This is a genomic window from Flavobacterium aerium (assembly GCF_030766725.1).
In the GTDB taxonomy this organism is placed as follows: Bacteria; Bacteroidota; Bacteroidia; order Flavobacteriales; family Flavobacteriaceae; genus Flavobacterium; species Flavobacterium aerium.
Genome location: NZ_JARQWR010000012.1, coordinates 1 through 57,671, shown reverse-complemented (window position 1 = coordinate 57,671; position 57,671 = coordinate 1). Strand labels below are relative to the sequence as shown.

Annotated in this window: 59 protein-coding genes and 1 tRNA gene (1 of these 60 running past the window's edge); 26 read left to right on the top strand and 34 right to left on the bottom strand. The window is 33.0% G+C overall.

Features of this window, described 5'->3' with window-relative positions:
• Positions 1-229 carry the start of a T9SS type A sorting domain-containing protein gene (locus tag P6733_RS15670; protein WP_306353876.1) on the bottom strand. Its footprint begins 2,225 nt before the window's first position, so only the first 229 of its 2,454 coding nucleotides appear in the window; its start codon is at positions 227-229; its stop codon lies off the left edge, out of view.
• 87 nt (positions 230-316) lie between these two features.
• On the bottom strand, positions 317-934 hold the full coding sequence (locus P6733_RS15665) for an outer membrane beta-barrel protein (RefSeq protein WP_306353875.1): 618 nt from the start codon (positions 932-934) through the stop codon (positions 317-319).
• Between the two features lie 466 nt (positions 935-1,400).
• Here P6733_RS15665 and P6733_RS15660 point away from each other — a divergent pair, with 466 nt between their 5' ends.
• Together P6733_RS15660 and aroQ are read left to right on the top strand one after the other, a co-directional pair.
• Complete coding sequence (locus tag P6733_RS15660; RefSeq protein WP_306353874.1) at positions 1,401-1,955, top strand: porin family protein; 555 nt, start codon at positions 1,401-1,403, stop codon at positions 1,953-1,955.
• A gap of 105 nt (positions 1,956-2,060) precedes the next feature.
• Complete coding sequence (gene aroQ / locus P6733_RS15655; RefSeq protein WP_306353873.1) at positions 2,061-2,480, top strand: type II 3-dehydroquinate dehydratase; 420 nt, start codon at positions 2,061-2,063, stop codon at positions 2,478-2,480.
• A 90-nt stretch (positions 2,481-2,570) separates the two neighbouring features.
• Here aroQ and murA read toward each other — a convergent pair whose 3' ends face one another.
• The 3 genes from murA to P6733_RS15640 are packed head-to-tail and all read right to left on the bottom strand — an operon-like array spanning position 2,571 to position 4,901.
• Positions 2,571-3,878, bottom strand: coding sequence for a UDP-N-acetylglucosamine 1-carboxyvinyltransferase (gene murA / locus P6733_RS15650; RefSeq protein ID WP_306353872.1), 1,308 nt, complete (start codon positions 3,876-3,878; stop codon positions 2,571-2,573).
• Between the two features lie 15 nt (positions 3,879-3,893).
• On the bottom strand, positions 3,894-4,592 hold the full coding sequence (locus P6733_RS15645; protein ID WP_306353871.1) for a DUF4290 domain-containing protein: 699 nt from the start codon (positions 4,590-4,592) through the stop codon (positions 3,894-3,896).
• 24 nt (positions 4,593-4,616) lie between these two features.
• The gene (locus P6733_RS15640; RefSeq protein ID WP_306353870.1) at positions 4,617-4,901 is read right to left on the bottom strand and encodes a DUF493 family protein; all 285 of its coding nucleotides are present in this window, start codon (positions 4,899-4,901) and stop codon (positions 4,617-4,619) included.
• 250 nt (positions 4,902-5,151) lie between these two features.
• On the opposite strand from P6733_RS15640, the gene P6733_RS15635 reads away from it, so the two are divergent.
• The 5 genes from P6733_RS15635 to P6733_RS15615 all read left to right on the top strand — a co-directional run bounded on the left by P6733_RS15635 (position 5,152) and on the right by P6733_RS15615 (position 9,706).
• Positions 5,152-5,718, top strand: coding sequence for an AAA family ATPase (locus P6733_RS15635; protein ID WP_372339307.1), 567 nt, complete (start codon positions 5,152-5,154; stop codon positions 5,716-5,718).
• Positions 5,719-5,725: 7 nt separating this feature from the next.
• Positions 5,726-7,621 (top strand): RecQ family ATP-dependent DNA helicase, encoded by a 1,896-nt coding sequence (locus tag P6733_RS15630; protein ID WP_306353869.1) that lies wholly within the window; start codon positions 5,726-5,728, stop codon positions 7,619-7,621.
• Positions 7,621-8,568 (top strand): methionyl-tRNA formyltransferase, encoded by a 948-nt coding sequence (gene fmt, locus P6733_RS15625; protein ID WP_306353868.1) that lies wholly within the window; start codon positions 7,621-7,623, stop codon positions 8,566-8,568. The genes P6733_RS15630 and fmt overlap by 1 nt, the downstream gene beginning before the upstream one ends.
• A 181-nt stretch (positions 8,569-8,749) precedes the next feature.
• The gene (locus P6733_RS15620) at positions 8,750-9,028 is read left to right on the top strand and encodes an HU family DNA-binding protein (RefSeq protein WP_306353867.1); all 279 of its coding nucleotides are present in this window, start codon (positions 8,750-8,752) and stop codon (positions 9,026-9,028) included.
• Between the two features lie 117 nt (positions 9,029-9,145).
• Positions 9,146-9,706 carry a YqgE/AlgH family protein gene (locus tag P6733_RS15615; RefSeq protein ID WP_306353866.1) on the top strand — a complete coding sequence of 187 codons (561 nt, stop codon included), beginning with the start codon at positions 9,146-9,148 and terminating at the stop codon, positions 9,704-9,706.
• Between the two features lie 19 nt (positions 9,707-9,725).
• On the opposite strand, the gene P6733_RS15610 is transcribed toward P6733_RS15615, so the two are convergent.
• Positions 9,726-10,568, bottom strand: coding sequence for an aminotransferase class IV (locus tag P6733_RS15610; protein WP_306353865.1), 843 nt, complete (start codon positions 10,566-10,568; stop codon positions 9,726-9,728).
• A 51-nt stretch (positions 10,569-10,619) separates the two neighbouring features.
• Entirely contained in the window at positions 10,620-11,012 is a 393-nt protein-coding gene (locus tag P6733_RS15605; RefSeq protein WP_306353864.1) for an START-like domain-containing protein, read from the bottom strand.
• Between the two features lie 152 nt (positions 11,013-11,164).
• On the opposite strand from P6733_RS15605, the gene P6733_RS15600 reads away from it, so the two are divergent.
• Positions 11,165-11,238 (top strand) — tRNA-Met (locus P6733_RS15600).
• Positions 11,239-11,629: 391 nt separating this feature from the next.
• The gene (locus tag P6733_RS15595) at positions 11,630-12,049 is read left to right on the top strand and encodes a helix-turn-helix domain-containing protein (protein WP_306353863.1); all 420 of its coding nucleotides are present in this window, start codon (positions 11,630-11,632) and stop codon (positions 12,047-12,049) included.
• Positions 12,050-12,209: 160 nt separating this feature from the next.
• On the opposite strand, the gene P6733_RS15590 is transcribed toward P6733_RS15595, so the two are convergent.
• Positions 12,210-12,770: a cysteine hydrolase family protein gene (locus P6733_RS15590; RefSeq protein WP_306353862.1), complete on the bottom strand. Its 561-nt coding sequence runs from the start codon at positions 12,768-12,770 to the stop codon at positions 12,210-12,212.
• Positions 12,771-12,800: 30 nt separating this feature from the next.
• The gene (locus P6733_RS15585; protein ID WP_306353861.1) at positions 12,801-16,442 is read right to left on the bottom strand and encodes an Ig-like domain-containing protein; all 3,642 of its coding nucleotides are present in this window, start codon (positions 16,440-16,442) and stop codon (positions 12,801-12,803) included.
• 586 nt (positions 16,443-17,028) lie between these two features.
• On the opposite strand from P6733_RS15585, the gene P6733_RS15580 reads away from it, so the two are divergent.
• The gene (locus P6733_RS15580) at positions 17,029-17,367 is read left to right on the top strand and encodes a DUF805 domain-containing protein (RefSeq protein WP_306353860.1); all 339 of its coding nucleotides are present in this window, start codon (positions 17,029-17,031) and stop codon (positions 17,365-17,367) included.
• Positions 17,368-17,423: 56 nt separating this feature from the next.
• On the opposite strand, the gene P6733_RS15575 is transcribed toward P6733_RS15580, so the two are convergent.
• From P6733_RS15575 to P6733_RS15555, 5 genes are all read right to left on the bottom strand, one after another.
• The gene (locus P6733_RS15575) at positions 17,424-18,440 is read right to left on the bottom strand and encodes an NAD-dependent epimerase/dehydratase family protein (protein WP_306353859.1); all 1,017 of its coding nucleotides are present in this window, start codon (positions 18,438-18,440) and stop codon (positions 17,424-17,426) included.
• Between the two features lie 65 nt (positions 18,441-18,505).
• Positions 18,506-19,081 (bottom strand): Crp/Fnr family transcriptional regulator, encoded by a 576-nt coding sequence (locus tag P6733_RS15570; RefSeq protein ID WP_306353858.1) that lies wholly within the window; start codon positions 19,079-19,081, stop codon positions 18,506-18,508.
• A gap of 104 nt (positions 19,082-19,185) precedes the next feature.
• A complete protein-coding gene (locus P6733_RS15565; RefSeq protein ID WP_306353857.1) occupies positions 19,186-19,623 on the bottom strand; it encodes a VOC family protein in 438 nt (145 codons plus the stop codon).
• 199 nt (positions 19,624-19,822) lie between these two features.
• Positions 19,823-20,671, bottom strand: a complete 849-nt coding sequence (locus P6733_RS15560) for a hypothetical protein (RefSeq protein WP_306353856.1) — start codon at positions 20,669-20,671, stop codon at positions 19,823-19,825.
• Between the two features lie 177 nt (positions 20,672-20,848).
• The gene (locus P6733_RS15555; protein WP_306353855.1) at positions 20,849-21,868 is read right to left on the bottom strand and encodes a helix-turn-helix transcriptional regulator; all 1,020 of its coding nucleotides are present in this window, start codon (positions 21,866-21,868) and stop codon (positions 20,849-20,851) included.
• 706 nt (positions 21,869-22,574) lie between these two features.
• Between P6733_RS15555 and P6733_RS15550 the strand changes: the two genes are divergently transcribed.
• A complete protein-coding gene (locus tag P6733_RS15550) occupies positions 22,575-22,982 on the top strand; it encodes a helix-turn-helix domain-containing protein (protein ID WP_306353854.1) in 408 nt (135 codons plus the stop codon).
• 75 nt (positions 22,983-23,057) lie between these two features.
• On the top strand, positions 23,058-23,822 hold the full coding sequence (locus tag P6733_RS15545; protein WP_306353853.1) for an SDR family NAD(P)-dependent oxidoreductase: 765 nt from the start codon (positions 23,058-23,060) through the stop codon (positions 23,820-23,822).
• A gap of 67 nt (positions 23,823-23,889) precedes the next feature.
• On the opposite strand, the gene P6733_RS15540 is transcribed toward P6733_RS15545, so the two are convergent.
• Positions 23,890-24,873 carry a helix-turn-helix domain-containing protein gene (locus tag P6733_RS15540; protein ID WP_306353852.1) on the bottom strand — a complete coding sequence of 328 codons (984 nt, stop codon included), beginning with the start codon at positions 24,871-24,873 and terminating at the stop codon, positions 23,890-23,892.
• Positions 24,874-25,443: 570 nt separating this feature from the next.
• Here P6733_RS15540 and P6733_RS15535 point away from each other — a divergent pair.
• On the top strand, positions 25,444-25,662 hold the full coding sequence (locus P6733_RS15535) for a hypothetical protein (protein WP_306353851.1): 219 nt from the start codon (positions 25,444-25,446) through the stop codon (positions 25,660-25,662).
• 21 nt (positions 25,663-25,683) lie between these two features.
• On the opposite strand, the gene rclC is transcribed toward P6733_RS15535, so the two are convergent.
• The 3 genes from rclC to P6733_RS15520 form a co-directional block, all read right to left on the bottom strand.
• Positions 25,684-26,250 carry a reactive chlorine resistance membrane protein RclC gene (rclC, locus tag P6733_RS15530; RefSeq protein WP_306353850.1) on the bottom strand — a complete coding sequence of 189 codons (567 nt, stop codon included), beginning with the start codon at positions 26,248-26,250 and terminating at the stop codon, positions 25,684-25,686.
• Between the two features lie 70 nt (positions 26,251-26,320).
• On the bottom strand, positions 26,321-26,800 hold the full coding sequence (locus P6733_RS15525; RefSeq protein ID WP_306353849.1) for a helix-turn-helix domain-containing protein: 480 nt from the start codon (positions 26,798-26,800) through the stop codon (positions 26,321-26,323).
• 3 nt (positions 26,801-26,803) lie between these two features.
• A complete protein-coding gene (locus P6733_RS15520; protein WP_306353848.1) occupies positions 26,804-27,196 on the bottom strand; it encodes a hypothetical protein in 393 nt (130 codons plus the stop codon).
• Between the two features lie 287 nt (positions 27,197-27,483).
• On the opposite strand from P6733_RS15520, the gene P6733_RS15515 reads away from it, so the two are divergent.
• The 3 genes from P6733_RS15515 to P6733_RS15505 all read left to right on the top strand — a co-directional run bounded on the left by P6733_RS15515 (position 27,484) and on the right by P6733_RS15505 (position 29,674).
• A complete protein-coding gene (locus tag P6733_RS15515) occupies positions 27,484-27,732 on the top strand; it encodes a hypothetical protein (RefSeq protein ID WP_306353847.1) in 249 nt (82 codons plus the stop codon).
• A 168-nt stretch (positions 27,733-27,900) separates the two neighbouring features.
• Positions 27,901-29,013, top strand: coding sequence for a GAF domain-containing protein (locus P6733_RS15510; RefSeq protein WP_306353846.1), 1,113 nt, complete (start codon positions 27,901-27,903; stop codon positions 29,011-29,013).
• Between the two features lie 238 nt (positions 29,014-29,251).
• A complete protein-coding gene (locus P6733_RS15505) occupies positions 29,252-29,674 on the top strand; it encodes a hypothetical protein (protein ID WP_306353845.1) in 423 nt (140 codons plus the stop codon).
• Between the two features lie 87 nt (positions 29,675-29,761).
• Here the strand turns inward: P6733_RS15505 and hisS are convergent, their stop codons facing one another.
• On the bottom strand, positions 29,762-31,144 hold the full coding sequence (gene hisS, locus P6733_RS15500; protein WP_306353844.1) for a histidine--tRNA ligase: 1,383 nt from the start codon (positions 31,142-31,144) through the stop codon (positions 29,762-29,764).
• Between the two features lie 139 nt (positions 31,145-31,283).
• Between hisS and P6733_RS15495 the strand changes: the two genes are divergently transcribed.
• Positions 31,284-32,525 carry an ABC transporter permease gene (locus P6733_RS15495; protein WP_306353843.1) on the top strand — a complete coding sequence of 414 codons (1,242 nt, stop codon included), beginning with the start codon at positions 31,284-31,286 and terminating at the stop codon, positions 32,523-32,525.
• A 4-nt stretch (positions 32,526-32,529) separates the two neighbouring features.
• On the opposite strand, the gene prmC is transcribed toward P6733_RS15495, so the two are convergent.
• Positions 32,530-33,375, bottom strand: coding sequence for a peptide chain release factor N(5)-glutamine methyltransferase (gene prmC, locus P6733_RS15490; RefSeq protein WP_306353842.1), 846 nt, complete (start codon positions 33,373-33,375; stop codon positions 32,530-32,532).
• Between the two features lie 189 nt (positions 33,376-33,564).
• On the opposite strand from prmC, the gene ribD reads away from it, so the two are divergent.
• The 3 genes from ribD to P6733_RS15475 all read left to right on the top strand — a co-directional run bounded on the left by ribD (position 33,565) and on the right by P6733_RS15475 (position 35,962).
• Positions 33,565-34,623, top strand: a complete 1,059-nt coding sequence (gene ribD, locus P6733_RS15485; protein ID WP_306353841.1) for a bifunctional diaminohydroxyphosphoribosylaminopyrimidine deaminase/5-amino-6-(5-phosphoribosylamino)uracil reductase RibD — start codon at positions 33,565-33,567, stop codon at positions 34,621-34,623.
• Positions 34,601-35,209: an HAD family hydrolase gene (locus P6733_RS15480; RefSeq protein WP_306353840.1), complete on the top strand. Its 609-nt coding sequence runs from the start codon at positions 34,601-34,603 to the stop codon at positions 35,207-35,209. Before ribD ends, P6733_RS15480 begins: the two co-directional genes overlap by 23 nt.
• A 135-nt stretch (positions 35,210-35,344) precedes the next feature.
• Positions 35,345-35,962 (top strand): IMPACT family protein, encoded by a 618-nt coding sequence (locus P6733_RS15475; RefSeq protein WP_306353839.1) that lies wholly within the window; start codon positions 35,345-35,347, stop codon positions 35,960-35,962.
• A gap of 86 nt (positions 35,963-36,048) precedes the next feature.
• On the opposite strand, the gene P6733_RS15470 is transcribed toward P6733_RS15475, so the two are convergent.
• Positions 36,049-36,453, bottom strand: coding sequence for an acyl-CoA thioesterase (locus P6733_RS15470; RefSeq protein WP_306353838.1), 405 nt, complete (start codon positions 36,451-36,453; stop codon positions 36,049-36,051).
• Positions 36,454-36,643: 190 nt separating this feature from the next.
• Here P6733_RS15470 and dnaA point away from each other — a divergent pair, with 190 nt between their 5' ends.
• The 4 genes from dnaA (at position 36,644) to P6733_RS15450 (ending at position 40,263) form a co-directional block, all read left to right on the top strand.
• The gene (gene dnaA, locus P6733_RS15465; RefSeq protein WP_306353837.1) at positions 36,644-38,071 is read left to right on the top strand and encodes a chromosomal replication initiator protein DnaA; all 1,428 of its coding nucleotides are present in this window, start codon (positions 36,644-36,646) and stop codon (positions 38,069-38,071) included.
• Positions 38,071-38,538, top strand: coding sequence for a low molecular weight protein-tyrosine-phosphatase (locus P6733_RS15460; protein ID WP_306353836.1), 468 nt, complete (start codon positions 38,071-38,073; stop codon positions 38,536-38,538). Before dnaA ends, P6733_RS15460 begins: the two co-directional genes overlap by 1 nt.
• 422 nt (positions 38,539-38,960) lie before the next feature.
• Positions 38,961-39,329: a helix-turn-helix domain-containing protein gene (locus P6733_RS15455; RefSeq protein WP_306353835.1), complete on the top strand. Its 369-nt coding sequence runs from the start codon at positions 38,961-38,963 to the stop codon at positions 39,327-39,329.
• A gap of 211 nt (positions 39,330-39,540) precedes the next feature.
• Positions 39,541-40,263 carry an SAM-dependent methyltransferase gene (locus P6733_RS15450; RefSeq protein ID WP_306353834.1) on the top strand — a complete coding sequence of 241 codons (723 nt, stop codon included), beginning with the start codon at positions 39,541-39,543 and terminating at the stop codon, positions 40,261-40,263.
• A 74-nt stretch (positions 40,264-40,337) separates the two neighbouring features.
• Here P6733_RS15450 and P6733_RS15445 read toward each other — a convergent pair whose 3' ends face one another.
• The 4 genes from P6733_RS15445 to dapF all read right to left on the bottom strand — a co-directional run bounded on the left by P6733_RS15445 (position 40,338) and on the right by dapF (position 43,676).
• The gene (locus tag P6733_RS15445) at positions 40,338-40,979 is read right to left on the bottom strand and encodes a peptidoglycan-binding protein LysM (protein ID WP_306353833.1); all 642 of its coding nucleotides are present in this window, start codon (positions 40,977-40,979) and stop codon (positions 40,338-40,340) included.
• 336 nt (positions 40,980-41,315) lie between these two features.
• The gene (mltG, locus tag P6733_RS15440) at positions 41,316-42,356 is read right to left on the bottom strand and encodes an endolytic transglycosylase MltG (protein ID WP_306353832.1); all 1,041 of its coding nucleotides are present in this window, start codon (positions 42,354-42,356) and stop codon (positions 41,316-41,318) included.
• 13 nt (positions 42,357-42,369) lie between these two features.
• Complete coding sequence (locus tag P6733_RS15435) at positions 42,370-42,900, bottom strand: GNAT family N-acetyltransferase (protein ID WP_306353831.1); 531 nt, start codon at positions 42,898-42,900, stop codon at positions 42,370-42,372.
• Positions 42,894-43,676 (bottom strand): diaminopimelate epimerase, encoded by a 783-nt coding sequence (dapF, locus tag P6733_RS15430; protein ID WP_306353830.1) that lies wholly within the window; start codon positions 43,674-43,676, stop codon positions 42,894-42,896. Before dapF ends, P6733_RS15435 begins: the two co-directional genes overlap by 7 nt.
• A gap of 135 nt (positions 43,677-43,811) precedes the next feature.
• Here dapF and P6733_RS15425 point away from each other — a divergent pair, with 135 nt between their 5' ends.
• Together P6733_RS15425 and P6733_RS15420 are read left to right on the top strand one after the other, a co-directional pair.
• Positions 43,812-45,215: a Do family serine endopeptidase gene (locus P6733_RS15425; RefSeq protein WP_306353829.1), complete on the top strand. Its 1,404-nt coding sequence runs from the start codon at positions 43,812-43,814 to the stop codon at positions 45,213-45,215.
• Between the two features lie 164 nt (positions 45,216-45,379).
• The gene (locus P6733_RS15420) at positions 45,380-46,828 is read left to right on the top strand and encodes a glyceraldehyde-3-phosphate dehydrogenase (protein WP_306353969.1); all 1,449 of its coding nucleotides are present in this window, start codon (positions 45,380-45,382) and stop codon (positions 46,826-46,828) included.
• A gap of 51 nt (positions 46,829-46,879) precedes the next feature.
• On the opposite strand, the gene P6733_RS15415 is transcribed toward P6733_RS15420, so the two are convergent.
• From P6733_RS15415 to P6733_RS15375, 9 genes are all read right to left on the bottom strand, one after another.
• On the bottom strand, positions 46,880-47,455 hold the full coding sequence (locus tag P6733_RS15415; protein ID WP_306353828.1) for a TlpA family protein disulfide reductase: 576 nt from the start codon (positions 47,453-47,455) through the stop codon (positions 46,880-46,882).
• 3 nt (positions 47,456-47,458) lie between these two features.
• On the bottom strand, positions 47,459-48,373 hold the full coding sequence (locus P6733_RS15410; protein WP_306353827.1) for a cation diffusion facilitator family transporter: 915 nt from the start codon (positions 48,371-48,373) through the stop codon (positions 47,459-47,461).
• 197 nt (positions 48,374-48,570) lie between these two features.
• Positions 48,571-50,835, bottom strand: a complete 2,265-nt coding sequence (locus tag P6733_RS15405) for an aconitate hydratase (protein WP_306353826.1) — start codon at positions 50,833-50,835, stop codon at positions 48,571-48,573.
• A gap of 295 nt (positions 50,836-51,130) precedes the next feature.
• Positions 51,131-52,084, bottom strand: coding sequence for an AAA family ATPase (locus P6733_RS15400; protein ID WP_306353825.1), 954 nt, complete (start codon positions 52,082-52,084; stop codon positions 51,131-51,133).
• Between the two features lie 107 nt (positions 52,085-52,191).
• The gene (locus P6733_RS15395; RefSeq protein WP_306353824.1) at positions 52,192-52,908 is read right to left on the bottom strand and encodes a hypothetical protein; all 717 of its coding nucleotides are present in this window, start codon (positions 52,906-52,908) and stop codon (positions 52,192-52,194) included.
• Between the two features lie 11 nt (positions 52,909-52,919).
• Entirely contained in the window at positions 52,920-54,353 is a 1,434-nt protein-coding gene (locus P6733_RS15390; RefSeq protein WP_372339309.1) for a peptidylprolyl isomerase, read from the bottom strand.
• Positions 54,316-55,167: a hypothetical protein gene (locus P6733_RS15385; protein WP_306353822.1), complete on the bottom strand. Its 852-nt coding sequence runs from the start codon at positions 55,165-55,167 to the stop codon at positions 54,316-54,318. Before P6733_RS15385 ends, P6733_RS15390 begins: the two co-directional genes overlap by 38 nt.
• Complete coding sequence (locus tag P6733_RS15380) at positions 55,168-57,138, bottom strand: peptidylprolyl isomerase (protein ID WP_306353821.1); 1,971 nt, start codon at positions 57,136-57,138, stop codon at positions 55,168-55,170. It lies immediately after the preceding gene.
• A 273-nt stretch (positions 57,139-57,411) separates the two neighbouring features.
• A partial coding sequence (locus tag P6733_RS15375; RefSeq protein ID WP_306353820.1) for an OmpA family protein occupies positions 57,412-57,671 on the bottom strand: 260 nt, incomplete at its 5' end.

Genomic DNA, 57,671 nt, shown 5'->3' with positions numbered 1-57,671 from the left:
CAGACTGATTTGACTCAAAAGGATTTGGAGTAAATGAGTTTGGATTACAGTATGAATTAATTCCATAAGATGAATTTCCAGACGCCCAATTGAAATGATTCAAATAAGATGGTTGTAATGTATTAACTGGATTTAACGGATTTGTTGATACTCCATTAGGTGGACAATAACCTTGTGCCTTAACAATTGAGGCTACTAAAAAAAATATTATTGTAATTTTCAATTTCATAAATATATTATTTTTCTTGTTAATTTTTTATTTTAACTTATAAAAAAACCTCTATAAACTAGAGGTTTTTTTTATTTTAAGTATAGATTAGAATTTGTAAACTAATCCTAATTTAATATCTGACATTTTTAAACCAATATCAAATTTATTAGTTGATTCAGCACCGTCAACATCTGGCTTAGAACTGTTATAACTTAATACCCCAAATGTAGCTTCTAAAGCAAAGTTTTTAGCGATAAAGTAGTTAACTCCAGGAGCGAAACCTACGTTAAAACCATTGTTTTTAGATTCTGTAGATAAAGAACCAAGTGGAGTAGAAGTAATATCTTTTATTTTTGTATTACCAAAACCAACTGCTAATTCCCCAAATAAAGAGAATTTAGATGCTGGGCTCATGTAATATCTACCAAACACCTCAGCAGAAAACACAGTAGTTTTTCTTTCATCAATTCCAGCAAATGGTCTATCTGTTTTACTTGTTGTAATACCTAAACCAACACCTACAGCAATGTTTTCAGTTACGAAGTATCCTACTTTAGGAGTGAATGTAAATCCATTAGTTTTCAAATCCCCTGTTTTTTGAGAATTAAACCCTACTGAACCAGTTACAAAAGTATCGCTTTTAGAGAAACCTGCGTTATCCTCTTGAGCGTTAGCAAATCCGAATGCAAATACAGCGATTGCTGTTAATAAAACTTTTTTCATAATTATTATTTTATGTTAAATTTATGAGGCAAATTTATCAATTAAACCATATCATACAACACCTTATCTATTAATTTTAGTAATTCTTTTCTTAACGTTAATTTTACACAAAATATACTCGATCTGTGATATAAATATTACAGATAGTGAAATAAATAACTGATTTCTTTAACATATTCTCTTCAAAGGAAAACCTTTTTTGATCTTCATTTCTATTAGCTGCCCTATTAAACTTGCTTTTTCAAGAAAATAACGGCTTAATATAGGTTTTATAAACACAATTATAAGATGCAACAAATCGTTAATTATTTCTTAAAAAAAAGTAGACTGCAAATTATTTTAAGACAAGATTAACAATTGTGCATTTATTTATTAAAATAAGAATAAATTTTTAACAAATTATTTCTCTCAACAGCTATTTTATTTAAATTTGCTATGATATCAATCAAATTAAAATGTATTAACTATGAAAAAATTATTTTTATTAGCCGTATTGGTTATTGCAGGTACTACTAGTATGAATGCACAATTTCTTAAAGCTGGTATTAAAGCCGGAGCTAACTTTGCGAACTACTCAGGTGGTCTAGATGGAATTGATTATAAAAACAGAACTGACTTCCACGTGGGTGCTGTAGCTGAACTTAAAATTTCAGAAAATTTTTCAATTCAACCAGAGTTATTATACACAGCTCAGGGTACAAAAATAAAAACAGCTATTAAAGATTTTGAAGACAAAACTGCTTATATCTCAGTTCCTGTCTTAGCAAAATATTACATCTTATCGAATAGATTGAGTGTTGAAGTAGGTCCGCAATTTGCATTTTTAGTAAGTAATAAAGACAAAGTAAACTTAAGTGACCAGAAATCATTTGATTTCTCTTTAGCGGGTGGTATTGGTCTTAACATTACTGAAAACTTAAGAGCGCATGCTCGTTATACGATTGGTTTAACAGAAGTATCTAAAGATGCCGATGTTAAAAATGCTGTATTTCAAGTTGGTTTAGGCTATATGTTATTCTAATCAATAGAAAATCAAAAATAACAAAGCCGTTCAGTTTGAACGGCTTTTTTTATAGTAATACTTTATTACTGGAAGTAAATACTTAATTTTACTAAAAATATACGCATGAACATCATTATCATTAATGGCCCAAACCTTAATCTACTTGGCAAAAGAGAACCTGAAATATACGGTAATCAAACTTTTGAAGATTATTTTCAACTATTACAAGAACAGTTTCCTACTATAAATCTATCCTATTATCAAAGTAATATTGAAGGTGAGATTATTGATAAACTTCAAGAAATAGGGTTTGATTATGATGGAATTATTTTAAATGCTGGGGCTTACACACACACCTCTATTGGAATTGGAGATTGCATTAAAGCCATAACAACACCTGTTATAGAAGTACATATATCCAATACATTTTCTCGAGAAGAGTTTAGACATCAGTCATATATTTCTCCCGTTGCAAAAGGTGTCATATTAGGATTTGGAATGAAAAGCTATCCATTAGCTATTGAGGCTTTTTTACAGCAGTAAAAAACTGCAATCCATTCTTATTTAAACATAAAAAATCCCTAAACAATCATATTCAGAAAGTTTAGGGATTTTTTCATAATTGTTTATTGTTTATTCTCTAATAATTCGGGCTCCAATAGCTCTTAATCGCTCGTCTATTCTTTCATAGCCTCTATCAATTTGCTCAATATTTTGAATAACACTAGTTCCTTTTGCAGAAAGCGCAGCAATCAATAATGAGATACCCGCTCTAATATCAGGAGATGACATCACGGTTGCTTTCAATTGAGATTTGTAATCATGTCCAATTACTGTAGCACGATGTGGATCACATAGAATAATTTTCGCCCCCATATCGATTAATTTATCCACGAAGAACAAACGGCTTTCAAACATTTTTTGATGTACTAAAAGACTTCCTCTTGCTTGTGTAGCAACAACCAACACAATACTCAATAAATCAGGTGTGAAACCTGGCCATGGAGCATCAGCAATTGTCAAAATAGAGCCATCAATATAATTTTGGATTTCAAATCCATCGGTATGAGCAGGAATATAAATATCGTCTCCTCTTTTCTCTAATGTGATTCCTAATTTTCTAAATGTATTTGGAATGACTCCTAGGTTTTCCCAACTTACATCTTTAATTGTAATTTCACTTTTTGTCATCGCAGCCAGACCAATCCAGCTACCGATTTCAATCATATCTGGTAAAATTCTATGGTCACATCCTTTTAATGAGTCTACACCTTCTATCGTTAATAAATTTGATCCGACTCCAGAAATTTTTGCTCCCATTAAATTCAGCATTTTACACAATTGCTGTAAATATGGTTCACATGCTGCATTATAAATTGAAGTTATTCCCTCTGCTAATACGGCAGCCATAACAATATTTGCAGTACCAGTTACTGAAGCCTCATCCAATAACATGTGTGCTCCTTTTAATCGGTCTGCTTCTACACCATAAAAATGATCTTCTTTATTGTATCTAAATTTTGCACCTAGATTAATGAATCCTTCAAAATGAGTATCCAATCTTCTTCTACCGATTTTATCTCCTCCTGGTTTAGGTATATACCCTCTTCCAAAACGAGCTAATAAAGGTCCAACAATCATAATCGAACCTCTTAAAGAAGCCCCTTCTTTTTTAAATGCTTCAGATTCTAGGTATTTTAAATCTACTTCATCTGCTTGAAAAGTATAGGTATTCTGAGCATCTTTAGTGATTTTTACACCTAAATTTTTCAACAATGCAATCAATTTATTGACATCAATAATATCAGGTATATTGCTAATTGTTACTTTTTCAGGAGTTAAAAGCACAGCACAAAGAATTTGTAATGCTTCGTTTTTTGCTCCTTGTGGTGTTATTTCGCCTTTTAAAGGAATTCCACCTTCAATTTTAAAAGTTGCCATATTGATTATGAAGAATTAAGGTTTTCTAGTTTTATTATTGTTATTATTATTGTTGGGTTTACCACTCTTTACAATTTTTGCTCGTTGTGGTCCCGCTTGAATCTTATTTGACTGACGTTTGTTGGTACGCATCAAGTCACTAGAATTTGATAATTCTTCAGAAGATTTTAATAAATTGATTCTTCCACCTGAGAGTTCAAAAAGGTGCTCAAATATCACATCATCTTTCACAGTATCTTTATTCCAACTCAGGTATGATTTTTTCATGTGGTTTGCAATCACAATCACTAAAGCATTCTTCAATTCTCCATCTTCCCATTTGTTGGCAACATCAATCATAAACTTGATGTTATTTCCATAAAAACGGTATTTCGGAAAGTTTTGTGGGTACTTTAATCGTTCTGGTCTTTGTTGTAATAACTCACGTGAAGGTATTGGGTAAGGGGAATCTACATCTAATTTAAAATCAGACATAATGAATATCTGATCCCACAACTTATGTTGAAAATCAGGAACGTCACGTAAATGAGGGTTTAAATTCCCCATCACAGAAATAATATATTTTGCTGCTTTATTACGTTCTACTCGATCTTCTATTGCTGTTGCTTGATCAATTAATTTTTGCAAATGGCGACCATATTCAGGAATAATTAAATGAGGTCTTTCTGCATTGTATTCAAGATATTGAATAACATCATGTGGGTTTTGTTGCATAATCAGGAGTTGATTAATATATTTTTATAGAGAGACTACGCCTTCAATCTGAGACATCTCAATGTATTTTTCAATGATACTTTCGGCACTATCCATTCTAACATTAATTGAAACACCTGTATATTTACCTGTTTTTGATTGTTTGGTTTCAATTACAGCTCCCATATCATTGAAAGCATTTTCAACCTTATCAATATTACCTTTGTCAGTAGGTACAATAAACTTAAATAAATATTCCGAAGGCCATACATTACTGCTATTCAACTCTTCTTTTAATCTCGTATAAAACTCTTCTGTCTTCTTATCCATAGTAATAAAATATCAGCAAATATACGTTATACAAATCTTTTTATAATAGTTAGCGTCTGAATTTTTCACACCGAAGGATACAAGGTAATAAAACTACCCATAAAAAGCAATTCTTCTTTTAAGAGAACGTTATTTTTAATGAATTAAATGAAAAATATAGCCTCCAAAACCCTTTTTTATGACAAAATAAAAAGAATATTGGACCTCTACGGATATTTTATGTAAACTCCTGCTTCGAATTTCAAAATGTTTGAGTAAATTTGCGCCTTATTTCAAAAAAGTGAGCAAAGAGATTATAGTTATCATTGGAGGTCCTGGAACGGGCAAAACCACGATCATCGACGGTTTATTAGAAAAAGGATATTGTTGTTATCCTGAGATTTCTCGCGAAGTGACGTTGGAAGCCAGAAAAAAAGGTTCTGAACAATTGTTTCTAGAAAGACCTTTACTATTTAGTGAAATGTTATTAGAAGGACGGAAAAGACAATATGCGGATGCCTTGAATGAGGAGAGCGATATTGTTTTTCTTGATCGAGGAATTCCAGATGTATTGGCCTACATGCATTACATTGGGGATACTTATCCTGAGTTTTTTGACACGGCTTGTCGTGAAAATGTTTACACAAAAATTTTCATTCTTCCACCTTGGGAAGAAATTTACACGAGTGATGATGCTCGTTATGAAAATTATGAGCAAGCTCAATCTTTATATATCCATCTAAAAGACACCTATCAAAATTACGGATATCAGTTAATTGAAGTACCAAAAGATACGGTAGATAATAGAATTCTTTATATCTTAGGGCATATTTCTTAAAAGCAATATGCAGGAACCCCTTCAGATTCTTCAAAAATATTGGGGATACGACAGTTTTAGACCTTCACAAGAAGCCATAATCCAATCGGTTTTAAATGGCCAGGATAGTTTTGCATTAATGCCAACGGGCGGAGGAAAATCAATATGTTTCCAGGTTCCTGCATTAGCAAAAGAAGGAATTTGTCTTGTTATCTCCCCTTTGATAGCTTTAATGCGTGATCAAGTTCAAAACTTACAGAAACGAAACATTAAAGCTATAGCTTTAACAGGTGGAATACAATCGGATGAAATTATTGATTTATTGGATAATTGTCAGTTTGGCAATTATAAATTTCTATACTTATCTCCTGAGCGTTTACAATCAGAATGGATATTAGACCGAATCAAAGGATTACCCATTAATCTTATTGCTATTGATGAAGCGCATTGTGTCTCGCAATGGGGACATGATTTTCGTCCTGCTTATCTCAAAATAATAGCCCTTAAAAGTCTATTCCCTAAAATTCCTTTTTTAGCGCTTACGGCTTCTGCTACGCAAACAGTACAACAGGATATAATTACCCAACTTGGATTAATCAATCCACAATTATTTAAAGAATCTTTTGCTCGTCCTAACATTGCCTATATGGTATTTGAAGTTGAGGATAAACTCTATCGCTTAGAGCAAATTTTGAAGAAAAACCCAGAACCTTCTATTGTATATGTACGCAATCGAAAAGCTTGTCATGATACTAGTCGTGAACTACAATCATTAGGATTTAAAGCTACTTATTACCACGGTGGACTTTCCTCCAAAGAGAAGGATAAAAATATGCAAGCTTGGTTAACTGAAAAGGTACAAGTTATTGTTGCTACAAATGCTTTTGGTATGGGAATCGACAAACCCAACGTAAAAACGGTTATACATATTAACCTTCCTGAAAATATTGAAAATTATTATCAAGAAGCAGGAAGAGCAGGAAGAAATGGAGCTAAATCTTTTGCTGTATTACTAACAAGTTCTTCAGATATTGAGCAAACAAAAAATCAGTTTCTATCTGTATTACCGGATAAGACCTTTTTAAAAGAAGTTTTCATAAAACTTTGCAACTACTTTCAAATAGCTTACGGAGAAGGTATGGATCAACAGTTTTCATTCAAATTGAATCATTTTTGCGCTCAATATAAATTCAATGTTTTAAAAACATACAATGCTTTACAGTTTTTAGATCGACAATCGATTATTAGTTTATCACAGGAATTTTCAGAAAAAATAACGGCACAGTTTATTATCCCAAGCAAAGAAGTAATTCGTTATATGAGTTTAAACTCTACCAGCGAACCTATCATGATGGCTATATTACGTACTTACCCTGGAATACATGATATGCCTACTCCATTGAATCTTCCATTATTGGCTAAAAAAGCAAAAACTTCTGAAAATGCGATTCAAGGAGTATTAGCCGATTTGAAAAACAAAATGATCATTGAATATCAGGAACAAAACAATGATGCTCTTATTACTTTTAATGAAGTGCGAGAAGATGACAGAACCATTAATCGGGTTTCTAAATTTTTAGAGAATCAAAATAAACTAAAGAAAGAACAGCTAATTTCAGTATTCCATTACATCAATACGAAAGATCAATGTAAAAGCAAATTGATTCTTTCCTATTTTGGAGAACTTGAATCAGCCGATTGTGGTATTTGTTCTTACTGTATTGCAAAAGAAGATAAACCGGTGAGTAAAATGGAAATTGCTAAAGCCATCTTGGATTTGCTTTCCACAAAAGAACTTACTTCCAGAGAAATTCAAATTAACACTAATTATAAAGATGCTGATATTATCTTTGTACTTCAACAATTGTTAGAGCACAATGCAATTCTAATCAATGCAACTAATCAATATTATATTCAAAAATAATGGAATCATTACGTATTATATTTATGGGAACTCCAGATTTTGCTGTTGGCATTCTCGATACCATAATCAAAAACAATTACAATGTTGTAGGAGTAATTACCGCTGCAGACAAACCTGCTGGTAGAGGACAAAAGATTAAATATTCGGCAGTAAAAGAGTATGCTTTAGAACACAATCTAAATTTATTGCAACCTACAAATCTTAAAGATGAAACTTTCTTAGCTACCCTAAAAAGCTTAGAAGCCAACTTACAAGTCGTTGTAGCCTTCAGAATGCTTCCAGAAGTTGTTTGGAAAATGCCAAAATTAGGAACATTCAATCTACATGCTTCTTTACTTCCTAATTATCGAGGAGCTGCTCCAATTAACTGGGCAATTATCAACGGGGAAACAAAAAGTGGTGTTACGACTTTCTTTATTGATGATAAAATTGATACGGGTGCCATGATTCTTTCTAAGGAAATAGGCATTAGTCCTAATGAAAGTGCGGGAGAACTACATGATCGCTTAATGCTATTAGGATCTGAAGCTGTTGTTGAAACCTTAGCTTTAATCAGTACAAACAATGCAACAACAACGATACAGCAAGATACTCAAGAAATAAAAACCGCCTATAAGCTCAATAAGGACAATTGTAAAATTGACTGGTCGAAAAGCACACAAGAAATCCACAATCTAATTCGTGGGTTAAGCCCCTACCCAGCGGCATGGTGTCTTTTCCATGATAAAGGGCAAGACTGGAATGTAAAAATATACGAAGCTTCTATTATCCTTGAACAACCTATTGAAGCAGTAGGAACAATTGTTTCGACGAAAAAAGAATTAAAAATTGCAACAAAAGATGGATACATTAATATTGTAAGCTTACAATTTCCTGGAAAGAAAAAAGTGAACACAAATGAATTCCTAAATGGATTTACTTTTTCCGAAAATGCAACTGTGTCCTAAAGGCGCATGAACACTGATATCCTTGAGATTTTCAAAAAAACAAGTAAGTTTATTAACAAATAATTGAAGTTATCAACAAATAGTGCAAAAACTTCGCTTCCCCCTTGCACGGTTGGGAAATCCGCTTAAATTTGTATTACTAGTAACAGAATGTTTAACCAACTATTAATAATTATTTATTATGAACAAATCAGAATTAATCGATGCTATTGCAGCAGACGCAGGTATTTCTAAAGCAGCTGCAAAAAAAGCTTTAGAGTCGTTTTTAGGTAATGTTGAAGGTACTTTGAAAAAAGGTGGAAGAGTTTCTCTTGTAGGATTCAGATCTTGGTCAGTTTCTAACAGAGCTGCTAGAGATGGTAGAAACCCACAAACTGGAAAAACTATCAAAATTGCTGCTAAAAATGTAGTTAAATTTAAAGCTGGTGCTGAATTAGAAGGTTCAGTAAACACGAAATAATTTGTATCTATATACATCTAAAGCCTTCCATACGGGAGGCTTTTTTTGTACATTTTATTCAAAACTTTTTGATTTTTTATTTTTTTTTAATTAAATTTAATAAAAATTGTAAGAATTATGATATCAATAAAGCCCAAAAAAGGTCATTTGCTTATTGCAGAGCCTTCTCTTACTGGTGACATATCATTCAATAGATCTGTAGTTTTATTGGCCGATTATAATAATGATGGTTCCGTAGGCTTCATTTTAAATAAACCTCTCGGATATACGATTCATGATCTTGTTCCCGAAATCAATTCTTCTTTTAAAATATATAATGGAGGTCCTGTAGAACAAGATAACCTGTATTTCATCCACAATATACCCGAATTAATCCCAAATAGTATTGAGATTTCAAATGGCATCTATTGGGGGGGTGATTTTGAATCGACGAAGGAGTTAATTAACGAAGGAAAAATAAATAAAAATAATATTCGTTTTTTTCTGGGTTACACAGGTTGGGAAGCACATCAATTGGATGATGAGTTACAATCCAATTCTTGGATTATTTCCGAAAATAGTTATAAAAACAAAATTATTGCCAAACCCACTATTCATTTCTGGAAAGAAAAGATTAGAGAATTAGGCGGTGAATACTTACTGTGGTCTAATGCCCCAGAAGATCCAAATCTCAACTAGTATAAACTGTAAAATAGGTTTATCCAAATCGTACGAAGGCATTCAATCGCACTACTAAATCTTTAGACAGCTGCGTTTGATATTCCTTTTTACGATATTTTGTGATAGGCTGAATTCCTTTGATTACATTCGTAATAAATAATTCATCTGCTTTTTGAAGATCAAAAGGAGAAATTGGCTCTTCTACTACTTCTATCGTTTCAATCTTTTTAGCCAAAGCTAAAATTTGTTTACGCATTACACCATTCAAGCATCCTTCTGACACTGGCGGCGTAATTAATTTATTTCCCAATAACATGAATAGGTTGCCTTGTAAGGCCTCAATTACATTCTTATCATCATTAACCAATAAACAATTATCCAGTCCATTTTCGTGGGCAAAAATGCTTCCTGTAACGTTAATGATTTTATTCGTTGATTTTATTGTGGAGAGTAATTGTTTTGAAACATAGAAATCTTTGTATAAATCGACCTCGTATGTAGGTTGTTCAATTTCATACATTTTCTTATCCAGTGGACTTATTGTAATACTGAATTCCACATTATTATCTGTTGGTAAATAATATCCACCCTCTTTGCGATATACGGAGATTCTTGCGCGAGAGGAATCTATCATACCGCTCATCTCTTTGGCTAGATTTAATACTTGTTCTTCAAGATATTCCATTGTAAAATTCATAGGTATTTCCATACGAATAATACGCATTGAAGACATCAATCTGAAATAATGATCCTCAAAAAATAGAATTTTACCATCTAAAACCTTTACAGTTTCAAAAACTGCATCTCCATATAGGAACGCACGATTTGTAAATAAAGAACTGTCTTGTAGTGGGATAATATTCCCATTAAAATTAATCATAAAAAAAGCCTTGAAATTCAAGGCAAATATAAGTTTTAATCTACAGAATTACTATACTGAACCGATAACATGTTTTAAATCGGAAATTTGATTCTCCCACAATTGTTTTGCTTCTTCTACTTCATCTTCGTAAGCAAAATCTAATACTACTAGTGATACATCCTTTGTAATCTCATCTACTTGAATTCTCAATTCAAAAAAATACTCTGTATCTTGATCCGAATCGTCAATCCAACGGAATTTTACTTTTTCTCCTGTTTTTTTAGATGATAATCTTGCTTTCTCCTCCGAGTCATCCCAAATGAAAGTAAAAAACTCTCCTCTAGAATTTACATTATCAGCAAACCATTCAGACATTCCTGAAGGTGTAGAAATATATTGATACAATAACTGTGGTGAAGAATTTATAGGAAACTCTAGTTCGTATTTAATTTTAACATCCATATTCAATTATATTTTTTTGGAAATATATAGATTATTATATTCATAAAAAAGCCTTTTCAAAAATAAAAAAAAATTATCACTTTATGTTTGCGTGCTTTAAATTTAGTGTTATATTTGCACCCGCAATGAAGGAATAACCTTATTGAAGTCTTGGCGAGGTAGCTCAGTCGGTTAGAGCGCAGGATTCATAACCCTGAGGTCACGGGTTCAACTCCCGTCCTCGCTACAAAGCGGAATCTATTACATAATAGTATTCCGCTTTTTTTATGTCTTTTTTTTACTTTTTATGGCACTATAGCTTTTTCAAAATTACTTCATAATTCAGAACACTTTGACCCTTAAAGTCCTCCAATAAATTGGGTTATAAAAAATTTTAACTTTTACACAAAAGGCAAAATCACAGAAAATCATACGACTTTTAGTGTTAATTATTGAATGTGATTTAGAACATTTTTCAAATTTAAAAATTTAAACCCTCCACAGAATACTTTTAAATTTTGTGTTTATCGGGTGGTAATTTGTATTTTACGGGCTAATTTATAGCGTTACGGGAAAGCTTAGTCAATTATTATTTCTATTTTTGTTTTGGTTCAATAAATAACTAAAAGATACATATTATGACTACCGACGCTATACCTTTCAAGAAAAATCATCATGGTCGAAACATACGACGTTTGCGTGAAATGCTCGGTGTGAAACAAGAGGCTATTGCGATAGAACTTGAAATGACTCAACAAAACTTTTCTGTATTAGAACAAAAGGAAGAAATTGATGATGTAGTTTTGGACAAAATAGCACTTGCCCTAAAAGTTCCTGTGAATGCAATTAAGAATATGAATGAAGAGTCAACAATTAACTTTATCAATACTTTTAATGATAATAGTAGTGGAATTCAAGGTTCATATTTAGATAACACTAACAACCCTACTTTCAATTTTAATCCTCTTGATAAGATTGTGGATCTTTATGAGCGCTTGGTAAAGGAGAAAGAGGATCAGGTGGCTTTTCTAGAACAATTTATAAAGGATAAAAAATAGGTAAAACAGCCTTAGAAAGGCTGATGTCCCTATAATAATCCGAGATCCTGAGAACCTAATCGTTATGATTGCGCAGGAAAATTGTCTATATGAGATCCTCAAAGATTGAAGAGAATACTATAAAAAATTTCAATTAACGGTTTAAAACCAATTCAGCCGTTTAGAAAAAAACGGCTGATGTAACAATGGTTGCAAACTCATTATTTAAACTTGCGAGTGCAGTTTCGTGCATGAGCTCGGCGATGTAGTTTTGTCCATTTAGACCTGTTTTATTGAAGGTTGCCGTAGCATCCGACACCACAAAAGTATCGTATCCATAATTCCCTGCCATTCTTGCCGTTGCAGACACACAATGGTCTGTCGTTAATCCTACAATAACTAGTTTTGTAATTCCTTCTTGATTGAGTTGTTCTTTAAGATTGGTTCCTATAAATACACTATTGACCTTCTTTTTTATTACACTTTCTGTTTCTAATGGCTTTACGATCTCTTTGAATTCATTTCCTTCCTTGCTTTCATTCAATAATGATTTGAGGCTCAAAGCGCAGTGTTTGACATGAAAAACAGGCAGTTTTTTCTCTCTCCAAAGTTTTAGGAGTTTCTCTGCTTTTTTTTCAGCATCTTTATTATTTCGTTGTCCTCCCCAATATTCCAGATTATCAAAAGCTTTTTGAAAATCGATTAGGATTAATGCAGGATTTTCTGTTTTTATAGTATTCATTCGGATTCTTTTTTTCGGGAAAATTATTTATTACAGCTTTACTGCAGTTACTGTAATCGTTGCTTCTGTAGCCTTTGGATTCACTGTTACGGTGATTTCTTTCCTTGTACTTGCTGTATTTTCACAAGTATTATCTCCGGATACGGCAACATAATACGTGGTTGTCACGGTTGGGTTTACATTATAGTTTGATCCCGTTGCCATTGCGGTCGTGGACACAGCATTACTATACCAGTTGAATACTGGATTACTCAAAGCAGTTGTAGCTGTCAAATGAGCAGTATCTCCATGGCAAATTGTAACATTCGAAGCTGTAATATCTGTTGCGACCGCACTTCTTTTCACCACTAAACTTACCTTTTTCATCTTTGAAATGGCCATCTCATTTTCACATTTTTCATCACCACTTACGGATACATAGTAAACAACTTCTCCTACTCCTGAATAATCGGATGCCTGCGGTGTAAAAGTAGGTCCTGTAGCCAGTTCTGTAAAGGTTGTAGCGCCAGTTGAACGGTACCATTTGAATACCGGATTTGTAACTGTTGTACTAGTCGCAGTAAACGTTGCTGATTCCCCGACACAAACATTCATTGAATTGACCAAGATATCTGTAGCTGTGGCTTTTGGTCTTACTGTTACAGTTACTGGTGTTCGATCGGCTTCATAGGTCTCACAAAAACCTCCTCCGCTTATACCTACGTAATAGGTTGTGGTCACATCTGGAGTCACTGTTATATCTCCATTTCCAACTTGACTACTACCTACAATATTTCCAGAATACCATTTAGTAGTACTAGGCAGAGGAATGGATGAAGTTGATCTTAATCTCACAGACTCTCCAGCGCAAATAGTTGCGCCCATCGCTGTAATTGCACCGGCAGGTGCTCTTGGCGCTACCGTAACAGTAAAGGCTTTTGCTGTTCCCGGGAGGTTTTCACAAAAATTATCCGACTGCATTGTGATATAATAAGTAGCCGCTACTGAACTATTTACAACAAATACTGCTCCAGTTCCCAATAGATTTGTTAAAGCAGCATCACTGTACCAATTAAATATTAAATTCTTTTCTCCCATATCTATCGGACGAGCAATATATGAAGCCCCTGTACCTATGCAAACCTCATAATCATTTGGTCCTAAAATATTTGCTGCAGTTGCTCTTGGTTTTACTTTTACGGTTACAGATTGCGTAAAAGTACATCCCGATGCAGATAATACTTCCACTTTGTACACTCCACTATGAGCCGGTGTTAAATTGTCAATATGCAATGGAGTACCACTTACAACTGAATTGTCTGGCAAGGTCCATGAAACAGTTGTTATAGAACCTAAAGACAACAACGAAAGGTTTAATGATTCACCTGAACAGAAATTAGTATCTCCCTCAATAATTGAACTCGCTGAAGATAGCAATTGTAGTGTAAAGGGCTGAATTACCTCATAACAAGCTGTTTTGACTTTTACAACATAATTCCCCGGAGGCAAATTCAAAAATTGATTGCTGGCTTGTCCTACAGCAGGAAAATTCGCATCGGTATCTTTTTTTATGAAATAAGTAACTGCACCAGTAGTGTTATCTACTTTTACGCTTAAAGTTCCAGTGGTATTCCCAGCACAAATAACTCCTCCTGATTTTATTAAATCAAATACAGGGTAATTAGGCAATACATTTAAAGGAATCACTGCCGAAGTAGGTGCAACTTCAGATAATGGAATAAAAGAATTGGGATCATACTTTTGAGTCAATGCTACTTCATACTTTCCAGCTACATCTTCCTCAAAAGAAAAAGGTATTACAGCATTGCCTTCTATCTCAAAACCAGCTAAAATTCTATATTTGCTTAGCGTTAATGGCCCTGATACTAACCCAACGTATACTTTTGGATAGCCATAAATGAAACGCAATTCTCGTTCTGCCGATTTCCCTACCGCTGTTACTCTTATATTTCCACTTTTTATATACCGATCACACACAGTAGTACTTGGTGTATCAATTACGTTTTCTAATGTAACACTTATGATATAACTTTCTACTATCACATCGTATACTTCATCAAAACAGCCCTCATCGGTAATTCTTATTTTATAAGTTCCTTGTGCTAAATTATCACCCAAGCCTATTTCTTTATAAGAGCCTGAATTTGCTGGAATAAGATTTGCTGCAACAGTCTTATTTATAGTAGTAGGGCCACTAACACTATTAAAGTGTAATGATCCTGTAAAATTCAATATTTTATTAATCCCTCTTACCATCAATGCCGATTTCCCGAAGTTTTTTGTATCTGGTCCTTCAATGAATGTTATTTGATCTCTAATTATTGCATTGGGTGTAAAATATACGGGGTTAATGTCCAGATTTGTCAGATTTGATTGTAGTGGTTTACTGGAAGTAGAACTTGTCTTATTATAAAAAAAACACCCCATGGCCAATTCCCCTTCAGCATCTTTAATAACTACAGTATATTTTTTACCAATGTCTAACAAAAAACCTGCATAACGATTTGTGCTTTTATCAAGGATACTACCTTGTTGTGTATTGGTTGTTCCTCGCTCGGTGACTGCAATCGAGATGGGGTAACAACCCAAAAAGGTACTATTATCAAAACGCGCTAGTACCTTTCCTGTTTTAGTACAAATAGTATTAGCAGGGTCATCAAAAATAAATGTTGACAAGGTACCTAGCGGTTTCTTTTTAAAACCCGCATAGGAAGATAAATCCCTTTGATTAGTTCTGGTAATTCCACATATTGTCGCTGATAATTTTACTCCTGCCCATTTCGATTGGTCTAGAGGGAGGGCAAAATTACCATTATTAACAGCATTTTGATCTAAATTATCGTAAACATCCCATGCTCCTGTTTCGTTTTGCACCTCTAATTTATAAACTGGCGATTTTGTTCCATAAAATTTTGGTTTGTCTTGTGTACCAAAAGGCGTATCGGTACCGTCAATAATTTCCCCACTCAATAAAAATCGACCTTTATTAATTGCTGCAGTCTTAATTCCCGAACATATATCATCTGGCGTATTATATACTACATCAAAATAAGTGTCGCTTACACTTCCTAGGGCTGCTAAACTAAAATCATATGGAACATTTGGCTTAAGTACGATACTAGTAGGCGCCGTTACAATGGTACCACAGGCATCGGTCGCCCTTAGTCGATATTCTCCCGCAGGCACTCCGTAAAAAACAAAAATCCACTCCGTAAAATTTGATTTTTCTTGAATAGCACTGCCACTTGTATTTAATAATTCTATCTTGAATGGCTTATTCCCCCCAGAAATTATTCCAGAAATAGTTCCCAAAGGATCCACAGCTCCACAATACGCATAATACTTCGCTGAATAACTTTGAAATGTAGGCGAAATAGCCGAATATGTATTTTCTACTTTAACTGTTGCAGTAGATTTTACAAATGTGCTCCCACTATAATAACCATAGTAGTAATCTCCTGGTTCAAGCATTGTAAACTCAGCTGTAGTATTACTTATTACATTTGTAGGATTAAAAGGGACTTTGGCAATACCATAAGTCACCAAGCTGGGAAGTCCCGTGGCTGTAATTTTTATTGAACCTGTATTCAAACAATTTGAGGGGCTAGCAAGGGCATTAATCGTAACCTGTGCCTTTACTGTACTAGGTAAAAAACCTATTAACAGTAACATGAGTAGTAGTTTTTTTGTCATCATAGCTAAAATAAAATTTGTTGCAAAATTACTCCGACCCGTCTCTATGAATAGCCCACATAAAGCCATAAAAAAAGCAGAATAAGTCATTTATAACTCAATCGATTATGTTTTTTTTCATAAAAAACCGGCATCACTATAGCACAAGTAGTACCTCAAGGTAGCACCTTGATATAAAAAATATTTATGTACATATTTCAGAAAATGGTTTTGTAGAAGGAATAATAAGCCTAGTTATTCCAGAAGAAGGAACTCCTATTTTAATTCCATAAGGGTGTTACCATACACCCTTTATGGAAATTAAACAACTAATAGCGTGCAACTATGATTTTTACCACTAAAAATCAGGTGCAAGATTACGTGAATTTCGTTTTTCAAGCTATCAAAATAAGCCTAAAAAATAACGACAAAGGACATATTTCACTTTCCTCATAGTCTTTAAAATGTCTTATTCTGCTTTTTTTATGGCTTATACTTCTATTTGAACGATATATCAAGAAATATTTTTGCGTAAAATAAAGGTTAGCGCCTTTATTCATAATCATTAATAAATTAAGTAAGAAAAATGAATTGGTATTTAAAAGTTTTAAAACAGTATTTAGACTTCAAAGGAAGAGCTAGAAGAAAAGAATTTTGGATGTTTATGTTAATCAATACCATCATTAGCTTTGTTATTGGTGTTATCGCTGGATTAATCAAATTACCAATAATAGGAAGTATTTATTCTTTACTGGTATTCATTCCATCAATTGCAGTAGGTATACGAAGAATGCACGATATTGGTAGAAGTGGATGGTTTATCCTTATTCCTATTTACAATATAATTTTATGGTGTGAAGACAGTTTTAAAGGACTTAACGAATATGGTCCAAATCCAAAAAGTGAAGAGGGTATGATTGAATAAAACTACCTTAATTTCAAAAAAGCCCTGATCTAGATCAGGGCTTTTTTTATTGTTTATTACACTATCCTTGGTATATTATTATCCATTAAATACGCCAAAGCTTCTTTAATCGTTTCTTCAGTTCCTTTAGGATTGAATCCTAATTCAGTTCGGGCTTTTACAATATCAAAGTTTTGTTGCAGTCCCGAAAACATCGCTATATCTTTTATCGTCAAGACGGGTGCTTCATCATTCAACTTTGCTTTCCACTGCATCATTCCTGCAATAACATAAAGCAATAATTTTGGAATTGCTTTGGGTATTTTAATTCCCAGTTGCGGATACATTTGCTGTGCAATTTTTGTGGTCTTGGTAATTGATGTACATTGTTCATGGGCTAAAATATAGCGTTCACCATCCCTCCCTTTGGTTGCTGCGAGATAGCATCCTTCTGCCACATCTTTCACATCAATCCAATTTAATGTAATTTTTGTATCTACTGGTATTTCTTTGTTCAGTATCAATTTCAAGATCGTATAGGAAACACTTAAAGGAACAAAGGCTTCACTCCCAATCATCGCAGCAGGTAAGACTGCTACCAACTCTATGTTGTGTTCTCGGGCCAACTGGAAGGCTAGCTTTTCTCCATCATTCTTAGAATTATAGTACTGATCTCTCCGATCTGGATTATACCCATTACTTTCTTTTGTTGGTAGATTTGTATAATCTAATGCTGCAATCGAACTTACATACACAATGCGTTTTACCTTTGCCTCTACTGCTGCTTCAATACAATTCCGCGTTCCCAATATATTGACATCGTAAATTTCTTTTTGAGGATTTTTTGCCCACAGCTTAAAAGCTGCCCCCACCGCATAGAATGTTTCTACTCCTTGTAATGCTTTTACAAAAGATGCTTTGTCTGTAATATTGGCTTGAACAACTTCACAGTCTAATCCCCGAAACGGATCTTGGTTATTTATATTTCGCACTGTGGCTCGTACTGGAATACCTTTACGAATGAGTAATCGCACTAGATTATTTCCCAAATGTCCATTGGCTCCAGAAACTAATGCTAAATTTTTAGGTGTCATAATATTACTATTTTAAATGATGACACAAAATTCCAAAACGATTATTAGTCTATAGCTAACATTTGTTAGTTAATGATTTTTCGGCGTATCCGACTCAAACTTTCGGGTTTCATTCCTAGAAATGAGGCGATATATTGAATCGGTACATTTTGTAAAATATCGGGATAATTTTCTATTAATCTTCTGTAACGTTCTTCTCCAGTAAGAGAGGCTAATTCTTGAGAACGATTTTCGTTATAGCGTATTGATTCTTGGAAAACTGAAATACTGAAATCTTTCATTGCTATACTTTCTTTTATAAAAAGATCTAGGTTTTCTTTTGTAATTCGAAGCAACTCACAATCAGTAATGCATGCTACATTTTCATTTGATTTTGTTTGCTGAATAAAGTGCGTATAGGAAGTAAAAAAACCAGGAGGACAGTTAATATGTGTCGTCAATTCCTCTCCTATTTCATTGTAATGAAACAAGCGCAAATATCCGGATACTATATAATATAAATACCGTGGAACTTGTCCTTCTTCTTCAATTATTGTGTTTTTAGGAAATAAAACTGGTTCAAAATATTTTTTGCAGAGCGCTTCTTCCTGTATCGAAAGTTCTACTCGCGTTCCAATAAAGTCTATTATTTTTTGTTGCATTTCCCAAAATCATTTATACATTTTGTCTTCTAAAATTCTATTTCAAAAAACAAAAAAAGTCCTTCACTTTGGAAAGACTTTTTGTTTTATTTATAGCTTATATTCTATTTGCCTACACAATTAACCATCCATTGAACACCAAATTTATCGGTACAACTTCCAAAATAGGCACCCCAAAACATTTCTTGTAATTCCATTGTAATTGTACCTCCTTCCGCTAATCCATCAAATAATTTCTTTGTTTCAGCTTTAGTATCTGGCTCAAGATTGATGTTAATATTGTTTCCAAAATTCACTTTGAATCCCATAGATTCTGGCGCATCGGTTCCCATTAGGATATGTCCTCCTACAATTGGCAATTCAATATGCATGATTAGATTTTTATCTGCTTCGGGTAATGGTGGCATATCTTCTGAAGGTGGTATATCTCCAAATCGGGCGATTCCACAATCTCCGAATTCTCCTCCAAATACTGATTTATAAAAATTGAATGCTTCCTCTGTATTTCGAGAAAAATTTAAATAGGTGCTTACTCTTGCCATGTTATTATAATTTAGTTTGGTTGATTTATTACATTATAATCAAATATTATGGCAATAATCGCTAACTAATAACACAAAACACCTCCCTCTCTAGCGCTCCTTGCTTTGATAAATATAGTAATTATTTAATTCTCTAACAAAAAGTAGTTCTTTATTTTAAAACACTCTATTTCAAATTGTTATCAATTAAATTATCTTTCTATTTTTGGGTATTTTTTTTATTTATTAAATAATATTCTTCTGGACTTAATCCTGTTATTTTTTCATAAAGTAATTGGTATTTTTCAACCGACATTTTTGCTTCTGAAGCCAATGTTTCAAGGGAAGGAAAAGATTCATTAATTGCTGATAAAATCCTCATTTGTGACATAATAATTTGGCTTAGTTCATCGTCGCTTACTTTGCCTATCATTATTTTCTTGGATATTACATCTTCCAAATAATCTCCCAATAAGCCATATACTGTGCTTTTCAAAATTAAATCAAATAAGACATTTGTTGTAGAAATTTCACGAAGTTCATTAATCCTGTATAGACTTTCTGGACGTACATTGGCAAAACGGGCAATTGTGTTTTTTTCTGTATTAAAGGCAATTTCAATAAGGTCATTATATTTTGGAATTTTACGAAGGTATTCCTTCAATAAATTCTTTTTTACCAAAATATACAATACATTATGATGGCTTCCTTTAGGAATAATATAACTGGATGACAAGACACTGTCAATCAGGGATAAACTATATTGCCATACCGGGACAGGTTGAGATTTGCTGTCGACCACCAGTTCAAAGTTTTGTTCTAAAAAATTATAATAAAATACGACAAAGCTATCATCATTATTTTTTAATTGAAACTGAATTGATTCAGTATATTTACAGTCCACAAAAACAACCGAAATATCGGGTGTTATAGACAAAAAATACTGTGTTCCTTCATATTCTTCATTTGGAATCTTGAGTAGATTATGATCAACATAACCTCCTAGGGCTTTTGCATATTCTTCCACCCAATCCAACTCCACATTTAAATGATAATTTACTGTCAACATATAATCATAATTTTATAGCTTGCTTTAATTCTACAATTTTATACTCACAAATATACTTTCTATTTTTATACGATTTCAATAACCATAGATTTAACCCGTATAAATTACAAGAAACTGCTAAGAAACTAAGCTTTATTAATAAATTACATCTCTCTCTTTTTCATTTTTGGTTATTGATTAATACTTGGTTTCTCCATATTCTTTTATAAAATTCACACTTGGCAGAACACCATAGCAGTTTTTATAGTTCAATGAAAAATAGGTTGGATCTACATATCCCAGCTCATATGCCACTGCACTTACCGTCTTGAAACGGCCACTTTCCAACAATTCTTTTGCTAATTTTAGTTTTTCGTTTTTAAAAAAAATACCTGGAGAAGTTTTATATATGCTCTTATACATTCGTTTATATTTTGATACCGACATTCCCGCAATGCCTGCTAGGACATCAATACCAGGAAACACTGATGAAAGATCCGACAATAAATGCTTTTGACTTTTCAGCATCTTCTCTATGTCTTTGTCTAAATGTTTTGTTGTTATTGGAACAAAGGAAGTCATACGACTTACCAAACATCCCAATAAATTTAATGTTGTACTTTTCAATAAGAACTCATAATAAGGTTCTTCAATTTTTCTTTGTTTCAATTGATACAATAGCACTTTACTACGGCTATCTATATGGCCATAAAAGAACATTTTATTCTCTCTATTATTGAATATACTATTGAACAAGGCTTCACAGCAGATATCTGGGAAAAAAGATTTAAGTAATGATTTTCGGATAAAAATCCGCAAAGAATACATTCGTTCATCCACCTTTGCTAAATAAGAACTACTTACCCCACAATCAACAATTCCAAATCCTAGTTTTGTTTGATACCCCACCTTATATGAATAATTGTCAACAATATGATCACAACATTCATCACTCAAATCATAGTATATAATCCAATAATCCTCATCGACACTTTCACGCGTGAAACTAATCGACTTTTTTAATGTTTGATCAATAATTAATACAGACAGATCATTGGGCAATACTTCCAAAAAGCAGGAGGATCCTACTCCTAGTTCTTCTGGTAGGTATAAAAATTTATTATCTTTTAATGTGCACCCTAGCCCTTCTACTAATTGGTGCTGCCAGTCTGGTTTTAATGAAAAAACATGACTGAAATTAAATACTATATCTTTCATACAACATTTATTATATCATTGGGGAAAGAGATATTCAATACAAGCATCTTGCTCCTTGTTAATCAAGAAGAAGATTTCATATTCAATTACCTCACATTGTTGTGTTTGTTCTTTTTCAAATTCAATCAATACTGAGTAGGGTTCTATGTATTTATTTGAAAAAGAATTATACCGATTTTAGCAAATTTTTCTTACTCTGTTTTTGTTCATACTTATTGGTTATCAGAAGAAAATAAGACTCTAGGTTGTTACTATAATTAAGTGAATTCTTGCACTTTTATTTTCTTTATTGCATTCGGTTGGGTACTTCATCTAATTATGTTCTTGATTTTTAAAATCTAAAAGAGCAATTATGCTCTTCTAGATTTCGTTTAGATCTATTAATCTTTACTCTCTTAAAAATCAATGCGCAAATTTACCTTCGAAAGGCAGTTATGGACGCCCACAAAAAGCCATTAAAACAGTAAAATAAGTCTTCTTATTTCACTAAACAGCACCAAAAAAAAGACCACAAAACACTCATATACCACCAGTTACAACTACACGAAAAGAGTTATTGTACTTCTTTTTATAAAAAAGCAAAAAGCCGGTTATTTAATTTTTAATTACCTTTGCATAATTATTTCCTATCAAGAAATTTCCTAATATTGTTTTTGACACATCACTATTTCAGTGTTATTATCACTGTTAAAACAGATACTATTCTATGAGTGTTCCCAAAAAGGTTTTTGCCCGACAACATGAGATTACTGCCGATTATTTAAAAGAATTGGATAAGCATTTATTGGATCTCTTAGAAGGTCGAGTGGAGATAATGCTGGAGATTCGGGATTTTGCAGCAATACTACATATTCATCCTACTCATCTCACTAATACTGTAAAACATGCTACAGGACAACATCCTTGCACTTTTTACCAAGATAAAATTATAGCTATTTCAAAATCATTATTGGAGGAAAACAAAATATCAATTAGTGGTATTGCTACCCTACTAACTTATGATCCTTCTAATTTCACTAAGTTTTTCAAAAAATTCGTTCAGATGACTCCAAAACAGTATCGTGAAACCTTTTTAATCCGTAACTTCACGAATACTGAACTTGTCACCAAATAAACTGAAACCCTCACCATTTTTTAAGACGATTGCTCTCCTAACTTTGTATTAACTAATTATAATATTTGTAATAAAATGGCACATACAACTAAAATTGCTCTAGTTACTGGCGGTAGCCGTGGTTTAGGAAAAGATATGGTATTGAATATTGCTCAAAAAGGACTTGATGTACTTTTTACATACAATAGCAAAAAAGAAGAAGCACAGGCTGTTGTCAAAGAAGTTGAAGCTCTAGGACGTAAGGCTTTTGCTTTACAACTTAATGTTGCTGATATAGCAAGTTTTGATGCTTTTTATAAAGAAGTGAAAAACACTTTACAGACCACATTCAATGCAGAGCATTTTGATTTCTTAGTCAATAATGCCGGAATAGGTATTCATGCTCTTTTCAGTGAAACAACGGAAGATCAATTTGATACTTTATTGAACATACAATTTAAAGGTCCTTTCTTTCTTACTCAAAAAGCATTACCATTGATAGCAAATGGTGGAGGTATCGTAAATATATCTACTGGATTAGCTCGTTTTGCTTTCCCTGGATATGCTGCTTATGCTGCTATGAAAGGCGCAATGCAAACGTTGACTATTTATCAGGCTAAAGAATTGGGAGAGCGTAATATTCGAGTAAATATTGTAGCGCCAGGTGCCATAGAAACTGATTTTGGCGGAGGTATGGTGCGTGACAATGCTCAAGTGAATGCACAAATAGCATCGGTTACTGCTTTAGGCCGTGTGGGTCGCCCAGATGATATAGGAAGTGTTGTTGCTTTTTTATGTACTGATGATGCAAAATGGGTTAATGCTCAACGCATTGAAGTTTCTGGAGGAATGATGCTATAATTATAGCATAAAAAAAGAGTATCCGAGTTATAAACCCTGATACTCTTTTTTTATTTCATTAGTCCATCTATGATAAATTATTCAGATAATCTTTTGGAAGTATGCCATAAGTATCTTTAAATAATTTAGCCAAATAAGATACACTTGTATAATTTAGTTGCTCCACTACTTCACTAATAGAATGGTTTCCAGATTCTAATAATTCTTTTGCCAGCTCCATTTTATTTTTCAAATAAAACTCATTGGGGTTTAATCCGGTTACTTTTTTATATAGTTTTTTATATTTTGTTGCAGACATACAGGCTTCGGTTGCCAAATATTCTATCCCTGGAAATGCATCTTTTATATGATCTAAAAGGATTGCTTGTGAAGCAATAATAAGCTTTAAATCTTCATAACGCATTTTCCCAATTATAAACTTATCAACGGTAATTCCTTCTAAATAATGTCCGATGAGACCAAACACTACGCTTTTAAATGCGATATTGAAAGTCGAATGTTCATAGGGTAATTTTCTAAGATTATTAATTAGAATTCTACTCTCATTACTCATCCTATCAAATCGTATAATGGTATTTTTAGTAGAATCGAATATGTGATCTAAATTCACTTTATACTCTAAAGTTTCTTCTAAATATTTCTTTAGTAAAGCTTTTTTGATGAAAATACAAATAAAATAAAGGCGGCATCCTTTCTCAATACGATAATCCAAGTCTAAAGAACTATCTATAATAGACATATTATAATCCCATTTTCCGAACGATTGTATCTTATCTTTCAAAAGAACATTTATATCTCCTTCTGTAATATAATGGTACATCTGAACGAAACTATTATCATAATTCTTTTCTTTCAGCATAACAGATTCCGCATAGGTCAAGTCTGTCAACACGGCAGATATTCCCGAATCTATCTGAGAAAAATACTGAATTCCTGAACGAATTGGAGAGGTGCTTTCTATAAAATTGCCTTTTATATTTCCACCCGTAACTTTCGCAAATTCATCAACCCAATCTAATTCAACATTGTACCGATAAGTAAGTGTTTTCATATATTAATATCTTTCATAGCACCCTGAAAATTACGTAAACAATTCAGAAAATAAAAAATAGTACTTAAATTTAACATTCCAAATAGCGTATTTTTTTTAAATTATTAGGTTATTATGAAATTCTCATCCAGTTATAATAATATTATCAAAATATTTTATTGCATTTACAACTTTAATAAACAGAGTATATTCTTACTATACATGAATCGCTCATTCATTAAAATTAGCAAGAAATTTCGATTATTTCAGTGTTAATTCTTCGATTTTTTGTTAAGAAAAAAATCATCTGTCTATTTACTTCGATAAAACAACTTTAATTCAACAAACAAAATTCTATTTTAACATCATGATAAGGCTGAATATTGGGTTGTAGAAAAAAATGGTGGTAATTCGAATGTGATGTTTACTATAAGTTGGGACACTACAACGATCTATGCAAGTTTGTTTGTCCATCAAAATTTTTGGAAAAGCGGATTAAATCAAATTTATTTCAACTAGATTCTTTTATATCCCATAAACTCCTGTAAATTTGCTTTGACTGTAGAATCATACATAATCCGCCATTCAAATATGAAAAACATATATATTTTTGTCTTATTACTTTTTTGTTTTGCTTGTTCTAGTGAAAGTGAAGAAGATCGATGTGAAGTAAAAAAAAGAGAAATTAATCGTGAATATGACCAAAAAGTCAATGAGGTATTACTTAATCCTGGTCCAGAAGGTGTTTATGATTTATTACTAAAAATTAATACCGAGCGAAATAAAAAACTAGCCGAAGTATGTCCTTAATATAGTTTGGGATCTTCTGTATTAAACTTTCTCTGATTTTAATATTCTTCGGGCACAGTCGGATACAATTACTAAGGCTCCAGCAAACATTATTACATCTTTTATAACCAATCTACCCGCTCCTGACAAATACGGAAATCCAAAATCTGGCCCACCTAAATTCCCAACAAAGGTTTCTGGTGTGGTAATTAAAAAAGATACTGTAACCAATGCCATTCCCGCAGTTAAAATACCTCCAATCAATCCTATTTTCGGATTAAAAATCCCGAATAAGACCAAAGTCCCGATTAGCACAATCGCTGTTCCTAATCCATACGAAAATAAATAGGTGCCATTCTCTTGATGCCAAGCCACATTCTCTGGTTTATACTCTCCCTCTTTATTCATGTGTTGTTTATATTCAGGGGCTTGTTTATGGTAAAAAAAACTCATTAGTGGACTATTTGCCACAAAAGGAACAATCCCATCGGCTTCGTATTGAAAAGCTTTCAAACCTCCGATCCAAACCATTACAATAAAAATTGATATTCTAAGTACGTTCACCATACCCTGTTGTGTATTGGCAAAAAAATGCAGCATTCGATTCATTTTATTCTCTTTTAATTTATACAAAACAAAATTAGAAGATTACAAAATCGACCTCAATGGATAAAAAGGGTTATTGCATGGACAAATCTGCTACGATGGAGATTCCTGCTGAGTTTCGGAATTTTTGAGGAGAAATACCTGTTATCTTTTTAAAAAAACGACTAAAATAATGTTCATCTTGAAACTGTAACTCAAATGCAATTTCTTTAATACTCAATCGGGTAAGGTGTATTTTTTTCTTTGCTTCAATAATAATACGCTCTTGGATGAGCTGAGTGGGTGTTTTTCTAAAATAGAGTTTGCATCGTTTAGACAATACATTTGGTGTGATGTGTAGTAAATTAGCATAGTCTGATGGTTTATGCAATGCTAAAAAATGTTGTTCCAATAGAATTTTAAATCGTTCCATAATCTCATCGACCATTATTGATGGTGCCAAATCTTCTGTTAAAACTGCCCTTTTAATTTTACTCGATTTTGCTAAAAATAACTGAAGATAGGACGTTAACACGATTTCATTCAATTCTTCATCTTGTTCTACCTCTTTCACAATCTACTCATATAAAGAATTAAAATCCTCTATTTCACTGTCCGATAAAGTCAGCACGGGCGATATATAAGCGTTATTAAATAATAGTCCATTACAGGCTACTTCTTTTTTATGGTATTCAATACAATAAAAATCTCCATGAAATTGCATGATTTTAAGTTCCTCAATTCCTTGACCATCTAGTTCTATTTTCTGAAAAGGAGTAGCAAATACAATTGCTGGGGCAGTAAATTCATACGTCCCAAAATCAACCTTACAACTTCCCGTCCCTTTTGTGAGTATAATAATAGTATATAAAGATGACTGTAAAAAAACATTGGAAGTAAATGTTCTGTTTGAAACTTGTAGTAATATTTGTCCGTCTTCTGAAACAACCTTATGGTCTAATTTTTTCATCAATTAATAGGATTGGAGTCTTGATTTAGAATTTATAAATGTAAAAAAAACAGATTAATTAACGCTCTCTACTTCCTTTTATTAATAATCATCCTAAGAATTACCTTTTCTATCGCATCGAATTTATCCCCTCAAGAGAATGAGCAATTTTTTTATTAAAATTTAACTTTAAAATAAATATTTGTTAATTTTTTATTAATTTATTTAAATATAAAATGTTAAATTTACTAAATCATTCAGCCCCCTGAATCTATCACATACAATAATTATCCTTAAAATACATAAACATGAGACCCATCCTACTATTTCTCGCTTTTATCCTTTTTGGGATTACGCTCTATGAAGTATTAATCAAATTAATCCGTATAGATAGAGACTTCGACCTACTTTATTTTTCTTTAGAAGTACTATTATTAATCATTAGTGGTATAATTATTTTCACATTATTCTATTCGAAGAAAATCCAATCGAAGAAAGAATCACATCTATGGTCAAAAAAAGATCATACACTAGATATGAAATCAAATAATAATTAACTGCTAAAAAAGCCGTTAATAAGTATAGTCAAGATTATTTAAAAAGTATTACTATCTTTAATTCTTGTATATAGTTTCATTATTTATCCATTTAATTTATCTCTATGCCATACAAACAGTACTCAATAAAAGATTCTATGAGCAACTTAAAAAAGCTGTTTTAATCTAATGAGCTCAGTTCCTATCACTAAACTACTTGAGGATTATAACATCCTTGATGCTCTTCCAGAAAAGTCATTTAATGATATTATGGAAATTGCTTCAGCTACGTGTGGGAAACCTATTGCATTGGTATCGTTATTACATTCAAAAACTCAATGGTTCTACACCAAGAACAATGAGAATGCTTTGGAATGCATCATTTGCAAACACGCTTCTACTTTATCGCTAGATAAGACATTGGTTATTCATGATATCCTATTGGATGAACGTTTTAAAGATATTCTTCCATCAACCGAAAATCCTTCTATTCGATTCTATACCGGTGTTCCTTTGATTACTTCTCAAGAAGAAGTTTTAGGAACCTTGTGCATTATGGATTATGAACCCAGTACAATCAATGATGAGCAACTACGAATACTCAAAATACTAGCTTTACGTATTGTAAAGGAATTAGAACTGCGAAAAAAAGAGTTTAGAATTCGAAAAAAACTAAGTGAAACGAGTTTGAAACTAAAGAATCTAAAACTAGCGTTTAATGAAGCGCAGCAATCTGCAGATTTTGCCAATTGGACTGTCGATCTTCAAACAAAAGAAATAGAATATTCTCCCAATTTACTACGATTGTATTATTTCCAACCGGGAACAATCGTAACACGGGAAGCCATACGAGAACGCGTTCATCCAGAAGATTTAGAAATCATTGATCGTGAGGTTAAAACGATAATACTAAACAAAGAATCCCGAACGATGGAATACCGTATTCAGGACTTTGAAAATAATTATGTCTGGCGATTAGTCGAAATTGAGCCCCTATTAGATTCAAATGGAGAAGTCACAAAGCTTCAAGGTATTATCCTCAATATCTCCGAAAAAAAAGAATACATTACTGCATTAGAAGAAATTCTATTTTCAATCTCTCATGTGATGAGAAGACCCGTTGCTACTATGCTTGGACTAGCAGAATCTCTAAACTACACCACTCTTACAGAAGAAACTTTACAGGAATACGCTGGCTATTTTAAAACAGTGGCTACAGAAATGGATACGTATATTAAAAAAATGAATGATGTATTCTACAAGAAGAAAATAAAGGTGATTGCAAAGAAAAAGGATTTTTGATTTTATTGATTCTGGCTTCTATTCGATATTTAGTACCAATTAAGCATAATTCTCCTACTTTTTTAATATAAAAAAAGGCTTATTATACACTTGAACCACTATCTTTTTTCTTATATTGCCTATTAATTGTTTTTCAAGAGTACATGAAATATCATGTTATTTCAGAATATAACAAATATAATACAGAAAATTAGAAATAAAAAATAATTAATACGAAAATATATAAATATTTTGAAATATGAATAGCAAAGAATCTATTAACGAACGCTTTAAGGAGGCTATATACCATATCATCGCTACTGAAAAAGATGAGAATAAATCGGCTATCGCTTCAAAATTAAAAATTGGCAAAAGCAAACTTTCTGAAATTCTGAATAAACGCATGAACATCGGTGTAGATTTAGTAGCGGACCTAAGCGATATCTACAGTATTGATTCCGAATGGATCTTGACGGGTAGAGGAACCATGAAAGGCGGATATGTTTCTGACCAAGACAACAACCACAAAGTAAATGAGATTTTTGAAAATGACTTAGAACGCATCATCCGGGCTAAGTATGAAATGATTGAAACTTTGAAATCTCAAATTGAAGATCTAAAAAGAGACAAAGAAGTCTTACTTAGTTTATTAAACAATTTTATCGACCGGAAAGAATTGTAATGCCATCAGCACTGCATTATATCTATAAAAAAAGCCTTTAAAAATAATTTTTAAAGGCTTTTTACTTTTTTATCCTATTTCAGAAATTTAGAATTCGATCTCTTTCAGCATTTCAACTAATTGATTGAACCCGACTAACTCTTGTTCACCCGATTTTAAATTTTTGATTTTATATTGATTTTGCTCTATTTCTTCTACTCCTACTAACACTGCGAATGGAATTCCTCTTTTATCTGCATATTGGAATTGTTTATTCATTTTTGCAGCATCAGGATATAATTCTACTTTAATATTTTCTGCTCTTAGCTTTTTAATCGTTTCCAAAGCATACAATGATTCTGCATTTCCAAAATTCAAAAATATTGCACTAGATGTAGCTGTAACCGTCTGAGGAAATAAACCAAGCTCTTCTAATACTAAATAGATACGGTCTAATCCAAACGATATTCCAACACCACTCATATTTTTTAATCCAAAAATACTCGTCAAATCATCGTAACGACCTCCACCACCTATAGAACCCATCTTCACAGTTTGCGGTGGTGCAACTTCAAAAATAGCTCCTGTGTAATAGTTTAATCCACGAGCTAAAGTCACATCCAAATCCAAGATCGAAGTCTCTAATCCTAAATGAACTATATTATCACAAATGAATTGTAACTCTTCTACTCCTTTCATTCCTTCTTCTGAGGATTGTAACAAAGTAGAAAGTTTACTAATCTTATCATTGATACTTCCTGTAAAATTAAACAATGGTTGTACCTTATCGATTGCTTCAGCAGCAATACCTTTTTCCATCATTTCTTTCTTCACACCATCTTCACCTATCTTGTCCAGCTTATCCAATGCTACAGTAAAATCAATCAACTTATCTTTTGCTCCAATCACTTCTGCAATTCCAGATAAAATTTTTCGGTTGTTGATTTTTATCGTTACTCCTTCTAATCCTAAACTAGAAAAAACAGCATCATACAGTTGAACTAACTCTACTTCCTGCCATAATGAAGTAGATCCTACTACATCGGCATCACATTGATAGAATTCTCTAAAACGTCCTTTTTGAGGATTATCTGCACGCCAAACGGGTTGAACCTGGTATCGTTTGAATGGAAATTCAATTTCATTTTGGTGTTGTACCACGTAACGAGCAAACGGAACGGTCAAATCATAACGTAATGCTTTCTCAGATAATGAACTTGAAAAACGCGCCAAATTATTTTCTTCGAGTGCTTTCAAATCGGCTTTTTTCACTTTATCTCCAGAGTTCAGAATTTTAAAAATCAAACGATCTCCTTCTTCTCCATATTTACCCATCAATGTTTCTGAATTTTCAAACGATGGTGTTTCAATCGGTTGAAATCCATATTTTTCAAAATTATGCTTGATAATTTGGATAATATACTGACGTTTTGCTACTTCTATTGGAGAGAAATCTCTGGTTCCTTTTGGAATACTCGGTTTTTGTGCCATTTTTTTCTAATTCAAATAAGACTACAAATATCTTACTTTTTTGAGGGAAATCAACATTTCAAAGCATTAAAAAACCTGAAATCTAAATTTGGAAACTTTAGAGCAAAATTGCTTACATTAGAGCCATAAAATTGGATTTATGTTTAAACTGTTTAAAGAAAATACCCGAATCGCTTTGGGTTCCATTAGAAGTCAGCTATTACGCACTACTTTAACAGTATTAATCATTGGTATTGGAATTACCGCACTAGTAGGTATCCTGACCGTCGTATCTGCCCTAGAGCATACATTATCCTCCGATTTTGCCTCGATGGGATCCAATACTTTTAGTATCAATCAATATGAATTACAAACGCAGACACAAGGCGGTAATGATCGAAAAATAATCAATCCAATCATTAGTTACCCCGACGCAAAAAGCTTCAAGGAAAGCTACACCTACCCTTTCACGAATACTTCCGTTTCTTTTACAGCTACTACAAAAGCGGAAGTAAAATACGAATCGACCAAAACTGATCCTGAGATCTCTGTAGTAGGAGTAGACGAATATTTTCTGCCAAATTCCGGACTTCAAACTGAAGCAGGAAGAAACTTCACTAATTTCGATATTGACAACAATAGTTATGTATGTATTGTAGGTTCCGATTTTGGAAAGGGCTTATTAAAAGATGTAAATCCAATTAACAAAGTCATTTCTATTCGTGGCGCAAAATTCAAAGTAATAGGCATCCTAAAAGAAAAAGGATCTACTTTTGGCAACAGCCAAGATTTACGTGTTTTGATTCCTATTCAAGTCGCACGATCTTTATTTTCGGCACCCAAAATAAACTACACTATAAGTATCATGGTTTCTAAAAAAGAATTGCTAGATGCTGCTGTAGACCATGCCACACTCACTATGCGTAGAGTACGAAAACTAAATCCCGTATCGGAAAGTAATTTTGGTATCATTCGAAGCGACGATTTAATCAACCGAATTTTATCCATTACACAATACTTAAGTATGGCAGCTTGGATTATTGGAGTAATTACCATATTTGGTTCTTCCATTGCTCTAATGAATATCATGATTGTATCGGTAACAGAACGTACCAAAGAAATAGGCGTACGAAAAGCATTGGGTGCGAAGCGCTCCACTATTGCATTTCAGTTTTTCACCGAAACAATTGTTATTGGCCAACTAGGAGGTCTCGTCGGAATTGTGTTGGGAATTGCAATAGGATACATCATTTCATTAGCACTCAGCTTTAGCTTTGCTATTCCATGGGTCGCTATCATAGCAGCAGTAATAACTACCTTATTAGTAGCTATCTTCTCTGGATTATATCCTGCAATAAAAGCCGCTTACCTTGATCCAATAGAAGCCTTGCGTTACGAATAAAGCGTTACAAGCTTCCTTTCATCATACGCTCGTTACCATAGATATCCTGAATCAACTCAACATTCTGGAACCCTTTTTCTTGCATTAAACTTTTCATTTCTACTCCCAAATACTGATTGATCTCAAAGTATAAAGTTCCTTTTGACTGCAAATTTTCTATTGCCAATTCACTAATTTTTCGGTAAAAAATCAACGGATCTGCATCAGACACAAACAAGGCTAAGTGTGGTTCATTTTCCAGTACATTGTTTTTAATCTCCACTTTCTCTAATTCTCTGATATAAGGAGGATTTGACACAATAACATCATATTGGTCTGGTAAAATATTGGCAGCCAAGATATCTTGCAAAACAAAATTCACAGCAACACCATTACGTTGTGCATTTCGTTGTGCTGTTTCAATTGCCTTAGACGAAACATCAATCGCTGATACTTTCGCATCGGGCAATTCCTTTGCCAATGTGATTGCAATACATCCGCTTCCTGTTCCAATATCTAATATTCTTACAGGTCCTTTAGTCGCATTTTCGCGCACTATCCATTCTACCAATTCCTCTGTTTCAGGTCTCGGAATTAGCACATTTTCATTCACTTCAAACTCCAACCCATAAAAGGAAGTTGTTCCTAAAATATATTGAATAGGCTTTTCGGCTTTTAATAATTCAAGAATTTGATTCCATTGCACAACTTCTTCCTCTGTGAATTTAGCTTCTGGATTCAGAGCTAAATCTACACGTCGCATTTGCTTCAATTGTTCTAAAATTAGATAGAAAAAACTTTCGGCTTCACCGGCATCATAGGTTGCTGTTAAGGACTGAATAAAATCGGAACGGTATTCTTTAATGTACATTTTATAATTTTTAGATTTTGTCTGGAAAATACCCAAATAAGGATTTTCGTTAAGCTGTACCTACTTTCGGCACATTCAATTCAATCCATACTTTCCGAATTACTACTACAATTACTGCATTGTCAAATTTCTCAATTTCTCTTACGATAATGTTATTCATTCTTGCAATAAAATCTTTATTTTTGTTTGGTGAAGATACAAGAAAAATACATAAAACGCTGCATTCAACTGGCCAAAAACGGCCTAGGAACAACCTATACTAACCCATTAGTTGGCAGTGTAATAGTACACAACAATATTATAATAGGAGAAGGTTGGCACCAAAAAGCAGGGGAAGCTCATGCAGAAGTAAATGCAGTAAACAGCGTTGTCAATAAGGATTTACTAAAAGAATCTACTATTTATGTAAGCCTTGAACCTTGTAGTCATTTTGGAAAAACACCACCCTGTTGTGATCTAATTATTCAACAGCAAATTCCAAACATTGTCGTCGGAACAATCGATACTTTTGCAAAAGTTGCTGGCAATGGCATTAAGCGATTAAAAGAAGCAGGACGAAATGTTACGGTAGGAATTCTTGAAGAGGAATGTCGTGCCCTAAACCAGAGATTCTTTACCTTTCACCAAGAAAAAAGACCTTTTATTATTTTGAAATGGGCAGAAAGCAAAGATGGATTCATTGGCCCTGCTCACAAAGATGAAAAAAGACCAGTATGGATTACAAATCCATATTCTCGACAATTAGTTCATAAATGGCGAAGTGAAGAACAAGCCATAGTAGTAGGCACCAATACTGTAATTGACGACAATCCTATTTTGAATGTGCGAGACTGGACAGGTAACAATCCGATTCGCATAGTTATCGACCGTCATTTGAGAATTCCAAAAGATCACGCCGTATATAATGGAGTCATAAAAACGATATTTATTACCGCACAAAAAACAGCTTCTAACAATCCTTTATTACAATATGAAGTGATTGACTTTGACAAAAACATAGCACAACAAATAGTTACGATTTTATACGAAAATGAAATTCAATCGGTTATTATTGAAGGAGGTAAGCAAACTTTGCAGACCTTTATTGATCAGAATTTATGGGATGAGGCTCGGATTTTCAAGGGAACTAATCTTTTACACAATGGTACTTTAGCACCTATTTTAAAAGGTATTCCAGTTGAAAAAATGGCCATCATTAATGATGAACTTTTAATTTACAAAAATCATGATAAACACAATTATTTTTGATTTCGGAAATATCTTTATCAATATTGATGCAGAAATATCTTTACGTGCATTACAAAAATTAGGCCTTCCAGCCTGGAGCAATGAACTTGATGAATTGAATCATCGCTTCGAGAAAGGCAAAATGAACAGTGAACAATTTCTAATTGCCTTGCAAAAACATATACCCGATGCTTCTATCGACACCATAAAGTCGGCATGGAATCAATGTGTTTTGGAATTCCCACTGGCTCGTCTAGAATTTTTACAAAAAATTGCCTCCCAATACCGTTTATTCTTATTGACCAATACCGATTCTATTCATATCGAAGCTTTTGAAAATCAAGTGGGTCCTTCTTTCTATAGTGATTTCTATCAATGTTTTGAAAAAGTGTATTATTCTTTTGAAATTCGTGCACGCAAGCCAGAACCTGAAGCTTTTAATTTCATCATTCAAAAACATGAATTATCACCCAAACGTACTTTGTTCGTTGATGATACTAAGAAAAACACTGATGTTGCCCAATCTTTAGGATTGCATGTTTGGAATTTAAATCCTGCTACAGATGATGTCACTGAACTTTTTGAAAAAAAGATTATCATCATATAATACATTCCAAATATTATATTGAATATAGCTTTCGTCCTTTTTTCTTTTTCATTAATTTTGTCGGCCTAAATTTTTGTTAACCAAATCTGGTCAACAAAAATTTAGCATACCTATAGCGCGGTTATCCGCATCATCATGAGTTCAGAAATAAAAGATACATACAAAACTTTAAGTGTTGTTTCCGAAGAAGTACTATTCAAAGAAAAGAATAGTAAATTCTTTGGATATGCCTATCCTATACAAACTGAAGATGATGTTAAAGCAATAATTGAAGATTTAAAAAAAATGCATCATAGTGCCCGACATTGGTGTTACGCTTATCAAACGGGAACTGATAAAATCTATTTTAGAGCCAATGATGATGGAGAGCCTAGTAATAGCGCAGGAATGCCTATATATGGTCAAATACAATCCTTTGAAGTCACTAACATACTTGTTGTGGTTGTTCGTTACTTTGGTGGAGTAAAGCTTGGTGTAGGTGGTTTAATCAGTGCTTATCGCACTACAGCACAAATGGCACTTGAAGCAGCCGATATTATTGAGAAGACAATTGACATTCATTATATTATTCAATTTGATTACAAAAATATGAATAAAGTAATGCGGGTAATAAAAGAGAAAAACTTAGATCTTATTTCCCAAAAAATGGAAATGACTTGTGAAATTGAAATTGCTACACGCAAAAAAAATGCCGAAATGATTTTCGACATTTTCACAAATCTATATGAAGTTGTGATTAAAATAAAGGAATAATAACGGATTTCATCCACCTCTTAAAATGATGATTTCGCAATCTTTAAAGAGGAAAAAAATCGATTCCTAACTATTCTTTATCTTCCTTAAGCAAATTCATTTAATTTTTCATTAATATAACCCGGAGGGAGAATTGGGCGACGTGTTTTCATATCCACAAAAACAAGAATTGAACTACCGGTTGTTAATAACTCATTTTTTTGATTATAGATTTCATATTCAAATTCTATCTTAACAGAATGCTGACTTTTAAAAATAGTTTTTACTGTTAACTCATCATCATAGAGTGCTGGTTTTTTATAATTCATCGTTAGCGAAACCACTGGTAGCATAATTCCATTCTCTTCCATCCATTTATACGAAACCCCAAGGTTTCTAAGCCATTCAACGCGGCCCATTTCAAAATACTGCGCATAATTACCATGATAAACGACTCCCATTTGATCCGTTTCTGCATAACGAACTCGAACTTGAAACTGATGTTCTTTCATTTAATTCTGTGTTAATTTTTTTTATATTAAAAAAAGTATTACTTACAATTTTATTTTTTCAAAATCAATCCTTTTTAGATTTTTTTTTAACGAAATTTGTCACATATTTGTTCTCCCGAATATCACTAGAAGTTTACTCGCTTCTTTTGTAAGACAACACTTTAATAAACAAGATAATATACGTTAATTTATGAACAAAACTGCGCAATCAGTATGGGAAAACTGTCTGTCTTTTATAAAAGACAACATTCAGGACCAAGCTTACAAGACTTGGTTCGAGCCGATCAAATCAGTTGAACTCACCGATAACGCGTTATATATTCAAGTACCTAGTAAATTTTTCTACGAATGGCTAGAAGAACACTACGTAAAATTATTAAAGGTGGCACTAACCAAAGAACTTGGGAAAAATGCAAAGTTACTGTATAAAATCAAGATGGAAAACACTTATGGTAATAAACAGCCCTTCACAGAGCAGTTACCAAGTGCAAATCGCGCGCCTGTAAAACCACAGGATGTTGATGTTCCATTACAAAATAAAAATCCTGAATTAAAGAATCCATTTATTATTCCTGGAATACGAAATTTAAAAATTGAATCGCAATTAAATGCGAATTATAGTTTTGACAATTTCTTAGAAGGTGATTCTAACCGTTTAGCACGTTCTGCTGGTATGGCAGTAGCAAACAAACCGGGAGGAACCTCATTTAATCCACTTTTAATTTTTGGAGGTGTTGGTCTTGGTAAAACACACTTAGCACATGCTATTGGTGTAGAAATCAAAGACAAATATCCTGAAAAAACAGTTTTATATATTTCTGCTGAAATCTTCACGCAACAATATATTGACTCTGTAAAGAGAAATACGAGAAATGATTTTATTCATTTCTATCAATTAATCGATGTATTGATTATTGATGATGTTCAATTCCTTTCTGGTAAAACCGGAACACAGGATGTCTTTTTCCATATTTTCAATTACTTACACCAAAACGGAAAACAAGTTATTTTAACTTCTGACAAAGCTCCGGTTGACATGCAGGATATCGAACAACGTTTGTTATCTCGTTTCAAATGGGGTCTTTCTGCTGAGTTACACCAACCTGATTACGAAACTAGAGTTTCTATCTTAAAGAATATTCTGTATCGTGATGGTGTTGAAATGCCAGAAGAAATTATTGAATATGTTGCTCGTAACATTAAATCTAATGTAAGAGAACTTGAAGGTGCTATTATATCATTAATCGCTCAGTCTTCATTCAATAAAAAAGAAGTAACGCTTGACCTTGCAAAACAAGTGGTTGAGAAGTTTGTGAAAAACGTGAAACGTGAAATATCTATTGATTATATTCAAAAGGTTGTTTCTGACTATTTCCAACTTGACATCGACACTTTGCAATCTAAAACAAGAAAACGTCACGTGGTACAAGCAAGACAATTGGCTATGTTTTTTGCAAAAAAATTCACCAAAGCGTCTTTAGCAAATATCGGTTCACAAATTGGGGATCGTGATCATGCTACTGTACTACATGCTTGTAAGACGGTTGACAATTTAGTTTCTACCGATAAACAATTCAAGAAATTTGTTGATGATATCAACAAAAAACTATCGTTATAATGCCAACAAAAATCTTAATGGTATGTTTGGGTAATATTTGCAGGTCACCTTTGGCTGAAGAAATATTACGTTCTAAACTACCTGAAGATTTATTTTTGGTTGATTCTGCTGGTACTGGATCTTGGCATATTGGACAACAACCCGACCTGCGTTCTATAGAAATTGCAGAAAAATTCGGTCTTGATATCTCCCACCAACGCGGACGACAATTTAACCTAGACGACTTCAAAACTTTTGATTACATCTATGTAATGGATCATAATAACTATAATGATATTATCGATTTAGCTCCTGATCAAAAAGCAAAGAATAAAGTCAACATGATTCTTAACGAATTATTCCCCGATCAAGACATGGATGTTCCAGATCCCTATTTTGGCCTTCATGATGGCTTCAAAAAAGTATACCTTATGCTTGATGAAAGCTGTGACATTATTGCCGAAAAATTAAAAAAAGCACACATTTAAATTCTCTCCTTTCTTTTATCTTTACTATTATTTTTAATAAAAATAATTTAACCTTTGCGGCACTTATTAATCACCTTATTATCTTTTAGTGTTAATAATCTTTGATTTTAATAATTTCAAGGCATTATTTTAACAAAATCACCTAGAGTACTCAACTACTCATTATCACTCTTTAAATCGCTTAAAAACGAATCTAAAGCAGTTCTTTTTATAGCATTAAACAGAATATGTCTTATTCAACCATCAAAATAACTTATTGCTTCCCCAATTATCTTGCAAAAAATATAAATTGCTCTATAGTATTTAACACTTCAGTTACACAGATTACCTTGAAGTTTTAACACATTACTTAAGCTTTGAATTCCAATTATTATTCCCAATACAAAGCTTAGCATAATTCAATGATTTAAACAATTTTAAAGATGCACTTAAACAAAGGAAAAATTCGTTTGATGAGAAAAAAAAATAATATTTCTCAAGAACAGATGGCAGAACTATTAAATCTCTCACAATCCCAATATTCAAGAATAGAAAACGGCAAGAGTATTATTGATCTCAAGAAAGTAAGAAAGATAGCAGATGTATTAAAAACAAATCCTTTATCTATTTTATATGTTGAGAAAAGAAAATCTTTACCTTATTCCCCAAGAATATCATCACATATACACAGTGAAAGAAATAATGATTTCAGCACCGAAATCAATCTTCTCAAAAAAGAGATTCAATATTTAAAAAAAGAGAATAACGTTTTAAAAAAACTATCCTTAATGACTTTAAAAAATAAAATGTAATTATTCAACAACCTTTATTCTTCAGTCCTGTATTTAAATTCAAAGCTGTATTTAAATACGCCTATTCGAAAGAAAAGCCCAATGTACCTCACATTGGGCTTTTTGATTCATCTCTTTATCGAACTGTTTCAATTTTTACTACAACTCCTCCTTTGATTAAGCCTTAAATTGATTAAAAAATATTTATTTTTGCACTCTAAACATTATACTGATGACATCTACTCCACCAAAAGGAAAACTCTATTTAATTCCCATTACTTTAGGCGATACCGATCCTATGGATGTATTACCACAAACTGTAAAAAGAGCCATTGATTTCATTGATGACTATATTGTTGAAAATGAAAAGACTGCTCGTAAGTTTATTAAGAGCATACATCCTGAGAAACCACAACCTTCTTTACGTCTAAGCACCTTAAACAAACATACTGAAGTTGCAGAACACGAGCAAATGATCAAAGCTTGTCTGGAAGGAAAAAATGTAGGGTTGATGTCCGAAGCTGGATGTCCTGGCGTAGCCGACCCTGGAGCTGTAATTGTCAAAATCGCTCACGAAAGAGGAATACAAGTAGTTCCATTAGTAGGTCCTTCTTCTATTTTAATGGCCATGATGGGCTCTGGAATGAATGGACAAAGTTTTGCCTTCAACGGTTATTTACCAATTGACAAATCGGAAAAGAAGCAGGCTTTGAAAAATTTTGAGAAATTATCACAGGATAAAAATCAATCGCAACTTTTCATCGAAACTCCGTACCGTAACAATAAGCTTGTGGAAGATTTATTGCAAACGCTACATCCAAACACTCATTTATGTATCGCTTGTGATATCACTTTACCAACGGAATATATTAAAACACTTCGCGTAGCGGATTGGAAAAGAACCAAAATCGATTTACACAATCGTCCAACTATTTTTGTGATTCACAAAATGTAAAATATACATAGCATATAAACGCAAAAAAGGGTCGATTTTCATCGACCCTTTTTTATATCATTACAAAATGTAAATTAATTCATTTTTACTTTTGCAGCTGGATTCGCTACGATACTTGAAGTATCATATCCTCCAAATTTTTCCATGTAACTGATGATTGATGTTCCAAAACCATCTTTGAATTTTCTTTTACCTTTACTTTTCAAAAAACTTTTGACAGAACCAGCACCTCCCAAATGGGCTGCAGCTAAGATTCCAGACTCTGTTATTTTTACTCCGTTGATAACTGAACCTTCAAATTTTTGAATTTCATCTTTCAGTTCCCACTTATTACGGGACAATAAGGCTTTAAATGCTTTTTCTTGCATCTTTGGACTATTAAGGAAGGCTGTAGAGTTATAAATCCCTACGGCTCTTAAAGCACCCATACCAAATTGATATTTACCCATGTACCCAAACGGATTTACTAATTTGTATTTTCCTTGGGATTCTTTGTAGGCTACAGCTTGTTTAAAACCTGTATACGATTTCCCTGTAAACGGGAAATCAAAATAAACATAATCCGTTTGCTCTTCAGTTGGAACGGTGCTTTTTAATGCCTCGTCATCACCTACGTGAAACCAATCATATTTTTCTAATTCAAATGATTTAAAACTATAGCAAATGAATGCAATTAGTACGATTAAACCTGAATAATAAGACCATTTTTTTATCATAAATTTCGATTTCTTATACCGGTACTCTGGTATAAAATTTCAGCAGGCAAATATACGACAAAAATTATAAATCTGAAAATCAACCTGTTAAAGTTTCCCTAACGGTCTTTTCTCATCAAATTTTACTTCAGCATAACCTTTTGTTTACCCTTGATTTTTAGGGAGGTATGCTAGCATATTAATTTTAAATGGGGTTGAAAAAAAATTTGAAAAAATTTAGTTTCTGATTGTTTTTTAAATCAATTTAGGCTTAAATTTTAACATTTAAATGTCAAAATTTAAGCCTAAAACGTCAGAAATCGACCTCTTTTTTGAAGGTGTTATAGCATTAAAATGTTATCTATTTATTCCTTGTGCACTAATCCATTTTACATATTTATCTCTATTCACATTGTGTTGTGCTAAAGTTGATGCAAATTCATGGTATCCAAAATTTGTAACGCTTGCACAGAAATAAATATAATCATGGTGTTCTGGATTCAATACAGCATCGATTGCAGTAATATCAGGCATTGCAATTGGTCCTGGAGGTAATCCAGCATACATATAGGTATTGTATGGTGAATTAATCTCTAAGTCTTTAAAAAAGACTCTTTTGATTACTGTATCAAAATTCCCTGATTGTCTCTTAATCGCATAAATCACCGTTGGATCTGCGTCTAGCTTCATTCCAGATTTCAATCGATTCAAATAAACTCCCGCAACGCGAGGTCTTTCATCTCTTTTTACTGTTTCCTTATGTACAATTGAGGCTAATGCACTCACTTGTAATGGTGTTAAATTAAGTGCTTTTGCTTTTTCTAGTCTTTCTTCTGTCCAAAATTTTCTATACTCCTTCGCCATTTTATCTCTAAATTGTCGCACAGAGGTATTCCAAAAGAATTCATAGGTATTTGGAATAAACATACTCAATATATTATCTTCTGTAAAACCGTTTTCTTTTAAAAAGGTTTCATCTTTAAAAGCATTCAACAGACTTAAACTATCAGCTTCAATTTGACTGCCTACACGTCCTACAAAACGCTCTAGAGTTTCTTGATTATTAAAGGCTAGTTTTACGGGTATATTTTGGCGTAATGCTGTAATAATCTCATTACTGTTCATTCCTTTTTTCAAAAGGAATCGTCCTGATTTTATATTAGTTGTGTAACTTCTTTTATCCGCCACCATTTTAAAGCGTTCAATATCTTTCACGTAAGGTGTCATAATCTCTTCTACTTCTGAAAATGTTGCATCAGTAGGGATATGAACATAGGTTTTGGCTTCTGAAAATTTTGTGTTTTCAGAGAAAATATCTCTGTAAATCATATAACCGTATACAGATGCAGCGGTTACTAATAGCACTAAAAAAATAATAATAATTTTCTTGAGTTTCAAAGTTCTGGTGGTATTAATTGTTATTGATTAATTGAAAAATTGCCTCATCATAATAAACGCCATTAATCAAATTCCATTGTTTCTTAACGCCTATTTTTTCGAATCCAAAATTAGTAAAAAGCTTTTCACTTGTTTTATTTTCGGTGCCAATATTTGCATACAATTGGTTTAAATTTAACTGTTTGAATGCGTAATCTATCAAAAGCCCAAGCGCTTGCGCTCCCAGCCCTTGATTTCGTTGGTCTTCTTGTTGAATAACGATACCAATTCCCGCACGATTATTCTTCGGATCGAACTCAAAAAGATCGATTAAACCTATTGCTTTGAAGTTTTCATTCTTACAAATAGCCAATCGAAGTTGTTTTGCTTCATAAATATCCTGTTGTGCATTTTCTAAATACTGTTTAATGAGAAAGCGACTATAGGGCGTTTGTGTATTGCTTACAGCCCAAATCTTTTCATCATTTTCTACTGCATAGACAAATTCCAGATCCTCTGGTTCTAGTGCGCGTAAATAAATAGTATCTCCTTGTAATGTTAGCATTCGATCATTCCTATAAAAACAAATGTAGCAGGTCCTTTCAAAAAGATATTGAAATATCTTCCTTCGAAACAATCAAAAGAAACTTCTAATCGTCCTCCTTCTGTATCTAATTTAATTTGGTGTGAATCTGTTTTCCCAATGGCATTCATTGCAATCGCTACCGCAGTTACTCCTGTTCCACAAGATAGTGTTTCATCTTCTACACCTCTTTCGTACGTACGTACTGCAAAATTGTCGCTTCCTATTTGTTCCACGAAATTCACATTACTACCTGTTGCTCCATATAATTCTCCGTATCGTATAGTAGCGCCTTCATTTTTGACGTCGAAGTTTTCCAAATTTTTCACCAATTCTATATGGTGTGGAGATCCAGTATCCAAGAATACATATTCTGGAAGTTGTTTAATTTTCTCTACATTTTTCATTTGTAAAGACACTACTCCATCCTCATTGATTGAAGCATAATGTAATCCATCAATAGCCAGAAAGGTAGTTTCTGTTTCTATGATTCCCAATGCTTTTGCAAAAGCAACCAAGCATCTCCCACCATTTCCACACATGGTACTTTCTTTTCCGTCGGCATTATAGTAGACCATCTTAAAGTCATACTCATGGTGATTTTCTAATAGAATTAATCCATCGGCACCTACTCCATATTTACGGTCACAAATCTTTGCAATCCATTTAGTATTATTTTTAGAAAATACTTTTTCACGATTATCAATCATGACGAAATCATTTCCTGTGCCTTGGTATTTATAAAATGTTATGTTCATAGTATTTAGATCTGAAGTAACAAAAGTACGAATATTAATGAAAAGTTAATCATTGTTAACCGAGCGTTAAACCTATTTTGACACACCAAAATTACTTATAATTTTACTGTTAAATAACTAAATCACTATCAAACTATGAAAACATTTTCAAGCTTATTCCTAGTATCTCTGTTAAGTGGCGTGATAACTTTAGGTGCGTACAAACTCTTAACAGAGCATAATTTACTTTCAAAATCCAATAACGCAATCATCACAACCACTCCTGCTAATTTCATTAGACCCGTAGGCCTTTCTCCCGAAACATTAGACTTTACTGAAGCTGCAGATAAAGCCGTACATTCTGTCGTTCACGTCAAAAATGTCACCTACACTATGGCTCCATCCAATCCAATGGCTGAATTTTTCTATGGTTATAAAGGAGGACAGCAACAAGCTCAAATAGGGACTGGTTCGGGTGTAATTATATCAGAAGATGGTTATATCGTTACCAACAACCATGTTATTAAAGATGCTTCTGAAATTGAAGTGACTTTAAACAATAACAAATCTTATAAAGCGCGATTAATAGGAACTGATTCTAAAATGGATGTTGCTTTATTAAAAGTGGATGCTTCCGAAAAACTTCCTTATGCAACTTTTGGTAACTCTGATAATATCAAGGTTGGGGAATGGGTTTTAGCTGTTGGTAATCCCTACAACTTAACTTCTACCGTTACAGCAGGTATTGTTTCGGCAAAAGCCCGAAATTTAGGTACGGGTGCAAAAAGTGATATTCAATCTTTTATACAAACTGATGCTGCTGTAAATCCCGGTAATAGTGGTGGTGCATTAGTAAATACGCGTGGAGAACTCATTGGAATCAACACTATGATTTCATCCATGACCGGTTCTTATGTGGGTTATTCTTTTGCAGTACCTTCTAATATTACTCGAAAGATCATTGAAGACCTCATGGAATTTGGCAATGTACAGCGTGGTATATTAGGTATTGAAGGCGGCGAATTGAATAGTACAGCTTCGAAAGAATTAGGCATTAATGAAACACAGGGTTTCTATGTGAATCGAGTAACGCCAAAATCGGGTGCTGAAAAAGCAGGTCTTAAAAAAGGAGATATTGTTATCCAATTGGACAATACTAAAATTTCATCGTATGCTGAGTTATCTGGATTCATTAATACTAAGCGCCCAAATGACGTCGTAAATGTTACGATCCTTAGAGATAATAAAACCGTTTCTATTCCTGTAACCTTGAGTAAAAATGAATTATCCAGTTATGAATACAATGGTTTGCAAATAGAAAACATTAGTGATGTTGACAAAAAGAAATTCAATATTAATTATGGTGTTAAAATTAAAGGAGTTAGCGATGAGAGCTTTGGAGAACTAACAGGCAAAATTATTTTATCGGTCAATAATCAAAAGGTCACCGATGTTGCTGCTTTTTCTAAAATATTAAATAACAGAAACCCAAATGCCTTAACGAAAATCGATTTCCTTAATGAGAATGGGCAATTGGAGCGCTATCTCTTAAAATTATAATAGGGCTACGCCAAAATCTTATAAATATGAAAGCCAACTTCGAAAGGTTGGCTTTTGTTTTTTGTTCAAATTATTTCATAAAACGCTTTACGAAAACGTTTGAAATTGATACTTTTGCGGAAATTAAAAAAACAACAACACAATCTAAATTATTCCATTACCTCATGAGCAATAACGTTTTGTACGAAAAAGAGCTATCCTTTCAAGCTGACCGAAGAAAAGCAGGAGTTGAATTCATCAAAATTATTAGTGATTTATGGTTCGACAAATCAATTGAATTAGTACTTTTCAGAAACCAATTGATTGATCGCAATGTTAGCGATATCATTAATTTACATGAATACGCTGGAGAGTTTGTTCAAAAACCAATTTCAGTTTTTGATTCAGTTGAAATTGCAAGAGCTATTCTATCTCTAGATTTACCACCATCAAAATTAGATATCGGAAAATTAACTTATGAATTTCACTTAGAAGATGACAAATACAATGATGCTACGGCTTTTGTAATTGACAAATTGAAAAACGCTAAGGATTTCAAAAACTTCGCTCCTAAGGATGTTGTTTTATACGGATTCGGAAGAATTGGTCGTCTATTAGCTCGTGAATTAATGTCAAAAATGGGAACGGGTAATCAAATGCGTTTAAGAGCAATTGTTACACGTGATAAAAATGATGCTACTAATCTTGAAAAAAGAGCTTCATTACTGCGTTATGATTCTGTACATGGTGATTTTCAAGGTTCTGTAACTGCAGATCCAGAAAATGATGCTTTGTTAATCAATGGAACTACGGTTCATATGATTACAGCAAATAGCCCTGAAGATATAGATTATACTGCTTACGGAATTGAAGATGCTTTAATCATTGACAATACTGGTGCTTTTACAAATGAAGAGGCTTTAAGAAGACATTTATCTTCTAAAGGTGCTGGAAAAGTTTTATTGACTGCTCCAGGAAAAGGGGTTCCAAATATTGTATATGGTGTAAATCATAATGAATATAATCCTGATGAGACTGATATTTTCTCTGCAGCTTCTTGTACAACAAATGCAATCACTCCTATCTTAAAGGCAGTAGAAGATACATTGGGCGTTGTAAAAGGGCACTTAGAAACAATTCATGCTTATACTAATGACCAAAATTTAGTAGACAACATGCACAAAAAATACCGTCGTGGTAGAGCTGCTGCATTAAACATGGTTATTACTGAAACTGGTGCTGGTAGCGCCGTTGCTAAAGCATTACCTTCATTGGCAGGAAAATTAACTTCAAATGCAATCCGAGTTCCTGTCCCAAATGGTTCTTTGGTGGTATTGAATTTAGAAGTTAACAAAACAACGAGTTTAGCAGAAATAAACTCTATCATGAAGAAATATGCATTAGAAGGTGAATTGGTTGAGCAAATCAAATATTCATTAAATAATGAATTAGTATCTTCTGATATTGTGGGCACTTCTGCTCCTTCAATTTATGACAGTAACGCTACTATTGTATCGGCTGATGGTAAAAATATTGTATTATACATCTGGTATGATAATGAATATGGTTACAGTCACCAAGTAATTCGTCTTGCAAAATATATTGCTAAAGTAAGACGTTATACCTACTACTAGTAGATATTCAACATATAAAAAAAGCGGTTATACATGTATAACCGCTTTTTTTTATTCTAATAATTGATTGAGTTCTTTTCTAAAATCTTCACTATTCCAATCTGCTGATCCCGTTTTATCAACTACAATATTACCTTCTTTATCTATTAAATAGGTAACTGGAATACTAGTCGCATTTAAATCACCTGGAACGGATGAATTGTATTGGTATATTGGTAAATCATAGTTATTCTTCTTCATAAAGGCTGTTACCTTATCCCGATCATCATTGGTCACAAAAAGAAAAACTACTTTATCTTTATAGTCTGTATATAGTTTTTGCATACTAGGCATTTCTGCAATACAAGGAGGACACCATGTCGCCCAAAAATTAATCAGAATGACTTTTCCTTTATGGTCTGCCAAAGTGCTTTGTTCCCCTTCCAAATTGACTAACTGCCAATTATAATCATTCAATTTCTTTTGTTCTTTCTTTTCAATAACAGAAGGGCTAAAAGCAAATATTCTATTGACCCAAACTTTAAGTGTTGTTCCTACTGGTGTAAATAGAATCACAACAAACACCAAGATCCAAATAAGATTGGACCACTTTGTTTTTGATTTATCTTTTGATTTTAATTTTTCCATTTATTAATGCATATCACAAATTGTATTTTTACCATAGTATGGTTCTATATGAATATGTACATTCATTACTTGTGGTACTTGTTCCAGAACTGCATCTTTAACCATATGTGAAATTTCATGTCCTTTTTCCACACTTAAATCTTTATCTACCCAGATGTGCATATCAACTTGATAAGCTGTTCCCATTTTTCTAAACTGGGCTTTCTCCACTACTTCTACTCCTATTACTTTTCCTGCAATAATCTTGATATCTTCTAATAATTCAGGCTCTAAAGCTTCATCTAATAATTCTCCAATAGCTGGTCGAGCAATAATATAAGCATTGTATACAATTAATACTGCAGCAAAAAGTGCAGCATAGTCATCTGCCACTTCGTATCCTTTCCCTCCTATAATACCAATTGTTATCCCAATAAATGCCGCTGCAGAAGTTATAGCATCACTTCGATGATGAAAAGCATCTGCTTTCACTGCATTACTTTTCATTTCTTCTCCCGTTTTTAGGACATAACGGTATAGTATTTCTTTAGTCAAAATTACTCCTACCAGAATTAGTAGTGTATATGGTGCTGGTGCTTCATGAGGTACCATAATATTATGAATACTATCGTGTGTGATTACAAAAGCAGCTAATACCATTGCCAATGCAATTCCTAAAGCGACTAATGCTTCTACTTTTCCATGACCATAAGGATGGTCTTCATCTGCCGGTTTTAAAGACCATTTTAACCCGAACCAGAGCATTGTTGATGTCAACACATCAGCTCCAGACTCAATGGCGTCGGCAATTAAAGCATATGAATTCCCAAAAATTCCTCCTAAGGCTTTTATAACCGCTAGAATAGCGCTTACTATTATTCCAATCAATGTTGTACGAAGTCCTTTATTTACTTCTACAACTGTATTCTTTTCTTTCATTATATTGATTTCTGCTAAAAATAATATTTTGCTTAGTGCTTTGCTTTTCTTAAAGAATCATCAAAGGTAGTTTTTATACTAAGGTGTTCCCAATACTCAAAGACGAAACTTATCAACTTTCTTCATTTCTCTTTTTTGAATGTATAAAAAAACGCCCAAGTTACCTTGGGCGTTTTTAATTTATTTACATTTTCATGTTAAGCTTTTCCAGCTGCAATCAAGTTCAATGCTGAACCTGCAACGAACCAACCAATTTGTCCTTCGTTGTATGTATGGTTTGCCATGATAATATCTTTAGATCCATCAGCGTGAACGAATTCTAAAGTTAATGGTTTACCTGGTGCAAATTCTGTTAAGTCAATGAAATTGATTGTATCATTTTCTTGGATTTTATCGTAATCTGCTTCATTTGCAAAAATCAACGCTAACATACCTTGTTTTTTCAAGTTCGTTTCGTGGATACGAGCAAAAGATTTTACTAATACTGCTTTCACTCCTAAGAAACGTGGCTCCATAGCTGCGTGCTCACGAGAAGATCCTTCACCATAGTTATGATCACCTACTACAATTGTAGGTACTCCAGCCGCTTTGTATGCACGTTGAACTGCAGGAACTTCTGCGTATTCACCAGTTAATTGATTTTTAACATTGTTTGTTTTTTGGTTGAATGCATTCACTGCTCCAATCAACATATTGTTAGAAATATTATCTAAGTGACCTCTAAAACGTAACCATGGTCCCGCCATAGAGATATGATCTGTAGTACATTTTCCGAAAGCTTTAATTAATAATTTAGCTCCCATAATGTCTTTACCATCCCATGGAGTAAATGGCGCTAATAACTGAAGTCTTTCAGACTCAGGATTAACAGCTACTATTACACCAGATCCATCTAATGATGGTGCTTGGAATCCAGCATCTTCTGCTTCGAAACCTTTTGGAGGTAATTCATTTCCTGTTGGTTCGTCTAATCTTACTTCTACACCATCTTCGTTGATTAAAGTATCCGTTAATGGATTGAAACTTAAATCACCTGCAATTGCTAAAGCAGTAACTAATTCTGGAGATCCAACAAATGCTAATGTATTTGGGTTACCATCTGCACGCTTAGAGAAGTTTCTGTTGAAAGAGTGAACGATTGTATTGCGTTCTTCTTTTTCTGCACCTTCTCTGTCCCACATACCGATACATGGTCCACAAGCATTTGCAAAAACAGTCGCTCCAATTTTATCGAATGTATCGATGAATCCATCACGTTCGATAGTATATCGTACTAATTCTGAACCTGGAGTGATTGTAAATTTAGATTTTGTTTTTAAGTTCTTATCCGCAACTTGTTTTGCTAACGAAGCTGCTCTAGCAATATCTTCATAAGAAGAGTTTGTACAAGAACCGATTAAACCTACATCAATTTTTAATGGCCAGTTATTTTTTAATGCTTCCTCTTTCATTTTAGAAATTGGCGTAGCTAAATCCGGAGTAAAAGGACCGTTTAAGTATGGTTCTAATTCTGTAAGATTAATTTCAATTACTTGGTCAAAATATTGTTCTGGGTTAGCGTATACTTCATCATCTGCTGTTAAGTATTTTGCTACAGTGTTTGCTGCATCAGCTACATCAGCTCTATCAGTAGAACGTAAGTAACGGTCCATCGATTCATCGTAACCAAACGTAGATGTTGTAGCTCCGATTTCAGCTCCCATATTACAGATTGTACCTTTACCAGTACAAGACATTGCTTTCGCTCCTTCTCCAAAATATTCAACAATAGCTCCAGTACCACCTTTTACAGTAAGTATTCCAGCTACTTTTAAGATTACATCTTTTGGTGCTGTCCATCCACTAAGTTTCCCTGTTAATTTTACACCAATTAATTTTGGGAATTTTAATTCCCATGCCATTCCTGACATTACATCTACTGCATCAGCTCCACCTACTCCAATCGCGATCATTCCTAATCCACCTGCATTTACAGTATGTGAATCTGTTCCAATCATCATTCCACCTGGGAAAGCATAGTTCTCCAAAACTACTTGGTGAATAATACCTGCTCCTGGTTTCCAGAAACCAATTCCATATTTATCTGAAACAGAAGAAAGGAAATCAAAAACTTCATTACTTTGTGTTTTTGCTCTAGCTAAATCGGTTACAGCATCAACTTTTGCTTGAATTAAGTGATCACAATGTACGGTTGTTGGTACAGCTACTTTACTTTTTCCAGCATGCATAAATTGCAATAAAGCCATTTGTGCAGTTGCATCTTGACATGCAACACGGTCTGGAGCGAAATCCACATAATCTTTACCTCTTGTGAAGGCTTGAGTTGGATTTCCTTCCCAAAGATGTGAATACAAAATCTTTTCTGAAAGTGTTAGCGGACGACCTACAAGTTCACGTGCTTTATCCACACGTTCAGCCATCGTTGCATACACCTTTTTAATCATATCAATATCAAAAGCCATAATATAAATTAGTTACGTTATTTGTTTTGTAAATTTTATTCAGGCACAAAATTACGCATTAATACTGATATTTTAAAAATTTTCATCAAAAGTGCCCTTTCAGAACATTATTATTCCTAAAACGGCATTTAAACTGAATTTTATCGAAAGAAATGTGATATTTTATCAAAAATGATGAATTATAATTATTTTAAAAACCTTTTATTGATAAATTCGAAATATGCACTGAAACGAAAAAAGGTTCTTAGTATCTATTTATACTAAGAACCTTTCTAAATAAGGGTCTATAGAGGTATTACATCAATTTTTGAATGATTTTTTCTTCCGAAATACCTTCTGCATCTGCTTTATAATTTTTAATAATTCTGTGTCTTAAAATTCCAATTGCTACCGCTTGTACATCTTCTATATCTGGTGAGAATTTTCCTTGAAATGCGGCATGTGCTTTCGCTGCCAAAATTAAATTTTGTGAAGCTCTTGGCCCTGCTCCCCAGTCTAAATAATTCTTCACTAATTCATTGGATAATGGATTATCTGGACGTGTTTTACTGACTAAGGTTACGGCGTATTCGATTACATTATCTGCCACTGGAATTCTTCTTATTAATTGTTGAAAATCAATAATTTCCTGCGCTGTGAATAACGGATTAACCTGAACTTTCACATCAGACGTGGTGCTTTTCACCACTTGAACTTCTTCTGCAAAAGAGGGATAATCTAATTTTATGGCAAACATAAAACGATCTAATTGTGCTTCTGGCAATGGATAGGTTCCTTCTTGCTCAATTGGGTTTTGTGTTGCTAATACGAAATATGGTAAATCTAATTTATAGTGATGTCCCGCAATCGTCACTGCTCTCTCTTGCATCGCTTCTAATAAAGCTGCTTGAGTTTTTGGTGGTGTTCTATTAATCTCATCTGCTAGGATAATATTAGAGAATATTGGTCCCTTAATGAATTTAAATTGGCGATTTTCATCTAATATCTCACTTCCTAAAATATCCGAAGGCATTAAATCGGGAGTGAATTGAATACGTTTAAAGTCTAATCCTAGCGCCTGTGCAATTGTATTTACCATTAAAGTTTTTGCCAAACCTGGCACTCCTACTAATAAGGAATGTCCTCCTGAAAAAATACTCAGCAGAATTTGATCAACAACAGTATCTTGACCTACAATGATTTTAGCAATTTCTTGTTTTAGTTCTTTTTGTTTTTGAACTAGACGTTGTATAGCGGTTACATCAGACATTTAATAATTGTATTGAGGAATTAATATTGGATTTTTTGGCTATGAACTATTTTTATGGATTCTTTACTATGGTAATAATTCCAAAAATAAGATTATTAATTTAGTTTTTAATATCCTTTCTCGCTATAAGTATTGTATTTTTCAAATGGGATTTCACCAAAATCTTTAATTGTCTTAAGCTTATCTTGATCCTTAACTAACGCTTCTTTATTATTCGGATCTGTACCCGGGTTCATAATATAGTTGATGTAATGGTCTTTAAATAGAAACCAATTGTTTTTGGTTTTATCGTATTTAAATGTCGTTACCTTCTCCCAATGAACTCCTCCTGATACTCCGTGCTCAATGGAGAAATATCCTTCTTTGATTGTTATCCCAGTAAAAGGATCACCAAACATCCCTCCACAATCAATACATTCCACTGCATTATCATTTTTATAAACTAGTTGAAATGCCCCATCTTTTTGCCCTAACAAAACAAGTAAAGATCTTTTATCTGGTTTGTTTTCAGCATTGTTTGATGTTGTTTCTTCAGTAGTTTTGCGTAAAACTAAAATAGCATCTTTAGATCCATCCAAATTAAGATTACCATACGTTACATTAATTGCATCATATCCTGTAGGAATAAATGATTTTAATTTCTCCTCTACATTCTCAACTGTTTCATTAAAAGTATCGTGTGGTTGAACACTATCTTTTACCGTTTTTTCAACGTCAACAGATTTGATTGTATCTACAGCTTTCTTGTTCTCATTTTCTTTTGAAATCTGATTGCAAGATGATAGCATCACTATGAATAACAATAGGCAACTCGCTTTTTTCATGGTCTGGATTTTTATTTTTTCAACCAGTTATTTGTAAACTTACAATTTCTGTATTCACCATTAATTTTAATGTAAGTTTCTTTGATTTTTTCATCAGACCATTTTCCAATTTCTTTGATTTGTTTTTCTTTCAAAGCCAAATCTTTAATTTTAATATAGTCTTTTGCGTAATCTGCTTTATGCTCATCAAAACGATTGGTCACCGTCATTAATTTATATTTTCTTCTTCCTAATTGGTCAGAATCAATAATTGGTAATGATACTTCACCATCTTTCAATCCAGATACTTGATTGTAGATACTTGGATCCATTTTTGTCAATTCAAAACGTGTTTCCATCGTTTTAGGATTCAACAATACACCACCATTATTTCTTGTTTCTTTTTCATCAGATGAAGTACGTGCTGCTTCTGCAAAAGTTATTTCGCCTGCAACAATTCTTTTTCTGATTAAATCAATTTTTTCTTTTGCTTCTTTTAAAGCTTCATCTGATACTTTAGGAATCAATAGGATATGTCTTAGATCGATTTCTTGCCCTCTGATTTTCTCAATATAAATGATATGGAATCCGTATTCAGTTTCTACTGGTGCAGAAATTTCTCCTTCTGCCAAACTAAATGCTGTTTCTTTAAATTCTTTTACTAATGGTGATTTTCTAGTAACGCGCATAAATCCTCCATTTGATCTTGTTCCTGAATCATCTGAATACAGTACTGCTTTACTGAAGAAACTCGCTCCGTTTTGTTGAATGTCTTTTTTGAAGTCATTCAATTTATCAATTACTTTTTGCTTTTCTTCTGCCGTTACTTTAGGGTCTATCACAATTTGTGCAACTTCCATTTCCGCTCCAAAAATTGGTAATTGATCTGCTGGAATTTTTTTATAGAATGTTCTTACTTCTTCTGGTGTAATTTGAACTTCATCAATAATTTTCTTTTGCATATCCATCGCCAACTTATTCATTTTGATAATTTCAAAAAGTTGCGCTTTCAATTCTTCTTCAGTGCTTTTCTTAAAGTATTTCACTACTTTATCTGCAGATCCTAATTGCTCTACCATGTAGTTGTATTGCTCATCCAATCTTGAATTCACTTCGGCATCACTTACTACAATACTATCTTGAATAGCTTGGTGTGCATATAATTTATCTTCAAGTAATTTCCCTAGCATCTCACATCTAGTAATATCGGCTACAGATCCTCCTTGGCTTGTAATTTCTAAATATGTTTTATCGATATCTGAATCTAAAATAACATACTCTCCCACCACTGCAATTACACCATCTATCTTTGGCTTTGGACTGTTTTTTGTCGGAACCACCACCACTGACTCTTTTTCTTTAATAACTTCTTGTGCATTCATCATTCCTGATGAAAGTAAAGAAATACCCAAGATGAGGCCAAGTTTATTAATTATAGATTTCATATTTGTTATTTTTAATCGCATCATCGGTAATATCTTTTTCAAATTTTTTAATTAATTCTAACTTCCTTTTATTCAAAATTACTTGTTCTAAAGTAGGCTTTATATATTCAAATGGGCTTACTTCATTTTTATCTAATACATTATTAATTTTCACCAAATATACGTTTAATGAATCTGGTGATTGGATTATTTTTCCTCTTAATATGTATTGTTCTCTATTATCGGGTGTTATAAATGGTAGTTTTTGATAGATTTGATTCATCTCTACCCATACGGAATCATTTAAAGCAAAACTTTTAAATTGTATAGAATAGCTATTCAGAAGTTTCCTATCTTCTTTTTTATTTTCTAAAAATTTACTTTTTATCGTTTCAAACTTAGGATGATCTTTTGGTAGATTGATGTATCTAAGTTTTACTAACGTTCCATTTGTCTTAAAGTTCTCTTTATTTTCATTGTAATATTTCACAAGCTCAGCTTGCGTAATTACAGTATCAACAGTAGTTTTCACTACTTCTTCGATATATCCTTTTGTATATAAATCGATTTTATACTGCTTTATTAATTTATCGTATTCTAATTGCTTCTCTGGGCTCAAATTTAATTCTGCCGCATCAATCAATAGCTTTTGTGTCGCCCAACGATCTATGTAATTTTTCACGATAATTAAACTATCTTTTTTGGATGTTCCTGCTGGAACTAGATCTTTAATTTCGTCATAATATAGATAAGAATCGTTTGCTCTAGCTATAGCTTCAGGCTTAGCTTCCTTCTTGAAATAATTACAAGAGGACACTAAAGTAAGCAATACGATACCGTACAGAATTCTATGCATTTATTTTTTGATTTGTTTTTTCACTTTCTCAAAAGCTGCCTTATCAACAGCAACTTTAAATTCATTCTTCAAATCACTAACCCATTTTTCTTCTAAATATTGTTGATAGTCGTTTATCACTCTACCTTTTGTTTCATCTAAAAGTTTTGGCCCTGCTGGCAACACCTTATTTACCTTTGTTATATAATAGTAATCTCCTTCTTTAATCACTTTTGATGTCCCTTCTTTCATAACCGTACTTTTAGGGAGTGCTTCACTTCCTTCTTCAAATACACCTGCATTCACCATCACATCTACAATTCCATTCGTATTTAATTTCTCCTTAATGAAATCTGTTGATTTACCTTGCTTCAAATATTTCAATGCTTGATTTATTGCTTCCGATTTAGTTGATGAAATTACAACTGCATCTACTCTATTATTCCATTGATATTTTTTGGTATTCAATTCATAATAGTTTTTCAATCCTATTGTATCTGTTTTTGCTTTTTCCCAGATTTCTTTCTCCATTAAATCAAACAAAAGTAGTCCATCACGGTATTCTTCCATTACTAATCCAAATTCAGGATAATCTGCTTCTAAATTCTCACTTGCGTAATAGTTCAATTGCTCGTCAATAAATTTCTGATATAAATCATCTACTAATTTTCCGATTGGCTTAATTGTATTTGTTCCTCGTTGTTGAGAATATAAATAGCCTAAAAAGGTCGCTCCTGCAATAGATTTATTATTTACTGTTAATAAGCCTTTATCAAATTCTTTCAAATTTTCTGGCATTACCCATTCGTTATTGTAAAATTTATCATTGACTAGTTTTACAATTTTAGCATACATTTTAGCATCTGTTTTAACGCTGTATTTTTGTCTCAATTTATGGTTTTGAGCTACAGTAATCAATCTAGAGCGTTCATCTTTTCTAATCTTACCATCAATCTCATTCTCCATCTCTTCCATTGTTTTCACTGGATGCTTTTCGATTAACTTTACGATGTGCCATCCAAACTGGCTTTCAAATGGTGCAGAATATTCTCCGGGTTTTGTTAATGAGAAAGCTACATTTTCAAATTCTTCGGAACTTAATTGTCCTGATGCGAAACGGCTCAATGTTCCTCCTTTTGAAGAGGATGATTTATCTTCTGAAAATTGTCTTGCTAACGTAGCAAAATCTTCTCCTTGTTTTAATTTTTGATAGATTTCTTGGATGGTATTTTTTGCTTTCTCCATTCCGTTATCCATATTATTGGTTGGTTTTAAAACCATAATATGAGCTGCCGTTACTTCTCCTCTGTTATCTCTAACGTCTTGCACTTTAATTAAGTGGTATCCAAATCTTGTTCTTATTGGTTTTGAAATTTCTCCTTTTGGAGTACTATACGCTGCATTTTCAAATGGGTAAACCATTCTAAACACAGAGAAATAACCTAAATCTCCTTTATTTTCTTTTACGGATGGATCTTGTGAATATTGTGTTGCCACTGTAGCGAAATCTTCCCCATTTATAATTCTCTTACGCAAGTTCATTGCTTCATTATAAATCTTCAAAGTATCTGCTGGTGTAGCATTTTCATTGACTAATAATAAAATATGGGATGCTCTAATTTCTTTTAATGATCGCTTATAAGCCTCTTCGATTAGCTCTTTTGTAACCTTAGCATCTGTAATGTAGTTCTTTGATAATTGATTTCGGTAGGACTTTAATTCATTAATGTATTGTGCGTTATTTTGTAGCCCTAACTGATTTGCTTTATTTATTTTTAACTTGTATCCGATAAATAATTCTAAATATTGGTCTAAATCTTTCTGTGAATCGTCTTTTACCAAATCTAGATTTTTATTATAGACCCTCGTAAATTCGTCGGTATAATATGGTTTATTATCTATTTTAAACAAAACTTCCTTCGTGCTTTCTTGTGCGTAACTCACTATATTTAAGGAAATTAATAACCCAACGAATAACTGTTTTATTTTCATTATTATTTTTTCAAATTATGTTAAGTGGTATCTTTATTTGTCTTTTTTATAAAATTGGCAATATATCTCCAAAATTACAATCATTTTTTATTAATAGCAATCAACAAAAATAACAATTCAATCGCATTATACAAGTATCGTAGATACTATTAACAAAAAATTATACAGACACTGATGACAAGCTTTTTATCTCTTCTATTACCTCTTCTATTTCACAACAAAAGCAACCCTAATGGATTGCTTTTATCTTTACATAATTCTATTTTCCCAAGTCTAAATTTCCGTAATAATAAACTCACTTCTTCTATTGGCTTGATGTTCTTCTTCTGAACAAGGAACACCATCACTACATTTGTTGACTAATTGTGACTCTCCATATCCTTTGGCGGTGAGTCTGCTTTTATCAATTCCATTTTTAATCATGTACTCCATTGTCGATTTAGCTCTTCTACTGGAGAGTTTCTCATTGTAAGAAGCTGTTGCTCTACTATCGGTATGCGAACGAATATCAATCTTCATCTTTGGATATTCTT

Bases quoted from the DNA above. Each gene is read 5' to 3' on its own strand.
- P6733_RS15665 (WP_306353875.1), bottom strand. From the start codon at position 934: ATGAAAAAAGTTTTATTAACAGCAATCGCTGTATTTGCATTCGGATTT.
- P6733_RS15660 (WP_306353874.1), top strand. From the start codon at position 1,401: ATGAAAAAATTATTTTTATTAGCCGTATTGGTTATTGCAGGTACTACT.
- aroQ (WP_306353873.1), top strand. From the start codon at position 2,061: ATGAACATCATTATCATTAATGGCCCAAACCTTAATCTACTTGGCAAA.
- murA (WP_306353872.1), bottom strand. From the start codon at position 3,878: ATGGCAACTTTTAAAATTGAAGGTGGAATTCCTTTAAAAGGCGAAATA.
- P6733_RS15645 (WP_306353871.1), bottom strand. From the start codon at position 4,592: ATGCAACAAAACCCACATGATGTTATTCAATATCTTGAATACAATGCA.
- P6733_RS15640 (WP_306353870.1), bottom strand. From the start codon at position 4,901: ATGGATAAGAAGACAGAAGAGTTTTATACGAGATTAAAAGAAGAGTTG.
- P6733_RS15630 (WP_306353869.1), top strand. From the start codon at position 5,726: ATGCAGGAACCCCTTCAGATTCTTCAAAAATATTGGGGATACGACAGT.
- fmt (WP_306353868.1), top strand. From the start codon at position 7,621: ATGGAATCATTACGTATTATATTTATGGGAACTCCAGATTTTGCTGTT.
- P6733_RS15620 (WP_306353867.1), top strand. From the start codon at position 8,750: ATGAACAAATCAGAATTAATCGATGCTATTGCAGCAGACGCAGGTATT.
- P6733_RS15615 (WP_306353866.1), top strand. From the start codon at position 9,146: ATGATATCAATAAAGCCCAAAAAAGGTCATTTGCTTATTGCAGAGCCT.
- P6733_RS15610 (WP_306353865.1), bottom strand. From the start codon at position 10,568: ATGATTAATTTTAATGGGAATATTATCCCACTACAAGACAGTTCTTTA.
- P6733_RS15605 (WP_306353864.1), bottom strand. From the start codon at position 11,012: ATGGATGTTAAAATTAAATACGAACTAGAGTTTCCTATAAATTCTTCA.
- P6733_RS15595 (WP_306353863.1), top strand. From the start codon at position 11,630: ATGACTACCGACGCTATACCTTTCAAGAAAAATCATCATGGTCGAAAC.
- P6733_RS15590 (WP_306353862.1), bottom strand. From the start codon at position 12,770: ATGAATACTATAAAAACAGAAAATCCTGCATTAATCCTAATCGATTTT.
- P6733_RS15585 (WP_306353861.1), bottom strand. From the start codon at position 16,442: ATGTTACTGTTAATAGGTTTTTTACCTAGTACAGTAAAGGCACAGGTT.
- P6733_RS15580 (WP_306353860.1), top strand. From the start codon at position 17,029: ATGAATTGGTATTTAAAAGTTTTAAAACAGTATTTAGACTTCAAAGGA.
- P6733_RS15575 (WP_306353859.1), bottom strand. From the start codon at position 18,440: ATGACACCTAAAAATTTAGCATTAGTTTCTGGAGCCAATGGACATTTG.
- P6733_RS15570 (WP_306353858.1), bottom strand. From the start codon at position 19,081: ATGCAACAAAAAATAATAGACTTTATTGGAACGCGAGTAGAACTTTCG.
- P6733_RS15565 (WP_306353857.1), bottom strand. From the start codon at position 19,623: ATGGCAAGAGTAAGCACCTATTTAAATTTTTCTCGAAATACAGAGGAA.
- P6733_RS15560 (WP_306353856.1), bottom strand. From the start codon at position 20,671: ATGTTGACAGTAAATTATCATTTAAATGTGGAGTTGGATTGGGTGGAA.
- P6733_RS15555 (WP_306353855.1), bottom strand. From the start codon at position 21,868: ATGAAAGATATAGTATTTAATTTCAGTCATGTTTTTTCATTAAAACCA.
- P6733_RS15550 (WP_306353854.1), top strand. From the start codon at position 22,575: ATGAGTGTTCCCAAAAAGGTTTTTGCCCGACAACATGAGATTACTGCC.
- P6733_RS15545 (WP_306353853.1), top strand. From the start codon at position 23,058: ATGGCACATACAACTAAAATTGCTCTAGTTACTGGCGGTAGCCGTGGT.
- P6733_RS15540 (WP_306353852.1), bottom strand. From the start codon at position 24,873: ATGAAAACACTTACTTATCGGTACAATGTTGAATTAGATTGGGTTGAT.
- P6733_RS15535 (WP_306353851.1), top strand. From the start codon at position 25,444: ATGAAAAACATATATATTTTTGTCTTATTACTTTTTTGTTTTGCTTGT.
- rclC (WP_306353850.1), bottom strand. From the start codon at position 26,250: ATGAATCGAATGCTGCATTTTTTTGCCAATACACAACAGGGTATGGTG.
- P6733_RS15520 (WP_306353848.1), bottom strand. From the start codon at position 27,196: ATGAAAAAATTAGACCATAAGGTTGTTTCAGAAGACGGACAAATATTA.
- P6733_RS15515 (WP_306353847.1), top strand. From the start codon at position 27,484: ATGAGACCCATCCTACTATTTCTCGCTTTTATCCTTTTTGGGATTACG.
- P6733_RS15510 (WP_306353846.1), top strand. From the start codon at position 27,901: ATGAGCTCAGTTCCTATCACTAAACTACTTGAGGATTATAACATCCTT.
- P6733_RS15505 (WP_306353845.1), top strand. From the start codon at position 29,252: ATGAATAGCAAAGAATCTATTAACGAACGCTTTAAGGAGGCTATATAC.
- hisS (WP_306353844.1), bottom strand. From the start codon at position 31,144: ATGGCACAAAAACCGAGTATTCCAAAAGGAACCAGAGATTTCTCTCCA.
- P6733_RS15495 (WP_306353843.1), top strand. From the start codon at position 31,284: ATGTTTAAACTGTTTAAAGAAAATACCCGAATCGCTTTGGGTTCCATT.
- prmC (WP_306353842.1), bottom strand. From the start codon at position 33,375: ATGTACATTAAAGAATACCGTTCCGATTTTATTCAGTCCTTAACAGCA.
- P6733_RS15480 (WP_306353840.1), top strand. From the start codon at position 34,601: ATGATAAACACAATTATTTTTGATTTCGGAAATATCTTTATCAATATT.
- P6733_RS15475 (WP_306353839.1), top strand. From the start codon at position 35,345: ATGAGTTCAGAAATAAAAGATACATACAAAACTTTAAGTGTTGTTTCC.
- P6733_RS15470 (WP_306353838.1), bottom strand. From the start codon at position 36,453: ATGAAAGAACATCAGTTTCAAGTTCGAGTTCGTTATGCAGAAACGGAT.
- dnaA (WP_306353837.1), top strand. From the start codon at position 36,644: ATGAACAAAACTGCGCAATCAGTATGGGAAAACTGTCTGTCTTTTATA.
- P6733_RS15460 (WP_306353836.1), top strand. From the start codon at position 38,071: ATGCCAACAAAAATCTTAATGGTATGTTTGGGTAATATTTGCAGGTCA.
- P6733_RS15455 (WP_306353835.1), top strand. From the start codon at position 38,961: ATGCACTTAAACAAAGGAAAAATTCGTTTGATGAGAAAAAAAAATAAT.
- P6733_RS15450 (WP_306353834.1), top strand. From the start codon at position 39,541: ATGACATCTACTCCACCAAAAGGAAAACTCTATTTAATTCCCATTACT.
- P6733_RS15445 (WP_306353833.1), bottom strand. From the start codon at position 40,979: ATGATAAAAAAATGGTCTTATTATTCAGGTTTAATCGTACTAATTGCA.
- P6733_RS15435 (WP_306353831.1), bottom strand. From the start codon at position 42,900: ATGCTAACATTACAAGGAGATACTATTTATTTACGCGCACTAGAACCA.
- dapF (WP_306353830.1), bottom strand. From the start codon at position 43,676: ATGAACATAACATTTTATAAATACCAAGGCACAGGAAATGATTTCGTC.
- P6733_RS15425 (WP_306353829.1), top strand. From the start codon at position 43,812: ATGAAAACATTTTCAAGCTTATTCCTAGTATCTCTGTTAAGTGGCGTG.
- P6733_RS15420 (WP_306353969.1), top strand. From the start codon at position 45,380: ATGAGCAATAACGTTTTGTACGAAAAAGAGCTATCCTTTCAAGCTGAC.
- P6733_RS15415 (WP_306353828.1), bottom strand. From the start codon at position 47,455: ATGGAAAAATTAAAATCAAAAGATAAATCAAAAACAAAGTGGTCCAAT.
- P6733_RS15410 (WP_306353827.1), bottom strand. From the start codon at position 48,373: ATGAAAGAAAAGAATACAGTTGTAGAAGTAAATAAAGGACTTCGTACA.
- P6733_RS15405 (WP_306353826.1), bottom strand. From the start codon at position 50,835: ATGGCTTTTGATATTGATATGATTAAAAAGGTGTATGCAACGATGGCT.
- P6733_RS15400 (WP_306353825.1), bottom strand. From the start codon at position 52,084: ATGTCTGATGTAACCGCTATACAACGTCTAGTTCAAAAACAAAAAGAA.
- P6733_RS15395 (WP_306353824.1), bottom strand. From the start codon at position 52,908: ATGAAAAAAGCGAGTTGCCTATTGTTATTCATAGTGATGCTATCATCT.
- P6733_RS15390 (WP_372339309.1), bottom strand. From the start codon at position 54,353: ATGCGATTAAAAATAACAAATATGAAATCTATAATTAATAAACTTGGC.
- P6733_RS15385 (WP_306353822.1), bottom strand. From the start codon at position 55,167: ATGCATAGAATTCTGTACGGTATCGTATTGCTTACTTTAGTGTCCTCT.
- P6733_RS15380 (WP_306353821.1), bottom strand. From the start codon at position 57,138: ATGAAAATAAAACAGTTATTCGTTGGGTTATTAATTTCCTTAAATATA.